Below are 57,671 nucleotides of genomic sequence, written 5' to 3' on the forward strand. Positions count from 1 at the left end.
CATCACGCGAAACAGACGCAGTCCAGGCTTATTATAATTTATTGCATGGCAAGGGTGCGGATGCCGCCATTATGGCGCATCGCGATGCCGTACTTAGTGAATTGTGCCCAATGCTGGAAAATCAAGACTGTAGCAGTGCAGTTTATCGCAAGGCGGTCGATGATTGCCTGGAAGACAAGCCGGCACAGCAATGGCCAGAGCTGCTGACCATTATCCGCGAGTTTTACCCTTTCTGGCGTGGCGATGTCAAAGCCATCATGCAATATGCCGACACGGTAGGCTTTGAGTTACACCTGATAGGCTGGCAACCGGCAGTCATAGACCTGCAATCAGTGTGGCCGGCATTGCAGGCCGAAAAATTCGCTACTTCTGAACTATGGGCGCTGAATGGTTATGTCAAAGCGCTGAAATCCATGGAGCAGAAGCCTGAGATGGATATAGAAGTGCGCACACGCATGGCCAAGCTCATGCTGCTGCGTATGCGCGACGCTCCATTGTCCGAAAAGAACGCCTACCGTATCACTGCCGATGCGACCCTGCCTTTATTTAACCTCAAACATACCCGGCATATCTTTCTCAATGCCGTGCGTGAGTTTTATTATTTCTGGGCGGCCCACCCGGAAGCCGAACTGATGTTCAAACAATTGCAGCCCTCAGAGATCATGTGAGCTGTGAAATCTACTAATTTGCACTAAAAAAGTGCAATGCACTCGCATGAGTTCAATTTTGGTGCATTTTTCTGCCCGGTCAAAAACAAATTCCTTTTAAATCAATCATATAATAATGGTCTGATAATTGCTTAACCACTGCGAATTTTAGAAAAAAAGGCGTGCCTGCGGGCAAAACGCCATTCATTAAAATATTATTCGGAGAGCGAAAATGGAAGCATTAGTGTCAGCTAATGACGTCTTGTTTGTATTGCTGGGGGCCATCATGGTGCTGGCAATGCATGCCGGTTTTGCATTTTTAGAAGTCGGCACCGTGCGTCAGAAAAACCAGGTCAATGCACTGGTCAAAATCATGGTGGATTTTTGTGTGTCTACCATCGCCTACTTTTTCATTGGTTACAGCATCGCCTATGGCATCAACTTTTTCAGCGGTGCAGATGTATTGGCCGCTAAAAGTGGCTACGAGCTGGTGAAATTCTTTTTCCTGCTTACCTTTGCCGCGGCGATTCCCGCCATCGTGTCCGGCGGCATAGCCGAACGCGCCAAGTTCAATCCGCAAATGGCGGCTACCTTTCTTATCGTCGGTTTGGTCTATCCGTTTTTTGAAGGCATAGCCTGGAATAATCATTTCGGTTTCCAGGATTGGTTAAAAGCCAGCTTTGGCGCCGGTTTCCATGATTTTGCCGGTTCCATCGTCGTGCATGCCATGGGTGGCTGGATCGCACTCGCCGCCGTCATTCTGTTAGGCGCCCGCAGTGGCCGCTACACCAAAGAGGGCCGCTTGCATGCTTATCCGCCTTCCAATATCCCTTTCCTGGCGCTAGGTGCCTGGATACTCACGGTCGGCTGGTTCGGTTTTAACGTCATGTCTGCGCAGGCGATACAGAATATTTCCGGCCTGGTAGCTGTCAACTCGCTGATGGCATTGGCCGGCGGTACCCTGGCGGCCTTGATCCTGGGCAAAAATGACCCCGGCTTTGTGCACAACGGCCCGCTGGCTGGCCTGGTCGCCGTCTGTGCCGGTTCAGATGTGATGCACCCGCTGGGCGCACTGGTCACCGGTGGCGTGGCAGGTGCGATCTTCGTCTGGGCTTTCACCATGACGCAAAACCGCCTGAAAATCGATGACGTGCTCGGCGTGTGGCCGCTGCACGGATTATGCGGCGCCTGGGGTGGCATCGCCGCCGGCATCTTCGGCAGCGCCAGCCTGGGTGGTATGGGCGGCGTCAGCCTGGTCAGCCAGTTACTAGGCACCGTGGCCGGCATCAGCATCGCCGTGGTCGGCGGCGGCCTGGTCTATGGCTTGCTGAAAGCGCTGGTAGGCATACGCCTGGATGCAGAATCAGAGTTTGATGGCGCAGACCTGAGCATACATAAGATACCATCGGTGTCGGCTGATTAGAGATACCATCAGTGTCGGGTGATTAGATATTTCGTCCGTCTCTGGCGATTAGCAATCAAGCCTGTTGCCGCTGCACACAAAAAGCCCTCAATGCAAATTGAGGGCTTTTTGCTTTGCTGTCACGCCAAGCCGTTGTTCTATGCTGCGGCTGTCCAATCCTATGTCTTTTCATCTTGGGCACTGCAGCCATGTGCCTGCATGCGGCCGTGAGTTTAGATACAACAAAGCTTTAGCAAGTGATTGGCATATAACTTGCGGATTAATCACTTGTAAATTAATTATTCATAGCCCATTGATTAAGCCTTGTATCGCGTGCACGCGCTTCAATGGGCATTACAGTAATTCATTTTCAATCCAAAAAAGTCATGAGATTTCCGGCGCATTAACTGTGTTTTTATAAACAGTATGTTTCTGGTGAGACAAGAAATTGCTCATTAATAAACATCCGTTTTTGGCAGGAGATTTCAATTGCAGATCAAAACTAAAGAATAAGGCTTAGGTGAAATTGTGGATGACCAGGAATATGAAAGACTCAAGATGACCGCTTACCAGATCATCAAGGAATCAAAAAATGTGGATCAGCTAAAGCAGGCATTGGCGTTTATTTTGCCGGTCGCGCACCAGATGGATATTGACGAGACCGCCAAGGTTTTAGGCTTTTCCAATAATTGGGTGTCGCAGTTACGTTCGCGCTTTGTGCATGGCAAGCCCTTGAAACATGCAGCGCGTGGCGGACGCCATCACGCAGTGATGAGTGTGGAGCAAGAACGCCAATTTGTTGTGCAATATCGGCAAAAAAACCAGCTGCATCAGCAACATATAGACGCCAAACTGTTGAAAACAGCGCTGGAGAACTACCTGGGAAAAAACATCTCGACGTCCTACGTTTACAGCTTTATCCGGCGCAATAAAGAGCTGTTGCAGCAGGCCAGTCTCAGCGCTGTTTAAATTGAAAGTACTGCGCTACTTGTAAATTAACTGGTGACATTCTTTTTGATTTGTAAGAACTGTTGAAAATATGTTTGGCACGTGAATTGCCATCTCTCCCTGCAATGATGCAATTAAAAAAATTGCACGCAAGCCAGTTTTTATAAAAAGTAAGGGAAGAGAATGTTATTCAAGAAGAAACGCTCACTCGCGTTCAAACAGTTCATTACCAGTGCCACCATCCTTAATTTCATCGTAAGCACCAGCGCATTCGCAGAGGAGCAGACACCAGCTGACAATAATGTCAGCGAGGCCATCAACAAGCAGGAGGTAGGCGTGGTTGATGAAAATCTGGAAGAAAACGATAGCAGTAGCGATGGCGACAGCGAGCTCAGCGCAGTGGTGGTTAAGCGCAAAAGAGTGAAGACCGTGTTGCCTAAAAGACCTAGCGCCTCTGTCTATGGTACAGATACTTCAGTGCTGGATACCTCGCGCTCTGTGTCGCAGATCTCGGAAGAGCAATTGCAGCGCGACCCGATCAAAACTGCGGATGACCTGGTGAAATATGCGCCAGGCATTACCCGCAATGGCGGTCAGAACGTTTCTATCGCACCTTTGATCCGCGGCCAGAACTCGGAGATCTTCCAGGATGGCCAGCGTACATACAATGTACGGCATCCATTCAACATGAATGCGTTTGAGTCTGTCGATATCGTGGCCGGCCCGCCTTCGCAAGTTTTTGGCCCCAGTTCACGTAGTGGCGGTTATGCCAACTACATCAGCAAGAAGCCTGACTTTGAAAAACAGCGTAGCCAGGTGAATGTGCAGCTGGGTACATTGATCCCCAGTGGCGATTCCTATTTTTCCGGCAAGGTGACTTACGATACTACCGGCCCTATCAATGACAAGCTGGCTTACCGCGTCAGCTTCACGCCGCAGCGCTCCAACGATTATTACAAGAATATCAGCAACGATTTTAATTCGGTGTATGGTGCCCTAGCGTGGAAGCCTACTGATAATGTGCGCATAGACTGGAATGCCAGTTACGATGACTATTATGATTTCAATGTCACCCACGGCTGGAACCGCGCCACCCAGGACTTGATCGATAAGGGTAAATATTATGCCGGCCGGGCCACGCCTATCATCAGTAAAGTCGTTGGCGGCGTCACGCAGTACTACTCGCCGGTTTATGCCAATGGTAGCCCTAATTCACAGGTGGTGGGCTGGCAACAACGTACACGTAACGCCCAGGGCCAGTTTATCGCCGGTGCCAATGTGGCGGCACCGTTCACCACGCCAGGCCAGGCCGGTACTGTGCGTGGCTGGGTCTATGACCCGACGCTGGCCGGCAATGGCCTGACTTCACTGTCACGCTCTGATTTCTCCAACCCGGATGACGAGAACACCGCCAAGCGCGCCACTTCGCAGTTGCGGGTGGCGGTGGATCTGACGCCTAACTGGTCTATCCTCAACAGCAGTTTTTTCCAGTATTCAAAAGATACTACCGATTCTGTTGGCAGCTTTCTTGCGCAATTTGAAGACAAGATCTTTGATGACCGCTTTGAGCTCAGAGGCAAAACCAACTTCGACCTGTTTGGACTGGACATCCAGGACAACAGCAATACCGGTGTTTCTATCCGCCACGAACGCTTTAAATCACTGGCAGCTAATAACAGCTTTACGGTGGCGCCTTATGACCTGACTGCGCCGTTGTCGCTTAAATCACCTGCCGGTTTATATGGCTTGCCGGTGCCTGGCGGTTCTGGTTCATGGATAGGCACTGCCGGTGTGCCGCAGCTCTCCAGTTACTTTGGGTATCTGAACCTGCCACGTATGTACCCGGCCGGGGGCGGGCTGTATTCTGAAGTCGGCGGTTCACCCGCCAGCGGCGGCGCGGTGTATACCGGCGAAGGTAGCTGGACCAGCACCTCGATATTCACCCAGCAGAATATCTCTATCAATAAACGGGTAGGCTTTAATCTGGGTTTGAATTCAACGCATATCAACGCCAAGATCAAGAACCCGCTGGTGATCACGCCTGACCAGGAGCGCAGCGATGAGCAGAACTTTGTACTGCCTAGTGTGCAAGCGTCGGTGTATGTCAAACCGCTGGAAAACACCACCATTTATTACACCTATGACAGGTCGTATGCTTTAAACACCGGTGGTTTTGCCGATGTGCTGACTTGGGCACCGTCCGGCAACACACTGAATCCACTGGCGTTTGAAAGTCTGAGCGAGTTGCGCGAACTGGGCATCAAGTCTGAGCCTATCCCGAACAAGCTGTTCTTGTCATTGGCCGGTTACCGCCAGACGCGTGATCTTAGCCCGGATACTTCAGGCAATATTACCTATCTGGAAGTGAAAGGCATTGAATCTGCCATCCGCTTTCAGGCCACTGACCGCCTGAGTTCGGGTGCCAACCTGTCATCTATCAATGCAAGGTTCAGCAATATCTCCTACCCGGCAGGATTTTTCTCGCCAGTGGGATTCGTCGCCGATAACGCGACCGTGTTTGCTGATGGTAACTCGCTGACCAGGGCGACTGCACCGGGCTCGATTTCTGCGCCTGCCATCCCTAAATATTCAGCCAATGCATTTATAGACTATCGCCTGCCTTCCGGGCTAGGTGCTGAGCTCTCTGGCTGGTGGACCAGCAGCTGGTATACCAACATCGCGCGTACCGTCAAAGTGCCCAATGAACACAACCTGAACCTCACGCTGTATTACCGCCAGCCTAAGTGGGATGGCGCGATCAGGTTCCTGAATATCACCAACCAGAAGAACTATGTGACTGGCCTGACCGGGGGTACTTCCGAGTTCATCACCCCGACCGCACCGTTCGCGATCCAGGCGACCTACGCTTATCGTTTTTAAAGAGCGCGGTTGAAGAATCAGCGATTAATCAAGTTTAAGCAAGAGGAATAAAAAAATGGCAGTGAAGATTTTATGGTATCTGACAGCACCCGATGGCCCGGTGCCATGGGAGGCAGACGGACGCTGGAATACCGGGTTTGAGCATTTGCAGCAGCTGGCTGGCACCATAGACAAACTGGGTTACTACGGTGCCTTGCTTGCCACCGGGGTGGACGAGGTGCACACCCTGACCGCCGCCATGCTGGCGACGACCAAACGCATGAAGTTCGTGGCGGCCGTGCATCCGGGGCTGATCGCGCCGGCTAAACTGGCGCAGATCGCCCAGACCATAGACCGCTTTTCTAATGGCCGTCTGATCTATAACGTGATTAACGGCAATGATGGCGTGCTGCCTTCGCTGGGTTTTCATATCAAGCATGATGAACGCTACCTGTTCAGTTATGAATACTGGGATGCCTTCCGCAAGGTGTATGCCGGAGATAGCAGCGGCTATGACGGCCAATATATCAAGATCGCTCCCAAGCCTTCGCCCTTGCTCACTCCCAATCGTGGCCAGCAAAACCAGCCTTTGCCCAATATCCCTTTATGGGGCGCAGGCACCTCGGCGCCCGGCGTGGAACAGGCTGCCAAGTTGCTGGATGTCTACCTGAGTTTTGCCGATAAACCGCATCTGTTAGGCGAGAAGTTCAAACGCGTGGGTGCAGAAGCCGAGAAAAAAGGCAGAAAACTCACTTTTGGCACCCGGCTGCAAATCATCGTCCGCGAGACAGAAGAAGAGGCCTGGGAGTATGCGCAGTATCTGGTCGATCGCACCTCGGTGCAATACGCCAAAGATTGCATCATCCGTCAGCTGCCGCCAGGCGAAACGTTTGAAACTTTCAAAAGCGATAACCCGCAAGTGCAGAAAAATATAGAAGCAGTGCGCGCCGGCTACCTGCCTAAAGCGAAAGATTACGAGATTTACCCGAATATCTGGACTGGCCCGGCCCTGCATGGCTTCAATATCGTCGCCCCGTTGTCAGGCACTACCCTGGTCGGCAGCGCCAAAAATGTGGCAGCCAGGATCAAAGAGTTTGAAGCGCACGGCACGCATGCCTTTATCTTGTCCGGCTGGCCATTGATCGAAGAAGCACAGCGCGTCGCCGATCTGCTGTTCCCGCTGCTGGATCTGGATCATGGCTTTGAGGTGCCGCTGTTATCTCCGGTGCGCAGGGCTAGCTACCCGACACGCGGCGAACGCAATCAGTCACTGGATCAACAGGAGGCAGCATAATGAGTAGTGAATTATCCAGGAGAGGTTTTCTGATCCAGGGGGCGGCACTGGGCGGTAGCCTGCTGCTGGGTGGCGGCTTGCTGACCGCTTGCTCTGACCAAAAAGCTGCCAGCAGCACCTACACCCGCTCCACCACCCCCAGACATGGTGGCAGGTTGCGCATGGGCATTATCGATGGCAGCAAGGCCGGCGATCTGGACGCGCATAAACCCACCACTTCGAGCGCGATCATACGTGGCTTTGCGCTTTACAGTAAGTTGTGGGAGTGGGGCGAACACATGACGCCGGACCTGGCGTTGGCCGAGGAGGTCGAAGTTAATGACGATGCGACCTTGTGGACCATACGGCTGAAAAAAGATCTGGAATTCCACCATGGCAAAACCATCACTGCCGATGACCTTATCTACTCGACCCGCAGATTGTCCGACCCCGAGCTGGCCTCGCCTTATCTGGGCTATGTGAAATGGATAGACCGCGATAACCTGGTCAAGCTGGATGAGCGCACGGTGCAGATCCCCATACGCGGTGGCAGTGGCCTGCTGTCGCTACCTGACGCCTGGGTGAACTTTGGCGGCATCGTGCCGGTGGATTACCACCCGGTGACCAATCCGGTCGGCGCCGGGCCGTTCAAACTGAAAGAATTCGTCCCCGGGCAACGCTCGGTATTCACCCGCTTCGAGAATTTCTACAAGTCCGGCCAGCCCTATCCGGATGAACTGGAGATCATCGATTTCAAGGATGAGTACGCACGTATCTCGGCACTGCTGAGCGGCCAGATCGATATGGCGAATGGCGTGGCCCCCGAACAGGTCACCGCCTTGAAAAACAACCAGGCGATACAGGTGATCACCAACCAGACCCACGGTTTCCAGTCCATAGACCTCAACCTCAGTGTAGAACCGTTTAAAGATGACCGTGTCAGGCAGGCTTTCCGTCTGATGATAGACCGCCAGGAAGTGATAGACCGCGCCCTGGCTGGTCAGGGCCGCATCGCCAATGATATCTACTCGCCATTGGACCCTACCTTTAATCACGGCATCGCCCAACGCCCGTACGACCCCGAGCAGGCGCGGGCGCTGATCAAGCAGGCCGGATACGAAGGCCTGACCGTAGAGTTGACCGTAGGCCCCGGCCTGTCTGCCGTGGCTGGCGGTTCGCCGGTGGCGCAGGTGTTTGCGGCGCAGGCCAAAAAAGCCGGCGTCAACATCAAGATCAACCAGGTTGATGCCGCCACTTTTGGAGGCCCCAAGCGCACTGACTGGCAATTAAGCACCAATAGCCGCCTGGGTGGGGAGTTCCTGCACACGGCAGCCAGTGTCGATAGCTTTCTTTCCAGCGCCAATAAAACGCACTTTCACGATGAGCGCTTCGATACGCTGTTCCGGCAGGCGATCTCGACCAAGAGTCTTGAAAAACGTACGCCACTGGTGCATGAAGCCCAGCAGATACAGCACGACAAAGGCGGCCTTATCATCTGGGCCTATGTGAATACGCTGGATCTGGCCTCCAATGCCGTCGGCGGCCTGCAGGCTGAGCGTTCACATTTTCCTACCTGGCGCTTTGACAAGCTATGGCTGAATCAGGCGGTTTAAAACACAGCATGCAAAATCTGGAACTGAAGGACGTTACACCGGCCTCGTCTGGCCAGGTTGAAGCCGCGGCAACAGCCGATCTTATCGACCTGACGCCGGCGGCTGCAGCGGAGACAGCCCGGCAAGCGCCGGTAACAGAAAATGGTTCAGCCGCTAAACAGGCGAAAAAAAGTTTTTTTTCATCCTATTTATTCAAGTGGATAGTCAAGCGCACCCTGTCCAGCATAGTCGGGCTGTTTGCCATTTCGGTGCTGGTGTTTATCGCCACCCAGGCCTTGCCCTCAGACCCGGCGCGCGTGATCTTGGGACCTGAGGCTTCAGAAGAGGCGATTGAGACACTGCATCACCAGTTAGGGCTGGATCAATCGCTGCTCAGCCAGTACCTGCACTGGATCACGCCAGCGTTGCAAGGCGATTTTGGGGTTTCCATAGATTCCAAAATGCCGGTCGTCAGCCTGGTGGCAGGCAAGGTGAACAACACACTAATACTGTTAGGGTTCACGCTGGCGCTATTGATCCCGGCCGCCTTTGTCATCGGCATTTACCTGGCCTTGCATAAAGATGCACTGCTAGACCGGGTGTCTATCTCGCTGCTGATCTTTGTCAAAGCGGTGCCCAGCTTTGCCATCGCCTATGGCCTGGTGATGTTGCTGTCTACCCTGGTATTCAATATTTTTCCGGCAGTGTCACTGATACAGTCCACCCAGCCCATCTGGGGCCAGCTGGAGTTCATGGTGCTGCCCATGCTGACCCTGGTGCTGACCAGTCTGCCTTACCTGGTGCGGCTGATCAGAGGTTCATTGATAGAAGTGTTGCAATCCGATTTTATTATTTCTGCGCATCTGCGCGGCCTGAGCAAGACACAGGTGATCTGGAAATATGCCATCCCTAACGCAGTGATCCCCACCATACAGGCGATCGCGCTGATCGCCAGCGTGTTGCTGGGTGGTGCGCTGGTGGTCGAGGTGGTGTTCGCTTATCCAGGCATAGGCAGCGCACTCAATGCAGCGGTGGATATCCGCGATATCCCGGTGATACAGGCGGTGGTGGTGTTTTTAGCTTCTGGCGTGATGGCGATCAATCTGCTGGCCGACATTGTGACGGTGTTATTGACCCCTAAACTCAGGACTGCCTGAAACAACAAACCTATACATAGACAAATAGCATGCGCGCACTTAAATCCTTTATTGCCAGCAGTAACAGCCAGATCCGGCTCGGGCTGTTACTGACCCTGTTTATCCTGCTGGTTGCCCTGTTGGGCCCATGGTTTGCGCCTTACCCGGCGCAGGAGATGGTGGCCGCCAGATATAGCGGGCCGCAGTCTGCTGCCTGGCTGGGCGCTGATTACCTGGGTCAGGATGTGCTGTCGCGCGTTTTGCATGGCGGCATTTCCATCGTCTGGATGTCTGTGGTCTCGTCATTGCTGGGCTTGGGTATAGGCATCGCTTTCGGGCTGGTGGCCGGTTTTTTCAAGCACAGGACCGACCAGGTCATTATCTGGATCGCCGATATTTTCCTGGCCTTTCCGCACCTGATACTGGTGTTGCTGGTGGTCTCCATGCTGGGCAGGGATAAATGGCTGATCGCCATCACGGTGGCGATCGCCTTCGTGCCTGGCGTGATCCGCCTGACGCGTAGCCTGACGCTGTCAGTGTCCAAACATGAATACATAGAAGTCGCAGAAATGATGGGCTACCCGCATCACCAGATCTTGCTGCGCGAGATACTGCCTAATATTTTGACGCCGCTGCTCATTCACCTGGGCACCATGCTGTCATGGTCAGTGGCACTGCTGTCCGGGCTGAGTTTTCTTGGTTATGGCGTGGCTCCGCCAGAGGCCGACTGGGGCCTGATGGTCAATGAGAACAAAGGTGGCCTGCAGATACAGCCATTCTCCATTCTGGTCCCCATCGTGTTGATCGCGGTATTTGCCTTGGGCGCCAATCTGCTGGCCGAAGGCCTGGGACGCAGGTTCTCGCGCATCAGCGAAAGTGGTCAACCTGCAGCAGACGCGAACGAGCCTGCTAAAACTGAGGGCAAGGCCTATGCTTGATTCAGTGCAGCTTCAGCCAGCCCTCAGCCCGGCACTGCAGGTCAAAGACCTTGCCGTCGGCCTCAGCGATGGCACTGCCATAGTTTCCGGCATCAATTTTGAGGTGCAGGCAGGGCAGATCCTGGCACTGGTCGGCGAATCTGGCTCGGGCAAAACCACGATCGCTACAGCCCTGCTGGCGCATACCCGCGCTGGCGCACATATCAGCGCGGGTGAGATCAGGATAGGCGGGCTGGATATCCTGGCGCTGGATGCACAGCAACTACGCCGCGTGCGGGGCAAGCAGGTCAGCTATGTGCCGCAGAACCCGTCTACCGCGCTCAACCCTTTGATCACTATCCGCGCCCATCTGCAGGATGTACTGCGCGCGCACCAGCCGGGGTTAACGGTAGCGCAACAACACGCCAGCATAATCAGCGCCCTCAAAGATGTAGAGTTGCTGCACGATGACGCCTTCCTCAACCGTTATCCGCACCAGCTCTCTGGCGGGCAGCAGCAACGCGTGATGCTGGCATTGTCTTTTATCACCAGGCCGGGCGTGATCGTGCTGGATGAGCCGACCACGGCGCTAGATGTGACCACGCAAGCCAAAGTGCTGTTAACGGTGAAAAAGCTGTGCCAGAGTTACGGCGTGGCCGCCATTTATGTGTCGCATGATCTGGCCGTGGTCAAACAGATCGCCGACCATGTCATCGTGCTCTACGGTGGCCGCATAGCTGAGCAGGCCAGCACCGCCCAGCTGTTCTCGCAGCCGCTGCACCCTTATAGCCAGGGCCTGATCAGTGCCATCCCCGATATTCATTTACGCAGCATCCCTGTCCCCATAGGCGGCAGTGCGCCATCGTTGCAGTCGCGCGGCAGTGGCTGCGTATTTGTCGCCAGATGCAAACTGGCCACTGCAGACTGCAACACCCTGGTTCCGCCACTGGCGCAGGTGCATGCCCACACCCAACATGCGGTCGCTTGCATCAATATGGTCAAGCCTTTGCCTTTAAAACTGGTCAGCCCGCTAGAAGTGGTGAAAGCGCGCGTGCCCGACGCTGGCAGCCAGCAGGCGTTAGCAGAGCAGCCCTTGCTGGCGGTAAACAAGCTTTCTGCCAGTTATGACGGCAAGGCTGTGTTAAAACAGGTTTCCTTCCATTTGCAACGCGGGGAATGCCTGGCGCTGGTAGGCGAATCCGGCTCCGGCAAAACCACCATCTCCAGGGTGCTGGCCGGACTCAATGCCCAGGCCAGCGGCCAGCTGTATTTCAATGGCGATGCCTTGTCATTCGTTGCCAGGAGCAGGCCGGCCGCCGTCAGCCACCAGATCCAGTACATTTTTCAGAACCCTTACCAGTCGCTGAACCCCAGGCAATCGGTACGGCAGACCCTGGTCAATGCCATCAGTCATTACTTTCCTGAGCGGCTCAGGCAAAAAGATGACATCGTCAACGCCGCCTTGCAGCGGGTCGCGCTGGACACTGCCATTGCCGACCGCTTTCCCCGAGAGCTTTCCGGCGGCGAGTTGCAACGCGTCTCTATCGCCAGAGCGCTGGTATGCGAACCCAGTCTGCTTATTTGTGACGAGATCACCTCTGCGCTGGATGTGTCAGTGCAGGCAGCGATTCTGGAACTGATCAAATCCTTGCAGAAGAACGGCCTGGCCATCATTTTTGTCACCCACAACCTGGGCATAGTGCGCTCGATTTCAGATCGCGTACTGGTACTCAAGAGTGGCGTGATCGTCGAATCCGGCGCAGTGGATGGTCTGCTGGATCAGCCGCGCCATGCTTATACCCGGGCCTTGATCAAGGATTCGCCTTCTATCGTTGACGTCTGACTATCGCTGATGCCCGGGCAAGCACCAGCCAGGCGCGTCTGCATCCTGGTCAGCTGTTTCAACCATTAAAAACCATATTTTGAAAGAGAGTAACGTATGCCAGTAGAGTTTGTCGGTGGCCTGTTCCCCCGCAATCAGTTAGCCCCGGGTGCAGCCAACCGCGGCAAGATAGACCTTGAATATCTGCGCGACCTGGCCAGGGCGCATGAACAGGCCGATTTTGACCGTGTGCTGATCGCCAATGGCGGTGGTGACCCGTTGTTTCTGGCGGCTTATGCCGCAGCCCATACTGAAAAGTTAGGCTTTATGCTGGCACACCGGCCGGCGTTGACCGCGCCTACGCTGGCAGCCCGCGCGTTTGCCACGCTGGACCATACCACCGGCGGCCGCATACGCCTGCATACGGTCACCGGCCATGCACCTGAGCCCGAGCATGGAGAGACCCTGCTGGATAAAGCCGCGCGTTATGAACGCGCCGGGGAGTACCTGGAGATAGTGAAAAAAACCTGGACTTCGGAAAAACCATTTGATTTTGACGGCAAGTATTTCCAGATCAAAGGCGGTTACTCGCCTATCAAGCCGCTGCAACAACCTTATGTGCCTATCTCACTGGGCGGCTCGTCCGACGCTGCCTATCAGGTCGCGGTGCAGCACACCGATCTATACGCACTCTGGGCCGAACCGCTGCAGGATATCGCCGCGCGTATAGGCAAGCTCAACAGCTACGCCCAGGCCGCCGGCGTAGTGGCGCCCAGGGTGAGCATGTCGGTAAGGCTGATCATAGGTGCCACCGAAGAGCTGGCGTGGGAAAAAGCCCAGCATATCGTGGCCGCATTAAAGCAGAACTTTCAAGCTAACCCATTCACCAGTGGGCGCGGTAACAGTGGCGGGGCCGAGCGGCAGCTGGCGATCGCCGAAAAAGGCGATGTGCATGACAAGGCGCTGTATATGGCGACTTCTACCGCCATAGGCGGCGGCACCGATTCCACCTCGCTGGTCGGTACCCCGGATACCATCATTGAATCACTGTTGGCCTATTACGACCTGGGCGTGACCACCTTTTTAAATCGCGGCTATGACCCGCTGTATGACGCCATCGACTATGGCCGTTACATCATCCCGGCGGTACGCGAAGAAGTGCGCAAGCGCGAGCTGGCCAGCCAGTCAGCGGCCAAAGTGGTCGCTTTATAACAAACTTGGGGCAGATAAAGAAATCATCATGAGCAATGTTTTATATTTCACCCGCCTGCCTTTGCATGGCGATACCCAGTACCTGCCTGGTGACCCGAGAAATCGTGGCGACTGGCATAAAAGCCCGGGTGAGGGCAGCGGGGCGGTTTCAGAGTTTGAGGTAGAAGACGATTTCAGCTATATCGATTACTTATCGCAGATCGCGCGTGCCGCTGAGATCAACCGTTTTGATGGCGTGCTGATGGTCAATGCGCCTGGCGGTGAAGAACCATGGACGGTCTGCTCCCTGCTGGCCAGGGAAACCCGGCGCCTGAAATTCGTTTCGGCTTTCCAGCCCTATCATTTCTCGCCATGGGCAGCCGTGCAAATGGCGGCCACTTACCAGCGCGCCAGCCGCAACCGCCTGATATGGAACATCATCAATGGTGGCTCCGAAGTCGTGCAGAAGCAAGTGGGTGACAATGTGGCGCATGACGACCGCTATGCCCGTGCCGATGAGTTTTTGCAGGTGGTCAAAGGCTACTGGAACAATGAATCATTCCACTTTGCAGGCAAATACTATACGGCCGAAGGCGGTGGCCGCAAAAGTGCACATAAAAAAGCGGCATTGCCACTGATATGCACCGCCGGTTCTTCTATCCCGGCACGCGAGTTTGGCGCCAAGCATGCCGACTATTATCTGATGCGTGCTGAAACGCCGGCTGAAATAGCGGCGCTGATAGCCGATGTCAAACAAAGGGCCAAACAATATGGCAGAGAAGATATCCGTTTCGGGCTTTCCATCGATGTCATCACCAGGGCGACCGAAGAAGAAGCCGTGGCAGAAGCCAGACGCTTTTTTGATGATGGCGTGCGCAGCAAAGCGGTGCAGGCGGTGGCTGCCCATGCAGGCTTGCGTTCGGCCAGGCGGCTCAGTCATGAGCATGACTATGCAGGCGAAGAGATCAAGAATTTTGAAGATTTCTTTATTTATCCCAATGTCTGGTCCGGCTTTGGCTATATAGGTATCCCGCCGGGATGCGCGCTGGTTGGCAGTTACCTCAACGTGGCAAAACGCATACAGGAATATCAGGACATAGGCATTTCCATGTTCTTCCTGGCTGGTTATCCGCACCTTGAAGAAACCTATAGACTGGGTGAGCATGTGCTGCCCTTGTTAAGAAAAGGGCGTATAGACTGAGTCAACGCCGCCACTGGGCTGGCGGCGGCAAAAAGTACTCCTGTGATCGCCTGCGTCAGGTATTATCAGCAAATCATAAAACGGTGCATATGGCTGATTGATGGAAACCCCGGCAAAAAAACTGATACAACTGGACCCAGACGCCGCACTGCCTATCCATCTGCAGATCTATCAGCGCTTTAAAGCCGCCATAGCAAGCAACCTGCTCAAACATGGCGACCGTATTCCTTCTACCCGTACCCTGGCCAGTGAGCTGGATGTGGCCAGGGGCACGGTGGAAAGTGCCTACGCCATGCTGCTCGGTGACGGTATCTTTGAATCCCGGGGCCAGGCCGGAACTTATGTCAGCAGCCTGCTGCGCAAAACGGCGACCAAAAAACTGCGCACCATGGCTGCGCCGGCCACTGCGCGTGCCAGCCAGACTGCCAATCTTGAACTGGCGCCATCCATTTCGCATGTCTATCTGCCAGGTTGCCCGGCATTTGATGCTTTCCCGCGGAAAGTGTGGGCGCGGCTGAGCGGGCACCGGATGCGCAGCCTGTCAGCAGAAGAGATGCGGCTCAAGGAACCGCAAGGCTATGCGCCGCTCAGGCAATCGATCGCCGCTTATCTGCGGCTGGCGCGCGGGGTGGAGTGTGAACCCGAGCAGATATTCATTACCAACGGTTATCAGGGTGCGCTGGATTTTTTAAGCAAAGTGCTTAAGTTCCAGGGTGCCAGCATCTGGATGGAAGACCCCGGGTTTTTGCTGGCAGCCATGCTGCTCAAAGACCTGGGCGCGAATATCGTGCATGTGCCTATCGATGAGCAAGGCCTGATCGTCAGCGCCGGTATCGCGCAATGCCCGCAGGCCAAACTGGCGATCGTGACGCCCTCGCATCACAGCCCGCTGGGGCTGACATTGTCGGCCGCGCGGCGCATGCAATTGCTGGAATGGGCCAGCCAGAACGATGCCTGGGTGATAGAGGACGACTACGATGGCGAGTTCCGTTATTCCGGCTATCCGCTGCCGGCACTGAAAAGCCTGGATCAGTACGACAGGGTGATTTATGCCGGTAGTTTCAGCAAAACCATTTTTCCTTCGCTGAAGATAGGGTATATCGTGGTGCCGCCCAGCCTGGTCGATGCCTGCCAGGAGAAAGCGTTTATCTACCAGCGCGGGTTTTCCATCACCTCGCAGATGGTGGTGAATGACTTTATCAGCGAAGGGCATTTTTCGCGCCACCTGAAAAAAATGCGCGATTTATATGCGCACAGGCGCGAGCTCACCAGCCAGGCGCTGATGGATGTGCTGGCACCGCATATCGAGGTCAGCTCGCATAAAAATGGCATGCACTTTGTGGCAGCGCTGGATAAGAAATATGCAGATACGCAGGTGTGCGCCGGTTTCAACCAGCTCGGTTATGGCATACACCCGATTTCAACCTGGAGCGTAGGGGCTAGCCATAATGGCCTGATCATAGGCTTTACCAATGTGGCGAACAGAAAAGTCGCTGAAGAAACCGCACTCAAACTCAGGCACAGTTTTCTGGCGGCTTAAATGCCTGCCAGCCGCATCTGGCGGTTCAAATGCCCGTCAGCCAGCGGCTGGCGAGTGCATCCAGGGTGTGGCGGGCCTGGGCCAGCAGTTGCGTTTTTGCCAGGCTGTCAATATTTTCCAGCGGTTGCACATCGACGAATACCGGGTCATCGGCACCCATAAAGGCAAAGGCGGCTTGCAAGGCCGGGCGCAGTGCATCCATGTTGTGCCACGGGCTGCCAGGACGCAGATCAGCGCCCCTGGTGGTGATGAACAGTATTTTGTGCTGCGCCAGCTTGCCGCTGGTGCTGCCGTCTGCATTCAGGGTATAAGTCAGGTTGACGCGCACCAGCTGATCTAGCAGTGCCTTGAAACTGGCCGGCATGCAGAAGTTGTACATAGGCATGGCACACACCAGCATATCTGCCATCAGGGCGCGTGCGCAAAGATTATCCGAGTATGACAGTGCCTGCTTCATGGCCGGGCTGCGCTCTGCCGCCGTGGTATAAAGGGCCTCTATAAACGTAGCGTTCAGGGGCGGCGGGCAGTCTGCGGCGGTATCTATATAGTCCAGCGCCAGGTCTGGCAGGCTGTGCCTGAGCCGCGCTATAAAATAGGCCGACAGCATTCTGGAGCTGGAATGTGCGCGTCTGGCGCTGGCATCGATCTGCAACACTCTCATGTTTCTCCCCCCATAGTTTGCTTTCATGGTTTACCCCGGTCATCCTGACTGCAAGCCACAGGCCGGATGCCTATTGCCAGCATCCGGCCCTGATATGCGCTTAATCGACAGGCATCACCGGTGGTTTGTTTTTATCTTTCAGCAGCAATACCACGAACTTTGCCGGTTTGGTTTTGCTGGCGTTGCGGCCTATGCTGTGTATATCTTGCGGGCCTTCATAAAAAGTCTGCCCCGGGCCCAGGTGTTGCTCCTTGCCGCCCTTGACCGCCATCACGATATTGCCTTCCAGCACATAGACAAAACAATGCGCTTCGTGCTTGTGTGGCGTCTCAACCTCGCCGGGTTTGTAATCCACGCTGAGCATGATGACTTCTTTGCCCGGCATATCAGCCAGGTCTTTGTTCATCAGCATGGTCAGGTCAGGGTGGTCGTGGCTACCCTCATGCGCCATCACGGCGCTGCTGGTCAATAAAGCCAGGGTGACGAATAATGTTTTCAGCTTTTGCATGATCTATCTCCTTTTCAGTAGTGGGTATACAGCGGATTACTTGAATGTTCTGCTCGGGTCAGCCAGCCACGCTTGCAGGTGGGTAGTGCCAAGCAAAGTGTGGTATTCGGGAGTGAGCGTAGTGTCATCTATCTTGAAGGTCTGCACATACAGTGCACTCTCATCAGTGATCACCTCACGCGCGTCCTGCTGCGCGAGCAGGGCGCTGCGGGCGAACTCGCTGAGGGCGATCTGTTCTGGCCCGGCAATATCGACGATGCCGTTGTAAGCGTTGCTGGCGGCGATTTCGGCAATAGCAGTTGCTACGTCTATGGCGGCGATAGGTTGCAGTTTTGCCGAAGGCAGGCGCACCTGCTGGCCTGTGGTCGCCGCCTGGGCGATCAGCAACACGAACTCATAAAACTGGGTGGCACGCGCAATGGTGTAAGGGATGCCGGAAGCTTTGATCAGGGCTTCCTGTTTCAGCTTGCCTTGAAAATAGCCGGAGTTTTGCAGCTTGTGGGTGCCGACCACAGACAGCGCGATATAGTGTCTGACGCCGCTGTTTTTTGCCGCCGCGATGATGTTGCCAGTGGCCGTTTCAAAAAAGCTGCGCGCGGCGTTATCCTCAAAGCTGGGCGCATCCGTGGTGTCGATCACGATCTCTGCATTCTGTAATACCGCCGCCAGACCTTCACCTGTGACTACATCTACGCCCTGCTTACGCGTCGCGGCAATCACCGTGTGGCCTTGTGCCTGCAGCACGTCTACCACTTTACTGCCGATTAATCCTGAACCGCCAAATACAACGACTTGCATGTGTCTCTCCTAAAAATTATTGAAATAAATAACATCACGACAGCAGCCATGGTAAAGAAGCGCAGGGCGAGACTACAGAGCCATCATTTGCATAAATGGTTGGGCCATGTTGTAAAACAGACGTTGATGCAGCCCAGCTCAGGCCATATATGTAAAAACCTGCCAGGTGGCAGGTTTTTGGGGGGAGGTAAACAGCTCGATCAGGCTTCGGTCGGGCTTCTATATCTGGCCAGCCAGTGCGCATAAGGTGCAGGCAGCACCCAGGCCGGGTTGTCCTGTTTCAGCTGTTTGGCAGCAAAGTAAGGCCAATGCGGGTTTTCCAGGTGGGCGCGTCCTATCATGACCAGATCCAGTTCTTGATTGCGGATGGCATTGTCTGCCAGTGCCGGCGCGCCGAAGCCCCAGGCGGATGAAACCGGGATAGCGGCCTCGTTGCGTACGCGTTGCGCGACAGGTGCCAGAAAAGCTGGCCCCCACGGGATATTAGTTTCAGGGATGGTAAAGCCGACACTGACGCTGAGCATATCCAGCCCGCGCTGTTTCCAGGCTTTGACTAACTGTATTGATTCGCTCAGGGTCTGTTCGTCATTGCCATCGTATTCGATCACGCCAAAGCGCGCGGTCAGCGGCAGGTGCTCCGGCCACACGGCACGTATCGCTTCCAGCGTTTCTATGGTGAAGCGTGAGCGGTTTTCAAAGCTGCCGCCGTAAATATCGCTGCGGCGGTTAGAGTGGGCCGAGGTGAAACTTTGCCCCAGGTAACCATGTGCAAAATGGATCTCCAGCCATTCAAAGCCTGCGGCTAGCGCACGTTGGGCGGCGGCGGCAAAGTCATGCTTGACGCGGGCGATATCGTCTATGCTCATTTGTTTAGGCACGCGCGGCAGGTCGCCGCCAAATGCCAGCGCAGAAGGGGCGATGGTTTGCCAGGCGCGTGCATCGCTTTCCGGGATATGGTCATCGCCCTGCCACGGTTTATTGGCGCTGGCTTTGCGGCCTGCATGCGCGATCTGTATGCCGGGCACTGCGCCTGCGGCTTTAATGGCTGCCGCGATCTCGCGCAGTTTTTCTGCCTGCGCATCATTCCATATACCCAGGCAACCGGGGGTGATACGGCCTTCAGGCGCAACGCCGGTGGCTTCTACGATCACCAGGCCACTGCCGCCACGCGCCAGGCTGGTGTAGTGCGCAAGGTGCCAGTCATTGACCAGGCCATCTTCGGCCATGTATTGGCACATGGGCGGGATAGCGATGCGGTTTTTCAGAGTGACGTCTTTTAATTGGTAGCTAGAAAACAAGTCAGCCATAGGGTTTCCTTTTGCGTGAGTTTTTTTAAAGTGTGTTTTTAAAGTGAGGTTGTGCTGGTGGCAGGTTTGCCTGAGACTAACTGCATCTCTATCAGCGCCAGTAGCAGGCCGGTAGAGACGATGCTGGCGGCTATCCAGCCCAGGGCGGTCAGGCCCAGGCCATGCGAGATCACCAGGCCGCCTACCCAGGCACCGGCGGCATTGCCGATATTGAATGCGCCTATATTCATGGCGGAGGCGAGGGTAGGGGCGCCGCTGGCTTTTTCCAGTATCTTGATCTGCAATGAAGGCACGGCAGCAAAGCCGGCGATACCCAGCAGTGCTACCAGGCTGACCACCGCGATCTGGTGATGAGCGAACAATGAGAACGAGGCCAGGATGGCGATGATGAACAGCAAAGCGCCTAACAGCGTGTTATCCAGATGGATATCGGCGAGTTTGGCACCTATGATATTGCCTATCACCATGCCTGCGCCAAATAACAGGAACACCGGCGAGATGGCTGCTTCTGAAAAATGCGCGACATCTGTCAATAACGGCGCCAGATAAGTGAGCACGGCGAACAGGCCGGTGTCGACGATGATGGTCAGCAATAAACCGGCGATCACCTGCGGCTGCAGCAAAGTGCTGATCTCGGCTCGCACCTGCACTTTTTCGCCATGCTGGTCTTTAGGCAGCAGCAAATACAGCGCCGCCAGCGCGACCGGGCCTATCATGGTCACCGCCCAGAAAGTCGCGCGCCAGCCCAGCATCTGGCCTAGCCAGGTACCCGCGGGCACGCCTATCACATTCGCCACCGTCAGCCCGGTGAACATCAAAGCGATCGCCAGCGCACGTTTTTCTTTAGCCACCAGGCTGGTCGCCACCACGGCGCCTATGCCAAAAAAAGTACCATGGGCAAACGAGGTCACCACCCTGGCGATCATCAGCGTGGTGTAATCTGGCGCGATGGCGCAGATCAGGTTGCCGGCGGTGAATATGCCCATTAACCAGAGCAGGGAGTTCTTGCGCGAAAACTTGGCCATCAGTATAGACATGATGGGTGCGCCCACGGCCACGCCCAGCGCATACCCGGTGATCAGCAAGCCAGCCATGGGAATGCTGACCTGCAGGTCGCGGCTGACTTCCGGCAACAGGCCCATGATGACGAATTCGGTAGTGCCTATGCCGAACGCACCTGCCATCAATGCGTAAAGCGCGAGCGGGATGCCTTTTGGCAAAATCTCTGTTTTCATATTGCCTGCTTAAAAAATACTTAGATAAAATTCTATTGTTCGAATATAATCGAACTATGGAATAATATCAAGCACTGTGATAAATTTTAAACATGCGGCAAATTAAACACCCCAGCCTGGACCAGGTAGAACTGACAGATATCATGTATGCGCTGTCGGACCCGACGCGCCTGGAGATCGTAGGGCGGCTGGCCAATGCCGGGCGCAAGATGACCTGCGGCGAATTCGACCTCAACCGGCCCAAGTCCAGTATGTCGCATCACTTCAAGATATTGCGTGCTGCCGGGCTGGTAGAGACCCTGATCGAAGGTACCGAGCATTTGAATGCACTACGGGTAGAAGAGATAGAACAGAAATTCCCCGGCGTGCTGCACGCCGTGCTGCGCTCGCTTAATCCGCCGCGATAAGTCGTTAGCGCCGGTCGGGTTAAAGCAACTGTCGCTGCCTGCTACCTTAACCTGACCGCAACTCCAGCCACTTTGCTGGCACACCTGCTGTTAAAAACACATAGTAGAGAAGACTAATGGGCAATATCAAAACCTATCTGATGGCCACCATGGCGGCAATATTCTGGGGCGCCAATTTCAACCTGGCCAGGCCAGTACTGGCCGAAATGAGCCCTTATGTCGCTGGTGCCAGCCGCTATCTGCTGGCGGCTGCGGTCATGGTGTTGATTGCGCTGTTTAGAAAAAATGCTTTTTCATGGCGTCACTGGCCGGCCTACCTAACCTTGGGCGTGGTCGGCGTGTTCGGCTTTAACCTGTTTTTCTTCCTTGGTATGGAAACATCTTCAGCGATCAACGGCGCCCTGATCATGGCCTTGAACCCGTTGCTCACTGCAGTGCTGGGCTATGTGATCCTCGGCGACAGGCCAAGCAACCGGCAACTGATCGCTTTCCCGGTCGGTATCGCCGGGGTGGTGATAGTGGTATTGGGTGCCGGCGCGCAGCTCAGAGTTGCGACTGGCGATATATATATTCTGATCGCCACCCTCAATTGGGCGCTGTACAACGTGCTGGTGAAAAAGATGATGCCCAGCAATGTTGACGGTATCACCAACACTGCCGGCATCATGACCGTGGGCGCGCTGGCCTTGAGCCTGGCCGCTTTCTGGCATGGCGATCATTTTGTGCAACCCAGCCTGCATGGCGCGGCTGCCTTGCTGACCATGTCGCTGGGCGGTGGGGTACTGGCCTATCTGTTCTGGAATGCCAGCATCTCGCACCTGGGTCCATCCAAGGCGGCGATCTTTATGAACCTGGTGCCGGTCACCACCATGGTGATCGCCGCATTCGAGCATATGCCGCCCACGCCTGCGCAATTGTTCGGTGCATTGCTGGTGATCAGTGCGGTGACTTTCAGCTCGGTTTCGTTCTCAAAGCGAAGCTAGCCAATCGTGCAAGGTCAATTTACCCAACTGCGCCTGGCCTTGTGGTGTCAGTGAGCTATCATTCAGTACCAGGCCAAAATAAGCTGCCTGGGCATCCCGCACCACTTTGCGCTGGTCCTGTTTTGCGTGCAAGGCTGCCACGACCGCATCATGCAAAGGCAATTTCTCCGGCCCTGCAATATCAATGGTGCCATTGGCCGGTGCTTGCAATGAGATGCTGGCTAGCAACGCGGCGACATCTTCTGCTGCCATAGGCTGGAATAAGGCAGGAGATAAGCGTACGGTTTCGCCATCGGTTGAGGCGTGGGCGATACTGGTCAGGAACTCAAAAAATTGTGTGGCACGCACGATAGTGTATGGAATGCCAGCTGCCTTGATGATTTTTTCCTGCGCCAGCTTGGCACGGAAGTAACCACTATCCTGCAGATTTTCTGTGCCCACCACAGACAATGCCACATGATGTTTTACGCCTGCGGTTTTTTCAGCAAACGCGATATTGTTGCCAGCAGTCTCAAAAAAATGCATGACGGCAGTATCTTCAAAAGAAGGCGAGTTAGCGACATCGACAACGATGTCAGCACCTTGTAATACCTCCTCCAGACCTTCACCAGTAATGGTGTTTACGCCGGTATTGGGCGAAGCCGGGATGACTTCATGCCCAAGTTTCTGCAAGTTGCCCACCAGTTTAGTACCTATCAGGCCAGTCCCGCCTATCACTACAATTTTCATTTTTTCTATCCTCAGTTAGCGTAATGCATGATGTTGACTAGCTATTTTAATGATGAAAGAATATGGCTGAAATGACATATATCCCTAAATATCCGCCATCGTTACAAAGGCATGAGAAGCTGGTGCTGTTCGTCGCCTTCCCGCAAATGGGGCTGCTGGACCTGACGGGCGCACAAACCGTGTTCTGGGCCGCTTCACGCTATATGCAAGAGCGCGGCCTGCCGCCCTATGACAGGCATACTATCAGCATGCATGGCGGGCTGGTCAGCAGTGCCGAAGGCGTGGTGCTGCAGACGAGGACACTAGCCGATTTTGCCGAGGCTACCGTTGATACCATAGTGGTGCCAGGTTCACCGCACATCGTAGACGTGCTTGAAGAGTCAGGCGATCTGGCCTTATGGCTGAAGGGGCAGCATGCAAAAGTCCGGCGTATGGCTTCGGTGTGCAGTGGGGCATTTCTTCTGGCGCAAGCGGGCTTGCTGGACGACAAGCGGGCGGCGACGCATTGGGCGATGCTGGATTTGTTGCGTGAAAGATATCCCGCAGTCAAAGTCGATGGCGATGCCATTTTTGTCAACGAAGATGCGATATGGACCTCAGCCGGTGTCACAGCCGGCATAGACCTGGCGCTGGCATTGGTCGAGCAGGATTGTGGTCACGATATCGCGATGAAGGTGGCGCGTGAACTGGTGGTATACATGAAGCGTTCCGGAGGCCAGTCGCAATTCAGCGAGTTGCTGCAGTCACAATCCGCGGATACTACATTTGACACATTGCACGAGTGGATGCGTGCCAATCTGCAACAGCAAATCACGATAGATACGCTGTCTGCCCGGGCATGCATGAGTCCCAGAAACTTTGCCCGTGTCTACAAGCAGAAAACCGGTAAAACCCCCGCCAAAGCCCTGGAGATATTCAGGCTGGAAGCTGCACGCAGATTGCTGGAGCATTCTGCACACAGCATTGTGGAGATTGCAGATCGCTGCGGTTTTGGCGATGAAGAGCGCATGCGCATCACCTTTCACCGCAATCTGGCCGTGTCTCCTGCCGAGTACCGGAAAAGATTTTCTGCGGAATGATTCAGGCTGGAGTTTTTATAACGCCAAGTATCAAGTCTGGTTTGAACAAGGAAAAGCTAACTGTTTTACGTTGGTCGAATTAACCACCATCAGTAAACATCACGCACATAGCGCTTTTCCTGCGCCATATTTGATACATAGTCTGCGGCTGCCTGCTCGCTCATCTGGCCATGGGTCTGCACTATGGTTTTCAGCGCGGTATCTACATCTTTAGCCATACGGCTGGCATCGCCACAGACACAGAAGTGCGCGCCTTGTTGCAGCCATTGCCACAGTTGTTCACCATGTTGCAGCATGCGGTGCTGTACATAGATCTTTTCGTTCTGGTCGCGCGAGAAGGCGGTATCCAGCCGGGTCAGGACGCCTTGCTTTTGCAGCGTTTCCAGTTGTTCGCTGTAGTAAAAGTCAGTAGCGGCATGCTGTTCGCCAAAGAATAACCAGTTGTTGCCTTTGGCGGCGGTGGCCTGCCTTTCCTGCAAAAAGGCGATAAAAGGGGCGATGCCGGTGCCGGGGCCGACCATGATCAGCGGCGCATCGGGGTTTTTAGGCGGGCGGAAGTGGGCCGAGCGTTGCACAAACACAGGCACTGCAACATCTTGCGCCCGGTCTGCCATAAAGGTAGAGCAGACGCCGCCACGGGCCAGACCATCGCCATAACGTACTGTAGAAACGGTCAGATGCACCTGCTGCGGGTAGACTTTAGGGCTGGACGAGATCGAATACAAGCGTGGTTGCAAACGCTTTAATACCGCCAGCCAGTCGTTGGCTTCGACCTTGAACGGAAACGCCAGTATCAGGTCTAGCAGCTGTTTGCCCCATAGCCAGTCTTTCAGCCGTGCTTTATCTTCCATCAACACTGCGAGTGCCGGGCTGGCGCTGCGTTTTTGCACGAATTCCAATAACTCCGGCGTGATGCGTGCGATCTCGTAGTGATGCAGCAAGGCGTCACCTAGTGGCAGCTGGCCGTGGTCTTTGACGGTGACTAGGCTGGCCGCGGAAAGCTTGAGTGCACGCAACATTTCGCCTACCAGTTCCGGGCAGTTGGTCGGCCACACGCCGAGGGCATCGCCTGCTTCATACTGTAAGCCGCTGCCGGTCAGATCAAAACCAAACTGGCGTATCTCTTTTTCTGAGCCTTCGCCGTTCAGGCGCTGGTTGATGATCAGTTTGCTGCGTAATGGGTTTTGGCGGCTATACGCAGGTGCGGCTGGCGACTTGGCCAGTTCGCTGACCGCTGCATCTGCCTGGTCAGCCTGGTCTCCTATGGCCAGCACTGGCTGGCTGACAGTGGCAGCTACCTGTGCCAGCGCGGCCGCTGCTTGCTCCAGCCAGGCATGGGCTGTTTCTTCATAGTCCGGTTCGCAGTCTACCCGCTCCAGCAGGCGTTGTGCGCCCAGTGCTTGCAGCCGGGCATCCAGTCTGCGGCCAAAGCCGCAGAACTGGTCATAGCTGGAGTCGCCAAAGGCCAGCACGGCAAAACGGGTATTGGCCAGTGAAGGCAGGTCATCTGCTTGCAGCCTGTTCCAGAACTGGCCGGCATTGTCTGGCGGGTCACCGTCACCAAAGGTGCTGGTGAGTAGCAACACCTGGCTATAGTTAGCCAGCTCTGCCATTTTGACGCTATCCATAGACATGATGGCTGTTTGCAGGCCGTGGGCTTGAATACGCTCAGCGCATTTTTCGGCAAAGCGCTCGGCATTACCGGTTTGTGATGCCCACAGTATAGCCACGCTGGCGGGTGCTGTTGCCGCAGCCGCCGAAAAATCCGGCAAGCCGCCAGGCAGTTGGTCACCATCTGGTAACCAGCTGCGTGCAAACAATCCGGCCAGCATGCCGTTGACCAGCAGGTGTTTGGCCGGTGCCAGTGGTGCGCCTTCCGGCAGCATGGGTACGCCACCGATCTTGCGCGACTCTTCGCTACGCAAGCCACTGATAAATCCTTGCAGATAAAGTTGTTCCTGCGCTTCGAGCACGATCTCGGGTGCGGTCTCCAGGCCCAGTAACCTGGCTAAAGCATCAATATCTCTCATGTTTAGTTCCTTGTTGTTGCTGGCCTTGCCGCCTGCCACCAGGGCTAGCTCATCTGCCTGCTCAGGTTGCGGGGCTGGCGCACTGGCGACGCGTGTCATGGTCACGGCGCAAAACTTGAATTCGGGTTGTTGCGAGATGGGGTCTATGGCGTCGCTGGTCACGGCATTGATGGTCAGGTCTTCGCCATAAACATCATTCCAGTGAAAAGGGGCAAAGCAGTTGCCGGCACGCACGCGGTCGGTGACCACCGCGGGTAGCACTGCACGGCCACGGCGCGAGCGTATCTCGACCTGGTCTTTATCCTTTATGGCCAGCGCGGCGGCATCTTCCGGGTGCAGCTCTACGAACGGCCCCGGGTTGAGTTTGTTCAGGGTGTCTATCTTGCCGGTCTTGGTCAGGGTGTGCCATTGGTGTTGCAGGCGGCCGGTGTTGAGCACAAACGGGTAGTCAGTGTCGGGCAGCTCGGCCGGGTCCATATGCGGGCGGGCGAAAAACACTGCTTTGCCACTGGCAGTCGCAAATGCGATGCGCGGGGTATGGCCGTCGTCATTCACTTTCAGGCTCTGGCTGATACCGTCATTGAGGTAGCGTATAGGGTGCCGGTCTGCCTGGCTGCCGGGCGGGCAAGGCCATTGCAGCGAACTATCGCGCAACTTGTCGTGGCTGACGCCACGGATGTCATAACCGGTGTTCAGGTTGGAGCTGCGGGTGATCTCTGCAAATACTTCGGCGCTGCTGCTGTAGCTGAACCCGTCGCTAAAGCCCATCTCGCAAGCGACCCTGGCGATGATCTGCCAGTCAGCCATGGCTTCGCCCGGGGCAGGCACAGCCTGCTGCGTCAGCGTCATATTGCGTTCGGAGTTGATCATCACGCCTTCGGCTTCGGCCCACAAGGCACCAGGCAGCAGAATATCGGCATAACGGTTGGTTTCGGTATCTAGGAAGGCGTCCTGCGCGATCACCAGTTCGGCTTGCTCTAAAGCGGCGATCACGTTTTTGCGGTTGGCCATGCTGGCGACCGGGTTGGTACAGATCACCCAGCAGGCTTTGATCTTGCCGGCCTTCATCTGCTCGAACATGGCGACGGTGCCGCCACCGAGGCGGGTGTGCAAGGTGCCTGGCGGCACTTGCCATAACTGTTCTATGAACTGGCGGTCTTGTTCTACCAGCACAGTGCGCTGGCCTGGTAAGCCCGGGCCCATATAGCCCATTTCGCGGCCGCCCATGGCATTCGGTTGCCCGGTCAGCGAGAACGGGCCGCTGCCGGGGCGGCAGATCGCGCCTGTGGCCAGGTGCAGGTTACAGATGGCGTTGGTGCTCCAGGTGCCATGCGTGCTCTGGTTCAGGCCCATGGTCCAGCAGCTCATCCAGTTTTTGCTGGTGCCTATCCAGTCTGCGGCCTGGCGAATGGCGTTTTCACTGAGGCCGGTGATGGCGGCGACTTTTTCCGGGGTGTAATCCTGCAGAAAGTCGGGCATCACCTCCCAGCCTTCGGTGAATTCGTCTATAAATGCGGCATCGGTATGGCCATTGATGACCAGCAGGTGCAGCAGGCCATTGAGTAAGGCCAGGTCAGTGCCAGGCTTGATCTGCATGAACAGGTTGGCTTTATCGGCCGTGGTGTTGCGGCGCGGGTCTACCACGATTAATTTGGCACCGGCTTTGACTCTATCCATCATGCGCAAGAACAGGATAGGGTGGCAATCGGCCATATTGGCGCCGATGACAAAGAACAGGTCGGTCTGGTCAAAGTCCTGGTAAGAACCCGGCGGGCCATCGGCCCCCAGTGACAACTTATAACCACTGCCGGCGCTGGCCATACACAGGCGTGAATTGGATTCAATATTGTTGCTGCCCAGGTAGCCCTTGACCAGTTTGTTGGCCAGGTACTGGGATTCGATAGACATCTGGCCGGAGACGTAAAGCGCGATCGCGTCCGGGCCATGCTGGTCAAGAATGGCGCGTAAGCGGCGCGCGGTCTCCTTGATGGCGGCATCTATGCCGGTGCGTACCGATTCCTGGCCGCGCTGCTGGCGTACATAGGCGTATTCCAGCCGGCCTGAGTCAGCGATGGCTTGTATACAGGTACTGCCCTTGGTGCACAGGCGGCCAAAATTGGTCGGGTGCTGTTTGTCACCATAGACCTTGATCACTTTCTGCTCCTTGGTTAAGTGACCTTGGACCTCCATGACGATACCGCAGCCTACACCGCAATATGGACAGACTGATTTGACTTTAGTGATCATGCTCGCCCTGGCCTACCCTGCGCTCACACCTGCACCCAGACGGTGCCGCCACGCAGTTCCACCGCATAGATGGGTAGGCGCACCTCGGCATTTTCTACGCAGATGCCGGTGTGCAACTGGTAATGGTGTTTGTAGATGGGCGAGGCCACCACGCGTTCACCGCCGAGGTCACCGACGATGCCGCGCGACATGACGTTGGCATCGCTGTGCGGATCGTAGTTGTCGATGGCGTAGAGCTGGTCATCGTGCAGGCGGAAGATCGCCACCTGGCGGCCATCTACCAGCGCACATACGCCGGTGTTGGGCCAGATGTCATCCAGTGCGCACACCGCATGCCAGGTGCCGCTATCAGGGTTAGATATAGCCGCAGGCGCAGTGTGTTCAGATACGGCTGCTTGTTGCAATTGACTCATAGGTTTACTCCATTCATTACTCGGTGGTGGCCAGGATAGGGATGACCTTGGCCTGCTTTTTTTCTTCTACCGTCGCCGGGCGCATCTGGTCGCGCTCCTTGACGAAGACGATGTTGTTGTCACCAGCCACGCTGTTGACAAAGCTGCGGAAGCGCTTGCGTACTTCAGGGTCGTTGACGGCGGTCTTCCATTCATCCTGGTAGTTGTCCACCACATGCTGTATCTGTGCTTCCAGCTCGGCGCCCAGGCCCAGGCTATCGTTGATCACCACTTGCTTGAGGTAATCCAGGCCGCCTTCGAGGTTGTCGCGCCAGGTGCTGGTACGTTGCAGGCGGTCGGCAGTGCGGATATAGAACATCAGGAAGCGGTCTATCATGCGGATCGCGTCTTCTTTACTGAGGTCGCTGGCGATCAGTTCGGCATGGCGCGGTTTCATGCCGCCGTTACCGCACACATACAGGTTCCAGCCACTTTCGGTCGCGATCAGGCCTACATCCTTGCCCTGTGCTTCGGCGCATTCACGCGTGCAACCTGATACGCCGAACTTGATCTTGTGCGGTGCGCGCAGACCTTTGTAACGGTTCTCCAGTTGCACGGCCAGGCCTACACTGTCGTCCACGCCATAACGGCACCAGGTCGAACCTACGCAGCTTTTTACAGTACGCAACGACTTGCCGTAGGCATGGCCGGATTCAAACCCGGCAGCGATCAGCTCTTCCCAGATATTCGGCAACTGTTCTACGCGCGCACCAAACATATCCACGCGTGCACCACCGGTGACCTTGGTATACAACTTGTATTTTTTGGCGATCTGGCCGATGGCGATCAGGCCATCCGGCGTGACTTCGCCGCCGGGCATACGCGGTACTACCGAGTAACTGCCATCTTTCTGGATATTGCCGAGGAAGTAATCGTTGGAGTCCTGCAGCGAGGCCAGGTCTTTCTTCAGGATAAAGTCGTTCCACACCGAAGCCAGGATGCTGGCGGCAGTCGGTTTGCAGATGTCGCAGCCCAGGCCTTTGCCATGTTTGTGCAATAGTTCGTCAAATGTCCTGATCTGTTCCACGCGCACCAGATGGTAGAGCTCCTGACGCGAGTAGGGGAAATGTTCGCACAGATGGTTGTTGACGGTCATGCCCAGCTTGACCATTTGCGCTTTCATGACCTGGGTCACCAACGGCACGCAACCGCCGCAGGCAGTGCCTGCCTTGGTGCATGACTTGATCGCCCCTATGCTGCAATGACCGGCCGCGACCGCTTCACCGATGGCGCCTTTGCTGACGTTGTTGCACGAGCACAGTACTGCCGTATCCGGCAATGCATCCACGCCCAGTCCGGGTTTTTCCTTGCCATCGCTGGCAGGCAGGATCAGGAACTCGGGGTTTTCCGGCAAGGCCATGTCGTTGACTGTCATTTGCTGCAAGGTGCCGTACTCATCGGCGTTGCCTATCAGCACCGCGCCCAGCAGTTTCTTGCCATCTTCGCTGACGACGATCTTTTTGTAGATATTGCGCACCTCATCGGTGTACTGATAGCTGCGGCAACCGTGGGTCTTGCCATGTGCATCGCCGACGCTGGCTACATCCACACCCATCAGCTTGAGCTTGGTGCTCATGTCCGCACCCTGGAAAGTAGTCGCGGTTTCGCCTGCCAGGTGTGCGCAAGCGGTGCGCGCCATGTCATAGCCAGGCGCTACCAGGCCGAACATCTCGTCGTTCCAGCTGGCACATTCGCCTATGGCGTAAATGTCATGGTCGCTGGAGCGCGAGAAATCATCAATGGCGATACCGCCACGCGCGCCTATGGCCAGGCCGGCGTCTCTGGCCAGCTCATCACGCGGACGGATACCGGCTGAGAACACTATCATGTCGGTTTCCAGCCAGGTCTCATCAAAGAACACCATGCGGTGGCGCGCAGTCGCGCCATCGACGATGGCGGTGGTGTTGCGGCTGGTGTGTACGTGTACGCCCAGCTCCTCTATCTTGCTGCGCAGCACGCGGCCGCCAGCTTCGTCTACTTGTACTGCCATCAGGCGTGGTGCGAATTCCACCACATGGGTATCCAGGCCCATGTCGCGCAAGGCCTTGGCACATTCCAGGCCTAGCAGGCCACCACCTACCACGACGCCGCTGTTGGCGGTCTTGCCTGCGGCGGTCATGGCTTCCAGGTCTTCTATGGTGCGGTAAACAAAGCAGTTGTCGCGGTCGCGCCCGGCGACAGATGGCACGAACGGCACCGAGCCGGTCGCCAGTATCAGTTTGTCGTAGGGCAGCAGGGTGCCGTCGGTCAGCGTGACCGTATGCTGATGCCTGTCTATATGACTCACACGCGCATTCAGGCGCAATTCCAGCCCGGCCCTGTCATAAAAACCAGGTTCTACCAGTGACAGGTCTTCAGCCGTGCTGCCGGAGAAAAAACTGGAAAGGTGCACCCTGTCATAAGCCGGACGAGGTTCTTCGCCCAGCACCGTGACCTGCAGCCCGGCTGCGGCCAGGTCAGGGTGGCGTTTTACCAGTTCCTGCATAAAATAATGTCCCACCATGCCGTTGCCGACTACTACTATGCGGGTGTGTTGATTCATCGTATGTTCCCCATCTGATGCAGGCTAGTGACTGTGTGGCGCTGGTTTGCCACGCACATGGCCATGCTGTTTAGCTAGCTTAAAAACGAAAAAAGGCGTCCATAGCTGATTCCGCAACTGCCTGATGCAATGCTGCGAAAAATAGCTATGGACGCCGTTGTCCATTAAGAGATTTCCTGACTCAGAAACCTCTTTTGTTAAAAAAATACTCATTGTTTAGCAACGAAATTTACTAGCGGATAAGCAAGCCATATGCCAGGACGGGGTGTGCCGGTTTTGAAATGGCATAACTGATTGTTTTGTATAAATTTATTTTTAGGGTTTGCGGCTTTAATAGCGCTAGATGGGCGTGCAGGCAGGGGCTGGCAGATAGCCCACCGCGCACGGTTATGATGCAGAAAAACGCGTTTGCACCAGAATAGGTCTTAGCCGGCAGGCCTGGCTATTTTTGCAGCAGCAACGCGGATGCTTCAGGTAATAAACAGCAGGTAGATCAGGATAAGATTGGCAAACAGCGAGCAGATCGCCAGCCACTGCCATTTGACCAGCCTGGCGCGTGCGATCAAAGGCGTGCGTGGAATGACCACCGGTTTCAGCTCCCCATGTTCCAGCGCCAGCAGCATTTCTTCTGCGGTTTCAAAGCGGTCTTCAGTTTTTCTGGCGATCGCTTTGAGTATGACGTTTTCGAGCCAGGCCGGGATCTCGGGCCGGTAACGGCTGGGCTTGATAGGCTCGCCGAAACGCGGTGACTGGAAAGGCTCTATCTCGCCATAGGGATATTTGCGCGTGAGCAAATGATACAGCGTGACGCCGGCAGCATAGATATCGGCCTGGCGGTCAGCCACCTGGCCAGCAAACAGTTCAGGCGCCATAAAACTGGGCGTGCCCGGGTTTTCCATCTGTTCTGGCATGGGCAGGGTAGGGTTGAGCGCGACGCCCAGATCGAGGATGCGCAAACGGGTATCGCTGCCGATATGGATATTGGCCGGCTTGATATCGCGGTGCACGATATTCAGGCGGTGCAGCATGCTTAAGCCGCGCAACAGGTCCTGGCCGATATTGGCGACGCCATTCATGGTGAAATGGTGGCCGGCATCCAGCCGCTGTTGCAGAGTAGAGCCTTCATGCCAGGTCATCACATAATACAGCGCACTGCGCTGATCCAGCGTCAGCGGCAATATCTGCGGCACACATTGCGAGACTACGCGCTTGGCCAGCCATTCTTCATTGAGCAAGGCTTCGCAGCTTTGTTTGTCATCGGCGCGCGACGGCTGCAGGGTCTTTAATACAAACAGTTGCCCGGCGCTGTTTTTCACCTGGTACAAGATACTCAGGCGCGAATCATGTATCACGCGGGTGACGGTAAAGCCGTCCAGCTGGCTGCCGACGGCGAGCCTGGGTGGCAATGGCAGGCTGAGCGCATCGGCCAGCATATCGGTCAGGTGGTCCTGGCCTACACTTTCAATATTGACGATAACGGCAGAGGCATTATCCTGGCCGCCTTTTTCCACCGCCAGTGCGGTCAGGTATTCGGCCACCATTTGCGGTGATCTATACAGCATCAGTCCGCGGTGGATCTCGGCGTCGCCCAGCGCCGCCCACACGCCATCGCTGACGATGGCATAGACATCGCCGGCTTGCAGCAGGCCTTCGGCATAATCTACCGTCAGCTGGTCATCCAGCCCGACCGCGCGTTTGAGCACATGGCGCATATCCGGCCTGTCCCAGACATGGTCTGTGGTCAGGCATTGCAATGACTGTTCACGCAGGCGGTAGATACGCGTGTCGCCCACATGCGCCAGCACATACCGTTGGCCGCGCAACACCAGCATGGACAAGGTGGTGGCCATGCCAGCCATCTTGCTGTCCTTGCGGGCCTGCGACAATACCCACAGGTTGGCCGCCTGCACTACTTTGTCCAGCGCATGCTGTATGGTCCAGGTCTCCGGGGTGGCGTAGTAATCAGCCGAGATACTCCTGGCGGTCATTTCTGACGCTTCGGCACCGCCGGCGCCGCCGCTGACGCCATCGGCGACCAGCATCAGCGCGCCCTTGATCGCCTGTTGCGATTCAGACGGGGTGACCACGGTGACATAGTCCTCGTTACGCGGCCTGGGGCCTATCACGCTATGTTCACCTACTTTAAACACAAGACTCATAAGCCGGCTATTTTAAAGGTTGCAAGATTGGGTATTATCGTCGGTCAGGGTGTCGCAAGACAACTGCCAGGCTCAATTGGCAGGCTTAAACCTTGGCCGCAGTCACGCTGGCCGCGCCCCAGGTCGTACGCCAGCGGTTTTTCACGCCAGTCAGGCCTACCAGTGCCAGTACGGCTAATCCGGCAAAAATGATCAGGCCAACCTGGTAGCTGCCGGTGATCTGCTTGGAGTAACCCAGGCTGGAAGCCAGGTAAAAACCGCCTATGCCACCGGCCATGCCGACCAGGCCGGTCATCACGCCTATCTCTTTACGAAAGCGCTGCGGCACCAGTTGGAACACCGCGCCGTTACCCATGCCCAGCGAGGCCATAGCCAGCACGACTACGCCCAGCCCGGCGATCTGGGTAGTGATGCCAAAACTGAGGATGAACAGGAAGACGGCAGCCAGTACATACATGGTGCTCAGGGTGCGTATGCCACCTATGCGGTCAGCCAGCAGGCCACCGAACGGGCGCACCAGCGAACCGGCAAATACGCAGGCGGCGGTGAAGTAACCGGCGTGCACCGGGTCAAGGCCATACTGGTCGTGGAAATAGATGGTCAGCGAAGAAGCCATGCCGACAAAGCCGCCGAAGGTCACGCAATAGAACAACATGAACCACCAGGCATCCTTGTCTTTCAACACCGCCATATACTGGGACAATGATTTCGGTGCCGGGGTATCCGGCGCATCTTTGGCAAACGCGGTGTAGACGATCAATGCCAGCAACAAGGGGATCAGCGCCAGGCCGAATACGTTGTTCCAGCCGAAAGCCACTGCCAGGCCAGGCGCAAACAGCGCCGCCAGTGCCGTGCCTGAGTTGCCCGCGCCAGCAATGCCCAGCGCCGTGCCCTGGTGCTCAGGCGGATACCAGCGCGAAGCCAGCGGCAGTGCCACGGCAAAAGCGGCACCGGCAAAGCCGAGAAACACGCCCAGCAACAAGGCTTGCTGGTAACTGTGTATGCCATGCAACCAGGCGGTGAGCAAAGCCACCAGCACGATCACCTGGCCGATGAGGCCGGCTTTTTTAGGTTTGAGCTGGTCTACCAGTACGCCCATCACTATGCGCAACAGTGCGCCTGTGAGTACCGGCGTGGCGACCATCAGGCCTTTTTGTGCCGGGTTCAACTGCAGGTCAGCCGCGATCTGTACCGCCAGTGGCCCCAGCATGACCCACACCATAAAACTCAGGTCAAAATAAAAGAAGGCTGAAAACAGCGTAGGCTTGTGGCCTACCTCCCAAAAACTCTTTTTCATGTTTATCTCCGGTTGATTCAAAATAGCATATCTGTGGCTGGTAGCTGCGCTGATTTATTTATTATCTAAACGCAGATACCAATCAATGTTGTTTTTTTTAATTGGCATTCACTGCCGGTAAATAGTCAAACTGGTGCAGCGCCTGCAATGTTTTAGCGCTATTGGCCATTTTCACCACTTCACCGACCACTATCATGGCCGGGCTTTTCATCTGGTGCTGGTGGCTATACAGCGGCATGGCTGCAATGGTGCTGACCAGCGCACGCTCATCCTCGCGGGTGGCGCTTTCAACCACCATGCATGGCATGGCGGGTGACATGCCGGCGGCGATCAGTTCGCGGCTGATATCGGCCAGGTGCTGCATGCCCATATAAATCACCAGCGTGGTGTTGCTTTCTACCAGTGCGCGCCACGGTAATGGCCCGCCGTCCTGAGTATGGCCGGTCACCAGGGTCACGCCATGGTTCAGGCCTCTATGGGTGGCTGGTACATCCATGCTGGCGCAGGCGCTGAGGCCGCTGGTCATGCCGGGGATCACCTCATAGGCGACGCCGGCGGCGCGTAAAGCCAGCATCTCTTCACCGCCACGGCCGAACACGAACGGGTCGCCGCCCTTGAGGCGTACCACTATCTGCCCTTGTTCGGCCAGCGCGATCAGCATGCGGTTGATAAAAGGTTGCGGGGTAGACTTGCAGCCGCCGCGTTTGCCCACGTGCACTATGCGTGCCTGCGGGCAATGCGCTAGCAGGTCCGGGTTGACCAGGTCATCGACCAGTACCACCTCGGCCTGCTGCAAGGCTTTGATCGCCTTGAGCGTGATGAGGTCTGGGTCACCGGGTCCGGCACCGACTAAAAAAACTTTTCCGGCTGTAGTCATAGTTGCTTCCTTACATTCAAACAATTAAAAGGTGTACATGGCGGTCAGCCATAATTTTTCGGTATCTTGAAAACGTGCACGATTGGTCGCGCCATTAGTCACCGCATTAGGGCCGGCAGCGTACTGGTCATCTTCGGTATATTTGCCGTATTCAAATTTGGTCATCCAGTTCTTGTCGATATTCCAGGTGACGGCAGCATTCCACTCGCGGCCATAACGGTTGCCATTGGCAGTAGCACCGCCATTGACGGTGAAGAAATCCTCATCAGAGCTGATGTCGTGGTAATCGACAAAAAACAGGAAGTCACCATATTTATAAGTGGCAGTAATGAAAGAGTCCTTGATGCCCTGGCGTGGTGTCACCAGGAATTTGTCTACCCAGCCCTGGAATAAATGGTTGGTACCAAACGGTGTCTGGAATGCATACTGGCCATCGTTGCTGGAGAGCAGTTCCTGGTCCACGCGCAGGTTGAAGTTATCTATGCCGAAGCCGCCGCCCACTTTGTAGTAATGGGCATCAATGCGGTTGTCACCACCTTTGTAATCGGTCTGTTTGGCATATTCAGCCGTGTAATGTGCACGGTAGTTGGGCGTGAACGGGTGTGTGCCATCCAGGCGCAAGCCTATGATTTTGTTGGATTGGTCAGCCAGTAAATTATTGAACGTGTTATTTAATGCGCCCGCACCAAACCACGCATTGCCTAGCCCTAGGTTCTCGAAGTTGGAGAAGTAACCGTATCCAACCAGAAATTCGGTAGGCGAGATGCGGTAGCGGGCATTGGCGATCTCCAGGTCACCGCTGCGATGCGTAGTGAAGATTTGCCTGACGCGGTCAAAGTGCGCCAGATAGATCTCGGTATCCGGGATGGTTTTGTTGAACACAGACACGCCATCGAATACCTGTGTGTTCTGGCGGAAGGCGATGTCGCCTATGAAACGCACGTTATCCAGGTTGATCGCCTGGCGGCCTGCACGGACACGGGTGTTCTTGATGCCGGTCCAGTCCACAAACAACTGGTTGATATCTGTGTAGTCTGGGTCAACTACTTTGGCGTAGTTGATCCTGTCGCTTTCGTTTGACGCGCCATTGGTCCTGACAGTATTGGTACTGTCATTAAAATCATCCTTGAGTTTGCTGACGTTGGTGATTTGTGCGGCAAAACTCCAGTTTTTGTAAGGTGCGGTTTGCCAGCCTATCAAGCTGCGCAACGTGACCGCGTTGGCATTGTCCAGCTCACGGTTTGCGGTCGGGTTGGCGGAGCCATTGGCAAAGGTTGCTGGCTGCAAGCCATCCTGGTCGACAAACTCATAACGTAATCTGAAACTGGTCATATTTTTGCCGGTTTTAATGGCATCCATAAAAGTGTATTCGGGCAAGATCTCTTCTTCAGCCACCACTTGCATGCTCATAGACGCCAGCAAAACTGCCAATGAGACTTGACGCAATCGTTGGTAAGAGTTAGCTTTCATGTTGTTGCTCCTTTGCTTAAGTGGGTAACCATACTTCGATGAGGTATGCGGTGCTGGTGGGTTGCCGCCCGTCAGCACCACTTTTCTTTATGCCGCCTTTCTGGCGTGTCTTTCGTATAAAAACTTCAACACTTCACTACGCAGATGCGTATAGGCCTGGTCTTCTACCAGCTGCAGGCGGTTGCGCGGGCGCGGCAGGTCGACTGTCAGGATCTCGCCTATGGTCGCCGCCGGGCCGTTGGTCATCATGACGATGCGGTCAGACAGCAACACTGCTTCGTCTACATCATGGGTGACCATGACAGCGGTACAGCCTGAGCGCGCCATGATGTTCATCAGCTCGTCCTGCAGGCCGGCGCGGGTCAATGCATCCAGCGCACCAAACGGCTCGTCCAGCAGCAGCACTTTGGGTTCCATGGACAGGGCGCGCGCGATGCCTACCCGTTGTTTCATACCGCCGGAGATCTCATGCGGGCGCTTTTCCATGGCATGGTTAAGGCCGACCAGCTCCAGCGCCGCGCGGGTGCGCTCTGCCAGTTGCGTGTTGCTTTCGCTTTCGCCAAACACACGCTCCACCGCCAGGTAGACGTTTTCAAAACAGGTCAGCCACGGCAGCAGGGAATGGTTCTGGAACACCACTGCGCGCTCTGGGCCTGGTTTGGCGATCTCGCGTCCGGCGCAGAACAGATAGCCCTCGCTAGGTTGCAACAAGCCGGCGATCAGGTTGAGTACGGTGGATTTGCCGCAACCGGAGTGGCCGATGATGGAGATGAATTCGCCTTCGCGGATATCGAGGTTGATATCTTTCAAGGCCTGAAAACTGCCTTTTTTGGTGGCAAACGTCATATTGACGTTTTCGATCAGGACATAACGGTCTTGCAATACGGTGGTCATAGTGTGCTCCCTGATGGTTTATTCGTAGCTGTAGCGTTTGGCGACCAGCACCAGCAACTGTTCCAGCAGCAGGCCGACGATGCCGACGATAAAAATGGCGATGATGATATGTTCCACATTCAGGTTGTTCCATTCATCCCACACCCAGAAGCCTATACCCATGCCGCCGGTCAGCATTTCAGCGGCCACGATCACCAGCCAGGCTGCCCCTATGGAAAGGCGCACACCGGTCATCATGTATGGCATCACATAAGGCAGCAGTATCTTGGTCACTACTTTCCATTCCGACAGGTTGAGCACTTTGGCCACATTCATATAATCCTGCGGCACTTTGCTGACGCCGACCGCGGTGTTGATGATCATAGGCCACACTGCGGTGATGAAAATGACCCAGATCGCTGCCGGGTCTGCCGCCTTGAAAACCAGCAGGCCTATAGGCAACCAGGCCAGCGGTGACACCGGCTTGAGCAGGCTGATGATAGGGGCCGCCATGCGCGACATAAAGGCGTAACGGCCTATGACAAAACCCATGGGGATACCGACCATGGCTGCCAGTGCAAACCCGGTCGCCACGCGCTTGAGCGAGCTGAGGATGTTCCAGCCTATGCCCATGTCGTTCGGGTTGTTGATATAAAAAGGGTCACTGAACAGCTCCACTGCCGATTGCCAGGTTTTCAGCGGGCCTGGCAGGCCTTGGGTCAGCGCGGCCACAGTGGCCCAGATGGCGCCGAATACCAGCAAGCCGATCACAGGCGGCAACAACCATTCAAACACTGGTCTGGTGGTTGCCGCCCATGTGCTCCGCCGCTGCAACGACGGAGTGGCTGCTGTAGCTGTGGTCGAGAGAGGGATAACCACAGCAACAACGGGTTGTGCAGGGGCTGAGTTCACAGTGGGCTCAGCGGTGTGCACGTTTTTTTCTTTATTCAAGCTGACTACTGACATGCTGATTCTCCTTTAAAGATCAGGCTTTCACCTTGAAACTGTTGGCGTAGGCTTTAGGGTCCTTGCCATCCCAGACTACGCCATCGATCAGCTTGCTGCTGCGCATAGGGTCGGCGGGTACGCTGATGCCCAGCGCCTTGGCCGCTTCGGTATAGATGTCTATGCGGTTGACCTTTTTGGCCACGGCCAGGTAGTCGGGGTCAGACTTGAGCAGGCCCCAGCGTTTATGCTGAGTCAGGAACCACATGCCGTCTGACAGGTAAGGGAAATTGACCTTGCCGTCGTTGAAGAATTTCATGTAGTTGGGGTCCTCCCATTTTTTGCCTATGCCATTGTCGTAGTGGCCGAGGAAGCGGCCTTCTATCACTTCTTCCGGCGCATTGACATAAGCCTTGCCGGCGATCAGTTTGGCCACTTCAGGGCGGTTCTTGGTCGCGTCTATATAGCGGCAGGCCTCGAGTATGGCTTTGGTCAGTGCCAGCGCGGTATTCGGGTTTTTCGCAATAAAGTCGGCGCTGGTGCCCAGCACTTTTTCCGGGTGGTCGGTCCAGATATCCTGGCTGGTGGCTACCGTATAGCCTATCTTGTCGTAAATGGCGCGTGCGTTCCAGGGTTCGCCTACACAGTAGCCGTCCATATTGCCTATACGCATATTGGCCACCATCTGTGGCGGAGGCACCACTATGGTTTTCACATCTTTGACCGGGTTGATACCGTAATTGGCCAGCCAGTAATACAGCCACATGGCATGGGTGCCGGTAGGGAAAGTCTGGGCAAAGGTGAAGTCGCGGTTCTCGTTATCCAGCAGGCGTTTCAGGGTGCCGCCACTAGTGACGCCTTTTTCTTTCAACTGGTTGGCGAGTGTGATGCCCTGGCCGTTATGGTTGAGGGTCATCAGGATATTCATGTCTTTTTGCTGGCCGCCTATGCCCAGCTGTACGCCATAGATCAGGCCGTACAGCACATGGGCGGCATGCAGCTCGCCGTTGACCAGTTTATCGCGTACGCCGGCCCAGGAGGCTTCCTTGGACGGCACGATCTTGATGCCGTATTTTTTATCGAAGCCCATTTGTGCGGCCACCACGATAGGGGCACAGTCGGTGAGCGGGATAAAACCGACTTTCACTTCGGTGATCTCGGGCGCATCTGAACCAGCCGCCCAGGCCTGGCTGCGGATGGCAGACGGCACCATATTCATCATGGCGGCAGCACCAAATGCGCCGGCCATGGTATGCATAAAGAAATGACGGCGCTGGCTATCCACTGATTCGGGCTGAGGTGGTGTTGCGGGTTGTACCAGATCTTTTTTATCTGAACTGCTCATGTCTGCTCCCTTGAAAAAATAAATGAATATGGAAAATGAAAAACAAAAAAGGCGTCCTGATGGCATTGCTTGCGCGATACCATCAGGACGCCTTTGTCCTGGAAATCCATTTATTAAACTTCACACCCGGTCATACATCATAGCCATTATCGCCGTTGACAATGGCACCCGTTTCCGTGGTGCTTAAGTGTCATATAGCAAGCGGTATGCCAACTGCAAAAATAGTGAAAAAAAGCGGGTTTCAGAAAGAAAAACCCGCTGCAAGGGCGGTGCAAGGCCATTTAGCGCGCCAGGCATCGCACTTATTCAGTGCGCATGCACCATCAAATAGAGCAATCAGGAAGGGAGTTTTTGCTGGGTGAGTATGTTTTCAGCGACGTCTATGATCTTGCGTTTTTGCTCCATGGCCAGGTTGCGCATGGTCTTGTAGGCTTCCATCTCATCTATGCCCAGCTTGCTCATGAGCAGGCCTTTGGCGCGTTCTATCTGCTTGCGTTCTGACAGCGCTTTGCGCGTATCCGACAACTCGCTTTCCATATCGGCGATCTGGCGTGATTGCTGTTGCAGCAAGCTGATCATGGAAGCCATAGGGTAGGCTTGGGCGCTGTCATGCGCCTGAAAACTCAGCGCACTTTCGACCGGGATAGACAGATTAAAAAAGGTGCCATCCAGCGTGCTGGCTGGCGTAGCCTTGGCACTGATGGCCTGCAGGTATTCCTGGGTATATTCCAGGTCATGCCTGGCTTTGTGGGTCAAAACTTCCAACATGTCATGCATCTTCTGGATCAGCACGCACTGCAGTTGCCAGATGCTGGTCTGTTTTTGCGTGCACAGGTCGAACCAGATATCGGCATCACTGGGTTTCAGCGGCTGGTGGTCTTTTGCGGTGGTGAGCCTGGCCCGCAGTTGCTGGTGCTGGCGGTAGGGGGCGGTAGCCTGCAGCTTATCCCAGGCAGTGCGTAACTCCTGATTGCCGAACTGGCAGAATAACTCTATATGGCGGTCTTGCTGGTCTATCAGTTCCAGCAGGCGTTGCTGGTGCGCCTGCTGCACACTGCCGGAACCATAGATGTAAGAACCGACTGCGCGCTCCTGGCCGGCAAACTCCTTGGTCTGCACCAGGTTATACAAGGTGAGCAGGCAGGTGGAGATCTTGCTGTTGACCGAGCTGTCCGAGATCTCGAAGATCAGCGCGATCAGGCTGCTGATTAGGCGGCTATAGGATTCCATGCAATCAGTAAACGAGATCTTCTGTAAAGTGACCTGGTGACGCAGGGCGACCAGCTGGTCCAGGCCTAGCAATATCCATGAGATCAGCGTCAGCTGCCTGGCGTCGGTCAACAGGTCCAGGTGCAGATGCTGCTGCAAGGCCTGCCTGAAGTCTGCTTCTGTCGCCTGGTTGTGGCTGATGATATCAGCGCGCTCAGGCGCAAACCGTTTGCCGGCCGAAGCCAGGTATAAACAGCTGGCGCCACGCTCGGCCTGCACCTGATGGATGATCTGGCCTATGCTTTCAACAAACTGGATGCAGGTATCCAGGCGTTCAAGCTCTTCGATATGCCTGATTTTTGCCAGGACTATGGTCTGTTCGGGGGAAATATCTGTATTCATCACAAAAAATACCAAGCAAAAAATGTGCACGTTTATGGCGCACACATGCGCTGGCTTAAAAAAACGGGTTATGCAGGTGGGTGTAAAGTCCTGGTTTCTTAGGTTGGTTTCCTAGGCTAGTTTCTTAGGCTAGTTTCTTAGGCTAGTTTCTTAGGCTAGTTTCTGAAGCTGGCGCTGGCGTGACTGGCAGGGTAAAAACTACTGCCAGCCGCCGCCCACCACTTTGTACAAAGTCAGCTGGCTGGCAGCATCGTTTAACTGCAGGGTGATCAGGGATTGCTCGGCAGTATAAAGGGTTCTTTGCGCATCGAGTACCACCAGATAGCTATCGACACCGTTTTTAAAGCGCGCATCCGCCAGCTGAAAGGCTGCCGCGGCGGCATCAGTCAGTGACTTCTGCGCCTCTATCTGCGCTTTTAAGCCTTCGCGCTGCACCAGCACGTCTGCGACTTCCCTGAAGGCGGTCTGTACCGTTTTTTCATATTGCGCCAGCAGTATCTGCTGGTTCTTTTCGCCTACGGTCAGGTTGGCACGGTTACGGCCGCCATTAAAGATAGGCAGGGTGATCTGCGGCACAAACGTCCAGATACGCGAGCCGGTTTGAAACAGGCCGTTGAGCTCGGTGCTGGCCGTGCCTATGGTGGTGGTCAGGCTGATGGTGGGGAAAAAAGCCGCGCGCAAGGCGCCTATATTGGCATTGGCACCTTCGAGCTGGTGTTCGGCGGCACGTACATCCGGCCGCTGCTGCAAAGTCTTGGAAGTCACGCCGCGGGGCAGGGCGGTGGTCAGCGCCACACTGGCCAGTGAGCTATCCGGCAACCAGGCCACCGGCACCATGCTGCCAGCCAGCAGGTTAAGGGCATTAGTGTCCTGCTGTATCTGTATATTGTAGGTAGCCACGGCGACGCGCGCATTGTCGACGCTGGTTTGCAATTGCTTGAGAGTGAGCGCGTTGGCCACGCCCAGGTCAAACATCTTCTGGTTGATCTGGTAAGTATTCTGCTGGCTTTGCAAGGTCTGCTGCGCGATCTGCAGCCGTTTTTTATCTGCGGCCAGCGTCAGCCAGGCGGTAGCGACTTCAGCCACCAGGCTGATCTGCGTGCTTTTGCGGTTTTCCTGCTCGGCATAAAATGCCTGCAAGGCCTGCGCGTTCAAGTTACGCACGCGGCCGAACAGGTCCAGCTCATAAGCGCTGAAGCCCAGCGTGGCACGGTAAACATGCGATACATTGCCGCTGCTGTTATTACTGGCTGCCACAGTACCGGCTGACACATTGCCGTTATTGCCTACATTCGACATGCCTTTGGAGGCGGTTTCAGACAGGGCCGCGTTCACGGTAGGGAAAAGGTCCGCACGTTGCACCTGGTATTGTGCCCTGGCCCGCTCTATGTTCAGGGTCGCCACCCGCAAATCACGGTTGTTCTTCAGGGCCAGGTCCAGCACCTGCTGCAAGCGTTTATCGGTGATAAAAGATTGCCAGCTGACTTCAGTCAGTGGTTTCTGCTCTGTGTTCACCGTGCCCAGGCTGGCAGGCACTGGCGCTTCTGGCTGGTTGTAAAACGGGGCCAGGTTGATACAGGCGCTGAGTGCCAGCGCGCCTGGCATCCACGCCAGGTGTTTGAGAGTCAGCATAAGATTCAGTCTGGTCAGCTTCATGTGGCGGCTTCCGGGTGCTGCGCTTCTGCCTGGTAGGGGAACAGCGTGCGTATCAGCACATAAAACAGAGGTACAAAGAACACACCAAGGAAAGTGGCGGTCAGCATGCCGCCCAGCACGCCGGTGCCTATCGCCTGGCGGCTCACTGCACCTGCACCATGGCTGAAGGCGAGCGGGATCACGCCAAATACGAACGCCAGTGAAGTCATCAGTATAGGCCGCAAGCGCAGCTTGACTGCTTGCAGTGTCGCTTCAAGCAGCGGCTGGCCACGTTCTTGCAGGTGTTTGGCGAACTCCACGATAAGAATGGCGTTTTTAGCCGACAGCCCTATGGTGGTGAGCAAGCCGACCTGGAAGTAAACGTCCGCCGTCATGCCGCGCAGGCTGGTGGCCAGCACTGCGCCCAGTATGCCTAGCGGCACCACCAGGATGACAGAGAACGGCACCGCCCAGCTTTCGTAGAGTGCAGCCAGGCACAAAAACACAAAGACCACAGACACGGCATACAGCAATGGTGCCTGCGAGCCGGATAATCTTTCCTGGTAGGATTGCGCGCTCCATTCATAGCCTATGCCGGCCGGTAATTGCTTGATGATGTCTTCTACTATGCGCATGGCTTCGCCGGTGCTGGTGCCCTTGGCGGCTTCGCCGACGATCTCCATGGAAGAAATACCGTTGAAGCGCTCCAGCAAGGGCGAGCCCGACACCCATTTGCTGCTGGAAAAAGCCGAGAATGGCACCATGTCATTGCTGCTGTTACGCACATACCATTGCTGGATATCTTCGGGTTGCATGCGGTAGGGGGCATCGCCTTGCAGGTAAACCTTTTTCACGCGGCCCTTATTGATAAAGTCATTGACATAAGTACCACCCATGGCGATAGACAATGTGGTGTTGATATTGGCGGTGGTCAGGTTATAAATGCCGGTTTTCTGGTCGTCTATATTCAGGCGGAACATAGGCGTATCATCCAGCCCGCTGGCACGTACGCGATTGAGCTTGGGGTTCTCTGCCGCCACCGCGATAAACTGGTTCCTGGCGTCCATCAGTGCCTGGTGGCCCAGGCTGCCTACATCCTTTAACTCCAGCGTAAAGCCTGAGCCCTGGCCCAGGCCGCGTACCGGCGAAGGCTGGTTGACAAACAGTTTGGCATCACGGATCTTGGACAAGGCTTTGGTCATCTGGTCAGCCAGGCTGGCGGCGTCCTGGCCTTCGCCGCGCTGTTCCCAGTCTTTCAGGCGGATAAATGCGCGGCCGCTGTTCTGGCTGCCACCACCGCCCTGGCCCAGGCCGGCGATGGTCAGATATTCGGCAACCACTTCAGACTGGTTATCCAGGTAATGTTCTATCTGCCGCAACACACGCTGCATGCGGTCGTCGGTGGCCCCCACCGGCAACTGTATCTGCGTCATCAGCACGCCCTGATCCTCAGTCGGCAGAAAAGAGCTGGGCAGGCGCATGAATAACACGGTCAGCAATAGCAGGATGCCGCTATAGATCAGCATGGTGAAGATTTTTCTGTTGAGTATCTTCTCGACCACGGCCTGGTAGCCGTCGGCAAACGCCTGGAAAGCCGGGTTGAACCAGCGGAAGAACCAGCCGAACAGGCCGCCGCTGCCGGCATGGCCCTGATGTGCCGGTTTCAGCATGGTGGCGCACAGCGCCGGGGTGAGGGTGAGCGCCACCACCACTGACAGCAGCATGGCAGACACGATGGTGATGGAGAACTGGCGGTAGATCACGCCGGTGGCGCCGCCAAAGAACGCCATGGGGATAAACACCGCCGACAGCACCAGCGAGATACCGATCAGGGCGCTGGTGATCTCGCGCATGGACTTCTGCGTCGCCTCCTTAGGTCCCAGGCCTTCTTCGCGCATCACGCGTTCTACGTTCTCAACCACCACGATGGCATCATCGACCAGCAGGCCTATCGCCAGCACCAGGCCGAACATGGTCAGGGTGTTGATAGAAAAACCAAACGCAGCCAGCACGCCAAAAGTGCCCAGCAACACCACAGGCACCGCGATGGCCGGGATCAGCGTGGCACGCAGGTTCTGCAGGAACACATACATAATGATGACGACCAGCAGGATAGCCTCTATCAGCGACTTGACCACCTCCTTGATCGAAATGCGCACAAACGGGGTAGTGTCATACGGGATATGTACACTGAGTTTTAACTCAGGCGGAAAGTAGGGCGTCAGTGCCTCCAGCTTGTCCTTGACTGCTTGCGCGGTCGCCAGCGCATTGGCGCCGGAAGCCAGTTTGACACCAAACGCGGCCGAAGTCTTGCCGTTGAGCTTAGCCACCGGTGTGTAGCTCTCGGCGCCCAGCTCTACGCGTGCCACATCAGACAAACGCACCACATAGCCATCGGCACCGGACTTGACGATGATCTGTTTGAACTGTTCTACCGTCTGCAATTTGCTGCGGGCGGTGATGGTCGCATTCAGTTCCTGGCCCTTGACCGCAGGCAGCGCCCCCAGCTGGCCGGAAGACACTTCGGTGTTTTGTGCCTGTATGGCTGCGGCAATATCCGCCGGGATCAATGTGTATTTCTGCAGCTTGGCCGGGTCCAGCCAGATGCGCATGGCATAACCCGGGCTCAGGGTCTGTACATCACCCACGCCATCCAGGCGGCTGATCTGGTCTATCAGGTTGCTGGAGATATAGTCACCGATATCGATGGCGCGCACCGTGGGGCTGTCCGACATCAGTGAGATCATCATCAGGAAATCTATGCCGGTCTTGGCGACCGTCACGCCCTGGCTCTGCACTATCTGCGGCAGGCGCGGCATGGCTTGTTGCAGTTTGTTCTGTACCTGCATCTGCGCCACATCGGGGTTGGTGCCGGCATCAAAGGTCAGGCTGATATTGGCGTTGCCGGAAGAAGTGCTGCTGGCCGACATATAGGTCAGGTTATCTATGCCCTTCATATATTGCTCTATCACCTGGGTGACCGAGTTTTCTATGGTGTCGGCCGCAGCGCCGGTGTAAGTCGCGCTGATAGAAACGCGCGGCGGCGCGATATCCGGGTATTGCTCCAGTGGCAGCCATTCGATCGCACCTATGCCTGCCAGCATGATCACGATGGCGATCACCCAGGCAAATATCGGTCGTTGTATGAAAAAAGCAGCCATGATTGAATTCTTTTAATGTGAAGTAAGCACGCGGGGAGCTGTGTCTGGTGTCTCTTAGCGCGGCTGGCTAGTGGCAGGTGCGGCAGGCGTGGCGGGCGCGGCAGGTGCGGCAGTCGAGCTGAACTCCACCGCCTTGACCTCGCTACCTACAGAGATGTTCTGAATACCATCCATGATCACGCGGTCACCGGCTTCAAGGCCTTTGCTCACGCGCCATGCGTCGCCCTGGCTACCATTGGTCTCTATGATTTTTTGCTGCACTTTTTGCTGCGCATCCACCACCAGCACCGTGGGTTCACCGCGCGTATTGCGCGTCACTGCGCGTTGCGGCACCAGTATGGCTGCCTTGTCCTCGGCCATGTCTATCAGCGCATGTACATACATGCCAGGCAGCAGTATGCCTTCAGGGTTAGGCACTACCGCACGCAGCGTCACCGCGCCAGAAGCCATATTCACACTCACGCCGCTGAATTTGAGTTTACCGGCATGCGCATAACTGGTGCCGTCTTCAAGTAGCACGCGTACTGGGACTTCTTTCTGCGCATTGCCGGTCAGTTTGCCGGCGGCGATATCGCGTTTGAGCCGCAACAGATCGCTGCTGGATTGGATCACATCGACATAGATAGGGTCCAGTTGTTGCACGGTGGTGAGGGCGGTCTCCTGGTTGGCGGTGACCAATGCACCCGGGGTGATGGCCGAGGTGGAGACAAAGCCGGTGATAGGGGCCACCAGCCTGGTGAAATCGAGGTTGATCCTGGCTGTGCTCAAGGCTGCCCTGGCCGCTGCCACATCGGCTTCGCCCTGTTGCAGCGCCGCCTGGCTATCGTCATTATCCTGGCGGCTGATGGCGTTGATCTTGACCAGTTCTTTATAACGTTCGGCCTTGAGTCTGAGGGTGGTCAGGGTGGCTTCGGTTTTTTGCAGTGCGGCGAGGGCGCTCTGGTAGCTGGCCTGGTAGGGTGCCGGTTCTATCTGGTAAAGCAGGTCGCCCGCTTTCACGTAGGCGCCTTCGGTGAAGGCGCGCTGGCGTATGATGCCGCTCACCTGCGGGCGTATCTCCGAGATCATGAATGCATTGGTGCGCCCCGGCAAGTCGGCCACTATGGGTTGCGTCACCTGCTGCACGGTGATGACACCGACTTCCGGCGTCTTGGGCTTGCGGTTCTTGCCATCGTCGTTGCCAGAACAGGCGAGCAGGCTCAGGCTGAGCAGCCACAGGCTACAGTTGCGCCATGTGCTGCAGCGCCTTGAAAATAAAACTGGGAGAGGGTGCATAGAAACTGTTTTCAAATCGTTATTTCACTCGTTATTTCAATCTGACAAGATTCTACGGTTTTTTATTATATCCAAATGTAACGATACGTATCCGCGCCTGAGGTAGCGGCATACAATTTAGCAGAATTTGTGCTGATAACAACGGAAATAAAAAATCCGGGCCATACGACTGGCCCGGATGCGGTTTTTTAGCCGGCTTTTTTAGCCGGCAGGATTAAAGGATATGCCGCTCAAAGCGCTGTAACACATGGGCAGACATGCCCTTGGCCAGCTCTTCTTCACCAAAGAACACGGTATCGCCGACTTCTTTCTGCAGGCGCTGGTATTCGTCCTCGTGATGGGTACGTATCACCACCTCGATATCCGGTTTCAACTGTTTGGCGATATCGACGATTTTGCGTATATCCATAGAGTCCGGGGTGGCGATGATGAGCATGGCGGCATTGGCGATATGCGCCTGTATCAGCACCATAGGGTCAGCCGCATTACCCGAGACTGCCGGCTGGCCTTTTTTGCGCAGTTTTTCCACCAGCTCGCGGTTCTGTTCGGCCACCACGAATGGGATATTGGAAGCTTCCAGCGACATGGCGATGCGTTTACCTACCCGGCCATAACCGACCAGCACCACCTGGCCCTCGAGGAATTTGCGCTCTGTGGTCATAGGCAGTTCGCCATACGGGTCCATGCGTTGCGCCAGGCGGCGCGCCACGTCCGAGTTGTCGACCAGCCATCTGGAGAATGGCTTGATAGAAGCGAATACCAGCGGATTGAGGGCGATAGAGATCAGTGCACCAGCCAGTACCAGGCTCATGGCGTCTTGTGACAACAGCTCAAGTGATACGCCCAGGCCGGCCAGGATAAACGAGAATTCACCGATCTGGCCCAGGCTGGCGGCTACTGTGAGCGCAGTGTTCAGTGGGTAACGCAGGGCCAGCACGATAGCGACCGCCGCCAGCGATTTACCGACGATGATAATGCCCACCACCGCTAAGACCTGCATAGGTTGCTTGAGCAGTATGCTAGGGTCGAACAGCATGCCCACCGCGACGAAGAACAGCACCGCAAACGCGTCGCGGAAAGGTAAGGAATCTTCTGCCGCTCTATGCGAGTACTCGGATTCGCGCATGATCATGCCGGCAAAGAAAGCACCCAGCGCGAATGACACATGAAACAGCGATGAGGCAAAAAACGCCACGCCTATCGCCACTGCGATCACGGTCAGCGTAAACAGCTCGCGTGAGCCGGTGCCAGCCACATACCATAACAGCCATGGCAATACCCGGCGGCCCACCACCAGCATCACTGCCACAAAGCCGGCGATCTCCAGCATGGTCATGCCTATGGTCTCCCAGATGGAGCCGGCACTGGCTGCTTCGCCCTGGCCACCCAGCACACCGGCCAGCGCTGGCATCAGCACCAGTACCAGTACGGTGACCATGTCTTCAACCACCAGCCAGCCGACGGCGATTTTGCCGTTCATGCTCTCGAGTATGCGCCTGGATTCAAGTGCTTTCAGCAGCACCACAGTACTGGCGCAAGACAGCGACAGGCCGAACACCAGCCCGTGGCCCATGCTCCAGCCCCAGTAGTGCGCGACCAGCATGCCTAGCAGCGTCGCCAGCGTCATCTGGACCAGGGCCCCGGGCAGTGCGATGCGTTTGACCGACATCAGGTCCTGCACCGAAAAATGCAGGCCTACGCCAAACATTAGCAACATCACGCCTATCTCGGAAAGCTGGGAGGCGATCTCGAGGTCGGCGACGAAGCCAGGCGTGGCAGGGCCTATCAGTATGCCGGCAAACAGGTAGCCGATCAGGGCCGGTAGTTTGAGCTTTTCGGCGATAAGTCCAAATATCAGCGCCAGCGCAAACGCAGCGGCGATGGTGGTGATCAGGGAAAGGTTATGGTCCATAAGGCGGGTTTTTCTTCTGGCAAATTGATAAGGCTTTTTTACTTGGTTTTATGACTAGGTTTTTTTACTGGTTTTTATTATAAGTTTGAATGACTGACCATGGTCAGTTTAAAAAGTTGAACATTTTTTGCTTGTTTTGCTTGAAAGTAACGCAGGCGGAGTGCGTTCTTAAATTGATATAAATGTATTCAGTGTCTATCTTGCAGCAAGCCCGGGCTGCTCGTCAATGTTTTATATTGCCAGCACAGCCTGATCCAGGTGCTGAGCTCTGCTGAAACCCCGCTAGCTGGATAGCCGTTGCAAGCCGTATTCACACAACTGTTCAGCTTTCTGCCAGCGCTGGTTTTCCGGCAGGTTGCCAAAATGCACTATGCTGAAAACGCCTTCGATGATGGACTGGCAATACAGGCTGATCAGCTCAAAGTCTACGCTAGGTTTGATCTCACCGACTGCGATGGCCTGCCTGAGCAGGGTATCGATCTGGGCAATGCGTTTTTTCTCCCATGCATATCGCAGTTGTAACAGTTCAGGAGAATCATCAATGCCTACATACAAAAAGAACAATACTTTCTGGGTAGAGCTGGGTTCTATATAGCTGCAGATCTCCTGCAGGCAATATTCTTTCAGGTTGAGCAACGGGCTTAAAGCCGCATCGCCCTGAAACGGGCTTATCTGATCGATCACGCGTTCGGCCATGGCGGTGGCGACTTCGAGTTTGCCTTTGTAATGGCCGTAGACGGCACCGCGCGACAGCGCAGCCGCCCCGGCGATGTCAGACATGGTGGTCAGGGTGTAGCCCTGGCGATAAAACACAGCTTCCGCCGCATCCAGGATCTGGTCGCGGGTCTTTTGGGCGTCCTCTTTGGTTTTTCTGGCCATGGCAATTGCAATGCATAGAAAAAATAATGTTGCCATCATAGCAAAAAATAATTAATCAGTCACGATTGATTAATTAAATGGCTGCGGTTAGAATATGGGCCATCTGTACTTAAAGGCATGTGTATGTCGCTATTCCGCTTTCAATCCACTGTGATTTTCACCGCGCTGTTTCTGCAACTGGGCCTGGTTGCCTGCAGCAAGCAGCCAGCGCCTGAGCAGGCGCAAGCCGGCGCGCCTGAAGTGGAGGTGGTCAAGGTGCAATACACCGATATTCCGGCTGAAGTGGAGTTGCCGGGCCGGGTAGAAGCCTACCGCATTGCCGAAGTGCGGGCGCGTGTCACCGGTATAGTCGCCAAAAGGTTGTACCAGGAAGGGCAGACCGTGAAAGCGGGCATGACCTTGTTCTCGCTCAACCCCGAGCAATTGCAGGCTACCCGGCTGGAAGCCGAGGCCGAGCTGGCACGCACCGAGGCCAACCTGGTGAATGCCAATGACAAGTTGCAGCGCTACCAGGCGCTGGTGAGTGACCAGTCGGTGAGCCAGCGTGATTACCGCGCGGCCCAGGCCGAGGTGCAACTGGCCAAGGCCGAAGTGGCAGCAGCGCAGGCCAAGCTCAACCGCGCCAAACTCGATGTTGGCTATGCCAATGTGGCCGCGCCCATAGATGGCGTCGCGCGGCGTGCGCTGGTGACCGAAGGCGCGCTGGTGGGTAAGGACGAAGCCACCCATATGACCACGGTAGAACAGGTCAACCCGGTGTATGTGAATTTTGCACAATCGTCATCAGAGGTGTTCGCCTTGCGCAAGGCGCTGCGTGACGGGCAACTCAAGGGTAGCGACGGCCAGTTCAAGATAGAACTGATACTGCCGGATGGCACGGCTTACCCGAGTGCCGGCAAGCTGTCTTTCTCTGATGTGTCGGTCAACCAGACCACAGACTCGGTGGTGATGCGCGCCATCTTCGATAACCCGCAGCAGGAACTGATGCCTGGTGCTTATGTACGCCTGAAGATACGCCAGGCGACCAATCCGAATGCCATCCTTATCCCCAGGGATGCGCTGATACGCGACCAGTTCTCTACCCGCGTCTGGGTGCTCAATGCGAAAAGCGAGCTCGAGTCACGCGAGGTGCAGACCGGTAGCGTGGTCAACAAGCAATGGGTGGTCGAACATGGCTTGCAACCGGGCGAACAGGTGGTGGTGACCAATGCCGCCACCCAGACCGCAGGCAGCAAAGTCACGCCCAAACTGGTGAATGCTACCGATAAGATCACCAAGGCTGTTGCGCCGTGATGGCCGCTAGCATGCAGAAAGTTAAGTCATGAGTCGTTTTTTTATTGATAGGCCTATCTTTGCCTGGGTGATCGCCATCCTTATCGTGCTGGCAGGCCTGATCGCCATCAAACAGTTGCCTATCGCGCAATATCCCGATATCGCACCACCGGTGGTGAATATCGCCGCCAGTTACCCTGGGGCATCGGCCAAGGTGGTAGAAGAGACCGTCACCTCTATCATTGAGCGTGAGATGAACGGTATGCCAGGCCTGATGTATGTGTCAGCCACCAGCAACCTGGGCACTTCGTCAGTCAGCGTCACTTTCCGCCAGGGCACTAACCCTGACCTGGCCGCGGTCGATGTGCAGAACCGCCTTAAAAGTGTAGAAGTGCGTTTGCCGGAGATCGTCCGCCGTAGCGGCATCACGGTGGAAAAATCGGCAGACAGCTTTCAGCTGATCGTGTCCATGACTTCTGAAGATAACCGCTATAGCGAGATAGACCTAGGCGAATTGTCCTCTGCCACCGTGATGCCTACCCTCAAGCGCGTGCAGGGCGTGGGCAAGGTGCAGTCTTTCAGCCCCGAATATGCCATGCGCATCTGGCCGGACCCGCAGAAGATGTCAGGCTTGAATGTCAGTGTCAGCGAGATCTCCAGTGCCTTGCGCAGCTACAATGCCAGGCTCACCTTAGGCCAGGTCGGTGCCAGTGGCGTGCCTGAAGGTTCGCCGTTAAGCGTTTCGCTAGAAGCCGAAGCCACGCTGAAAACGGTAGCAGATTTTGAAAGCGTGCCCATACGCACCCAGCCCGACGGTTCTGCCTTGCTGGTCAAGGACGTGGCACGCGTAGAACTGGGCAGCAGCGACTACAACTTCAGCTCTAAGGTCAACGGCAAGAATGCCGCCGGCATGGCGATCAAACTGGCGCCAGGCTCCAATGCGGTAGAAACCATCAAGCGCGTCAAACTGGCCATGGAGCAGATGCAGCCGTACTTTCCGCCTAATGTGGTGTACCAGCTTTCTTACGACTCGTCGGCCTTTGTTTCCATCTCGATCAAAAAAGTCATTCAAACCCTGATAGAAGCGGTGCTGCTGGTGTTCCTGGTCATGTACCTGTTCATGCAGAACCTGCGCGCCACGCTGATCCCGACCATAGTGGTGCCTATCGCGCTGATGGGCACCTTCGCTGTCATGTACTGGCTGGGTTACTCCATCAACGTACTCACCATGTTCGGCGTGGTGCTGGCGATCGGTATCCTGGTCGATGACGCCATCGTGGTGGTAGAAAACGTAGAGCGGCTGATCGTGGACGAAGGCCTGTCGGCCTATGACGCCACCGTAAAAGCCATGTCGCAGATCAGCGGTGCGGTGGTCGGTATCACCGCGGTGCTGGTGTCGGTATTTATCCCTATGGCGTTTTTCAGTGGAGCAGTCGGTAATATCTATCGCCAGTTCTCACTGTCATTATCGGTGTCTATCGCTTTCTCCGCGTTTCTGGCGCTGTCGCTCACGCCGGCGCTGTGTGTGACCTTGTTGCGCCACGAGTCTGGTGCCAAAGCCGGTTTCTTCGTCTGGTTCAACCGCAGTTTTCAGCGGCTGACTGAGCGCTATACCGCACTGACTGGCGGCCTGCTCAGCAAACCGTTGCGGTGGCTGGCGGTATTCGCGCTGATCGTGACCCTGGTGGTGTGGTTGTTCATGCGTTTGCCGGGTGCTTTTCTGCCCGAAGAAGATCAGGGTAACTTTATGGTCATGGTGTCGCTGCCACAAGGGTCCACGCTGGCAGAAACCGCAGAAGTGCTGGGCGATATGAGCAGTTATATCCAGAAGAATGAACCGGTCGATATCATCTTTGAGGTCGGTGGCTTTAGCTTTTATGGCACCAGCACCAATAGCGGCATGCTGTTCATCACGCTGAAAGACTGGGCCGAGCGGCCCAAGGCCGAGCAGCAGGTGCAGGCCATTGTAGACCGGGTGAACCAGAAATTCTTTGGCCGCCCCAATCTGAGTATTTTTGCCATGAATGCGCCGCCTTTGCCCGAGCTGGGCAGCGTGGGCGGCCTGGACCTGAAACTGGTGGACAGGGCCAGTGTAGGCAACGAGGCGCTGATGAAGGCACGCGATACCCTGATCGCAGAATCTGCCAAGCAGCCCGAACTGGCCAATGTATTGTTTGCCGGCCTCTACGATACGCCAGTGGTCAATATGCAGCTCAACCGCAGCAAAGCCAATGCGCTGGGCATCTCCCTAGACGAAGTCAATAACACATTGGCCAGCTTGCTGGGTTCTGATTACCTGGGCGATTTTGTCTATGGCAACCAGGTGCGCAGGGTGTTGATACAGGCCGATGGCAAGCAACGGCAGACGCTGGACGATATCAAAAAGATACGCCTGAAAGCGGCCGATGGCAGCCTGGTGCCACTGTCTTCCATCATGACGCTGGAGTGGGGCATGGGCTCGCCGCAACGCACGCGCTTTAACGGTTTCCCCTCCTATAATATCAATGGCGGTGCCGCCCCGGGTTATAGCAGTGGCGAAGCCATGCAAAAGATGGAGCAACTGGTGCAAGGCCTGGGCAAAGGCATAGGCTTTGAATGGGCCGGCCAGTCGCTGGAAGAAAAACAATCCGGCAGCCAGGCGGCGATGCTGTTCGGCTTATCTATCCTGGTGGTGTTCCTGGTGCTGGCTGCCTTGTATGAGAGCTGGGCCATCCCGTTCGCGGTCATGCTGGTGGTGCCGCTGGGCGTGCTGGGTGCCTTGCTCGGGGTGACTATCCGTGGCTTGCCTAATGACATTTACTTTAAGGTCGGCCTGATCGCCACCATAGGTCTGTCGGCTAAAAACGCTATTTTGATCGTGGAATTTGCGCGTGAACATGTGCTGCAGGGCATGTCGCTGATAGAAGCCAGTCTGCTGGCAGCCAAAGAGCGCTTGCGCCCCATAGTGATGACTTCGCTGGCATTCGGGGTAGGCGTGCTGCCGCTGGCGTTTTCAACCGGTGCCGCCTCAGGCGCGCAAGTCGCCATTGGTACCAGCGTGCTGGGCGGTATCATCGCCGCCACCGTGCTGGCTATCTTTTTTGTGCCGCTGTTTTTTATTGTGGTTGGCCGCTGGATGCATAAACCGGCAGCAAGCAAGGATGTTGCATGAAGTTAACACGACTCACATTGTTGATAGGGCTAAGCTTTGCCATCACTAGCTGCTCACTGGTGCCCGAATATTTCCGCCCGGCAGCCCCGGTGCCTGCAACTTACCCGCTGCAAGACGCCAACGAGACGGTGACAGAAGCGCCGCCATTGACCTGGCAAAGCTATTTCGCGGATGCCGACCTGCAAAAGCTGATCGCGGTCGGCCTGGAGCATAACCGCGACCTGAAAACCGCAGTGTTGCGCATGGACGAAGCCAAAGCCACCTATGGCATACAAAAAGCAGACCGCCTGCCTACCGTACAAGGCAATCTGGCTTATGACCGCAGCAGGACGGTATTCAGTTCCAGCCAGGCTTTTGAAGCAGAGCTGTTCAGGGTAGGGCTAGGCATCTCTGAGTACGAGATCGATATCTTTGGCCGCGTCAAAAGCTTATCCCAGGCCGCTCTGGAACAATACCTGGCCGTCGCCGAAAACCGGCAGGCGATACAGGCGACCTTAGTCAGCGAGATCGCCACCCAATATGTCAACCTGCTGAGCATACACGCGCAACTCAAACTCGCGCAGCAGACGCTGGACGACAGAAAGCAGACCCTGCAACGCACGCAACGCCGTTTTGCAGCGGGCATAGACCAGATACTCGATGTCAAAGCCGCGCAGATCCAGGTCGAACAAGTGCAGGCGCAATATGCGCAATGGCAACGGCAACTTGAAACCACCAAAAATGCGCTGTACTTATTGCTGGGCGAACCATCGCAGCGCACGGCGTTGACGATCAAGCCGCTAGCTGCGCTCAAACTGGGCACTACGCCGGCCGGATTGCCTTCGACCCTGCTCAGCAGAAGAGCCGATATCCGCGCCGCCGAGCATCAGCTCAAAGCCGCCAACGCCAATATAGGCGCTGCCAGGGCGGCGTTTTACCCCAGGCTGCAACTGACCACCAACGTAGGCCTGGTCAATTCGGATTTTTCAAAACTGTTCTCCGATACCGGCAGCAACTACTGGGCATTCAGCCCGCAACTGGTGATCCCTATCTTTAACTATGGTCGTAACAAAGCCAACCTCAGCCTGGCACAAGCCCGCCAGCATATAGAGGTGGCCAATTACGAAAAAACCATACAGGTCGCGTTCAGGGAGGTCATGGATGTGCTGTCTACCCGCACCGCCATTTCGGATGAATCCGCGTCCAGAACCCGCCTGAGCGAGCTGGAAAGCAGCCGTTTGCAACTGGTCAAACGCAAGCTGGATCAGGGCCTGGTCACCTACCTGGAATTGCTCGACGCCCAGCGCAGTGTGCTCGATGCACAATCGCAGGCCTTACAGATACAACAACTAGCATTACAGAACCAGGTGAGCCTGTATAAGGCGCTGGGTGGCAATTAGGAGACGAAGAATGAGGCTGTCTGAGTTGATAAGCACACGCTATGTCCTGTGGCTGTTGATCGCATGTTCGGCAACTGCTTGCACAGATGATAAGTTTAAAAATGAACAGGCGTTCACCGACTATGTCGCTCAGCTAGCGTTAGCTGATCTCACTTTGCCGTCCGCAATTGCTAGGTTAACTGCAGAAGGCTTTAACTGCTATCCGGAGAAAAACGCCAGTCATTATTGTTTACGCGAAATAGGTGGGGCAGTGTGCAAGCAAAGGCACATCATCCATTTGTTCTCTACAGAAGCAGATCAAACCCCCGTGAAGATTACTACTAAATTTGGTTTAGTCTGCTTATAAACCAGTCACTAAACCATATTCAGGTGAGATACCTGAGATGGTTCAGACAACATGCTGTATCCAATCCCGCGTTAACAAATATTATGATTGGTGAGGTAAATGCAAAAGCTGTGATTTAGGCTCACCACTCACCAGATAAACATTGATTTGCTTTGATAGTGTTAGGTATCATTGATAATGATTCTTATTAAAACTTAGTTATGTCAATGTCTGACCCTACTGTACAGCAGCACCTGCATCACTTGTACAGTCATCATCATGGATGGTTAAAAGCCTGGTTGCGCAAAAAACTCTCTTGCCAGCATGCCGCGGCTGATCTGGCGCAAGACACTTTTGTGCGCCTGATCGTTTCAGAGAAAAGGCCTCTGCCAGAGCAATCTCGCGCCTATCTGACGCAAATTGCCAAGGGCCTGGTGATTGATCTTTATCGGCGTCAACGCCTGGAACTGGCCTATCAGGAATGGCTGCAACAATTGCCCGCCGTCGAGACGCCTTCCCCCGAGCAGCAAGTGATCGTGTTGCAGACATTGATCCAGTTTGACAAGGTGCTGGATCAGTTGCCGGTAAAGGTGCGGGAG

General features: G+C 55.6%; 42 protein-coding genes (2 of these 42 running past the window's edge). 20 read left to right on the forward strand and 22 right to left on the reverse strand.

Annotated features, from left to right (window positions below):
• The 12 genes from ACFQ1Z_RS00530 to pdxR all read left to right on the forward strand — a co-directional run.
• Positions 1–668, forward strand: partial view of a hypothetical protein gene (locus ACFQ1Z_RS00530; RefSeq protein ID WP_379054568.1) — the 3' portion only. Its footprint begins 7 nt before the window's first position; the window shows 668 of its 675 coding nt (coding positions 8–675); the start codon falls outside the window, past its left edge; its stop codon occupies positions 666–668.
• A 211-nt stretch (positions 669–879) separates the two neighbouring features.
• Positions 880–2,070, forward strand: a complete 1,191-nt coding sequence (locus ACFQ1Z_RS00535) for an ammonium transporter (protein ID WP_379054570.1) — start codon at positions 880–882, stop codon at positions 2,068–2,070.
• Between the two features lie 507 nt (positions 2,071–2,577).
• Positions 2,578–3,018, forward strand: a complete 441-nt coding sequence (locus ACFQ1Z_RS00540; RefSeq protein WP_379054572.1) for a hypothetical protein — start codon at positions 2,578–2,580, stop codon at positions 3,016–3,018.
• A gap of 162 nt (positions 3,019–3,180) precedes the next feature.
• Positions 3,181–5,877 (forward strand): TonB-dependent receptor, encoded by a 2,697-nt coding sequence (locus ACFQ1Z_RS00545; RefSeq protein WP_379054573.1) that lies wholly within the window; start codon positions 3,181–3,183, stop codon positions 5,875–5,877.
• Positions 5,878–5,932: 55 nt separating this feature from the next.
• Positions 5,933–7,150, forward strand: coding sequence for an LLM class flavin-dependent oxidoreductase (locus ACFQ1Z_RS00550; RefSeq protein WP_379054575.1), 1,218 nt, complete (start codon positions 5,933–5,935; stop codon positions 7,148–7,150).
• On the forward strand, positions 7,150–8,742 hold the full coding sequence (locus tag ACFQ1Z_RS00555) for an ABC transporter substrate-binding protein (protein WP_379054577.1): 1,593 nt from the start codon (positions 7,150–7,152) through the stop codon (positions 8,740–8,742). The genes ACFQ1Z_RS00550 and ACFQ1Z_RS00555 overlap by 1 nt, the downstream gene beginning before the upstream one ends.
• 8 nt (positions 8,743–8,750) lie before the next feature.
• On the forward strand, positions 8,751–9,878 hold the full coding sequence (locus ACFQ1Z_RS00560) for an ABC transporter permease (protein ID WP_379054579.1): 1,128 nt from the start codon (positions 8,751–8,753) through the stop codon (positions 9,876–9,878).
• 29 nt (positions 9,879–9,907) lie between these two features.
• Positions 9,908–10,795 carry an ABC transporter permease gene (locus tag ACFQ1Z_RS00565; RefSeq protein ID WP_379054581.1) on the forward strand — a complete coding sequence of 296 codons (888 nt, stop codon included), beginning with the start codon at positions 9,908–9,910 and terminating at the stop codon, positions 10,793–10,795.
• Positions 10,788–12,617 carry an ABC transporter ATP-binding protein gene (locus ACFQ1Z_RS00570; RefSeq protein ID WP_379054583.1) on the forward strand — a complete coding sequence of 610 codons (1,830 nt, stop codon included), beginning with the start codon at positions 10,788–10,790 and terminating at the stop codon, positions 12,615–12,617. Before ACFQ1Z_RS00565 ends, ACFQ1Z_RS00570 begins: the two co-directional genes overlap by 8 nt.
• A 96-nt stretch (positions 12,618–12,713) precedes the next feature.
• On the forward strand, positions 12,714–13,808 hold the full coding sequence (locus ACFQ1Z_RS00575) for an LLM class flavin-dependent oxidoreductase (protein ID WP_379054585.1): 1,095 nt from the start codon (positions 12,714–12,716) through the stop codon (positions 13,806–13,808).
• A 28-nt stretch (positions 13,809–13,836) separates the two neighbouring features.
• Positions 13,837–14,988 carry an LLM class flavin-dependent oxidoreductase gene (locus tag ACFQ1Z_RS00580; RefSeq protein ID WP_379054587.1) on the forward strand — a complete coding sequence of 384 codons (1,152 nt, stop codon included), beginning with the start codon at positions 13,837–13,839 and terminating at the stop codon, positions 14,986–14,988.
• A 100-nt stretch (positions 14,989–15,088) separates the two neighbouring features.
• Positions 15,089–16,528: a MocR-like pyridoxine biosynthesis transcription factor PdxR gene (gene pdxR, locus ACFQ1Z_RS00585; RefSeq protein WP_379054589.1), complete on the forward strand. Its 1,440-nt coding sequence runs from the start codon at positions 15,089–15,091 to the stop codon at positions 16,526–16,528.
• A gap of 25 nt (positions 16,529–16,553) precedes the next feature.
• On the opposite strand, the gene ACFQ1Z_RS00590 is transcribed toward pdxR, so the two are convergent.
• The 5 genes from ACFQ1Z_RS00590 to ACFQ1Z_RS00610 form a co-directional block, all read right to left on the reverse strand.
• Positions 16,554–17,189: an FMN-dependent NADH-azoreductase gene (locus ACFQ1Z_RS00590; RefSeq protein WP_379054591.1), complete on the reverse strand. Its 636-nt coding sequence runs from the start codon at positions 17,187–17,189 to the stop codon at positions 16,554–16,556.
• Between the two features lie 100 nt (positions 17,190–17,289).
• Positions 17,290–17,697, reverse strand: coding sequence for a cupin domain-containing protein (locus tag ACFQ1Z_RS00595; RefSeq protein ID WP_379054593.1), 408 nt, complete (start codon positions 17,695–17,697; stop codon positions 17,290–17,292).
• Positions 17,698–17,733: 36 nt separating this feature from the next.
• Complete coding sequence (locus ACFQ1Z_RS00600; RefSeq protein WP_379054595.1) at positions 17,734–18,495, reverse strand: SDR family oxidoreductase; 762 nt, start codon at positions 18,493–18,495, stop codon at positions 17,734–17,736.
• Between the two features lie 200 nt (positions 18,496–18,695).
• Positions 18,696–19,802, reverse strand: a complete 1,107-nt coding sequence (locus ACFQ1Z_RS00605; protein WP_379054597.1) for an NADH:flavin oxidoreductase/NADH oxidase — start codon at positions 19,800–19,802, stop codon at positions 18,696–18,698.
• Positions 19,803–19,840: 38 nt separating this feature from the next.
• Positions 19,841–21,037: an MFS transporter gene (locus ACFQ1Z_RS00610; protein ID WP_379054598.1), complete on the reverse strand. Its 1,197-nt coding sequence runs from the start codon at positions 21,035–21,037 to the stop codon at positions 19,841–19,843.
• Positions 21,038–21,129: 92 nt separating this feature from the next.
• Between ACFQ1Z_RS00610 and ACFQ1Z_RS00615 the strand changes: the two genes are divergently transcribed.
• Both ACFQ1Z_RS00615 and ACFQ1Z_RS00620 read left to right on the forward strand, forming a co-directional pair.
• Positions 21,130–21,444: an ArsR/SmtB family transcription factor gene (locus ACFQ1Z_RS00615; protein ID WP_379054600.1), complete on the forward strand. Its 315-nt coding sequence runs from the start codon at positions 21,130–21,132 to the stop codon at positions 21,442–21,444.
• A gap of 116 nt (positions 21,445–21,560) precedes the next feature.
• Entirely contained in the window at positions 21,561–22,427 is an 867-nt protein-coding gene (locus ACFQ1Z_RS00620) for a DMT family transporter (protein ID WP_379054602.1), read from the forward strand.
• On the opposite strand, the gene ACFQ1Z_RS00625 is transcribed toward ACFQ1Z_RS00620, so the two are convergent.
• Complete coding sequence (locus ACFQ1Z_RS00625; RefSeq protein WP_379054604.1) at positions 22,413–23,156, reverse strand: SDR family oxidoreductase; 744 nt, start codon at positions 23,154–23,156, stop codon at positions 22,413–22,415. The genes ACFQ1Z_RS00620 and ACFQ1Z_RS00625 overlap by 15 nt on opposite strands.
• Positions 23,157–23,218: 62 nt before the next feature.
• Here ACFQ1Z_RS00625 and ACFQ1Z_RS00630 point away from each other — a divergent pair, with 62 nt between their 5' ends.
• Positions 23,219–24,235, forward strand: coding sequence for a GlxA family transcriptional regulator (locus tag ACFQ1Z_RS00630; RefSeq protein ID WP_379054605.1), 1,017 nt, complete (start codon positions 23,219–23,221; stop codon positions 24,233–24,235).
• A gap of 89 nt (positions 24,236–24,324) precedes the next feature.
• Here ACFQ1Z_RS00630 and ACFQ1Z_RS00635 read toward each other — a convergent pair whose 3' ends face one another.
• From ACFQ1Z_RS00635 to ACFQ1Z_RS00710, 16 genes are all read right to left on the reverse strand, one after another.
• Positions 24,325–28,512 (reverse strand): molybdopterin-dependent oxidoreductase, encoded by a 4,188-nt coding sequence (locus ACFQ1Z_RS00635; protein ID WP_379054607.1) that lies wholly within the window; start codon positions 28,510–28,512, stop codon positions 24,325–24,327.
• A gap of 23 nt (positions 28,513–28,535) precedes the next feature.
• Positions 28,536–28,925 (reverse strand): nitrite reductase small subunit NirD, encoded by a 390-nt coding sequence (gene nirD / locus ACFQ1Z_RS00640; RefSeq protein ID WP_379054609.1) that lies wholly within the window; start codon positions 28,923–28,925, stop codon positions 28,536–28,538.
• Positions 28,926–28,941: 16 nt separating this feature from the next.
• Positions 28,942–31,506, reverse strand: coding sequence for a nitrite reductase large subunit NirB (nirB, locus tag ACFQ1Z_RS00645; RefSeq protein ID WP_379054611.1), 2,565 nt, complete (start codon positions 31,504–31,506; stop codon positions 28,942–28,944).
• 470 nt (positions 31,507–31,976) lie between these two features.
• Positions 31,977–33,665 carry a protein kinase domain-containing protein gene (locus ACFQ1Z_RS00650; RefSeq protein WP_379054613.1) on the reverse strand — a complete coding sequence of 563 codons (1,689 nt, stop codon included), beginning with the start codon at positions 33,663–33,665 and terminating at the stop codon, positions 31,977–31,979.
• A gap of 85 nt (positions 33,666–33,750) precedes the next feature.
• A complete protein-coding gene (locus ACFQ1Z_RS00655) occupies positions 33,751–34,962 on the reverse strand; it encodes a nitrate/nitrite transporter (RefSeq protein WP_379054615.1) in 1,212 nt (403 codons plus the stop codon).
• A 97-nt stretch (positions 34,963–35,059) separates the two neighbouring features.
• Positions 35,060–35,839, reverse strand: coding sequence for a uroporphyrinogen-III C-methyltransferase (gene cobA / locus ACFQ1Z_RS00660; protein WP_379054617.1), 780 nt, complete (start codon positions 35,837–35,839; stop codon positions 35,060–35,062).
• A 24-nt stretch (positions 35,840–35,863) separates the two neighbouring features.
• The gene (locus ACFQ1Z_RS00665; protein ID WP_379054619.1) at positions 35,864–37,309 is read right to left on the reverse strand and encodes an alginate export family protein; all 1,446 of its coding nucleotides are present in this window, start codon (positions 37,307–37,309) and stop codon (positions 35,864–35,866) included.
• A gap of 87 nt (positions 37,310–37,396) precedes the next feature.
• Entirely contained in the window at positions 37,397–38,203 is an 807-nt protein-coding gene (locus ACFQ1Z_RS00670) for an ABC transporter ATP-binding protein (protein ID WP_379054621.1), read from the reverse strand.
• An 18-nt stretch (positions 38,204–38,221) separates the two neighbouring features.
• Positions 38,222–39,148: a nitrate ABC transporter permease gene (ntrB, locus tag ACFQ1Z_RS00675; RefSeq protein ID WP_379054623.1), complete on the reverse strand. Its 927-nt coding sequence runs from the start codon at positions 39,146–39,148 to the stop codon at positions 38,222–38,224.
• Positions 39,149–39,167: 19 nt separating this feature from the next.
• A complete protein-coding gene (locus ACFQ1Z_RS00680) occupies positions 39,168–40,472 on the reverse strand; it encodes a CmpA/NrtA family ABC transporter substrate-binding protein (RefSeq protein ID WP_379054625.1) in 1,305 nt (434 codons plus the stop codon).
• 336 nt (positions 40,473–40,808) lie between these two features.
• Complete coding sequence (locus ACFQ1Z_RS00685; protein ID WP_379054627.1) at positions 40,809–42,083, reverse strand: nitrate- and nitrite sensing domain-containing protein; 1,275 nt, start codon at positions 42,081–42,083, stop codon at positions 40,809–40,811.
• A gap of 198 nt (positions 42,084–42,281) precedes the next feature.
• Positions 42,282–43,739, reverse strand: a complete 1,458-nt coding sequence (locus ACFQ1Z_RS00690) for an efflux transporter outer membrane subunit (protein ID WP_379054629.1) — start codon at positions 43,737–43,739, stop codon at positions 42,282–42,284.
• Positions 43,736–46,879 carry an efflux RND transporter permease subunit gene (locus ACFQ1Z_RS00695; RefSeq protein ID WP_379054631.1) on the reverse strand — a complete coding sequence of 1,048 codons (3,144 nt, stop codon included), beginning with the start codon at positions 46,877–46,879 and terminating at the stop codon, positions 43,736–43,738. The genes ACFQ1Z_RS00690 and ACFQ1Z_RS00695 overlap by 4 nt, the downstream gene beginning before the upstream one ends.
• A gap of 54 nt (positions 46,880–46,933) precedes the next feature.
• Positions 46,934–48,154: an efflux RND transporter periplasmic adaptor subunit gene (locus ACFQ1Z_RS00700; RefSeq protein ID WP_379054633.1), complete on the reverse strand. Its 1,221-nt coding sequence runs from the start codon at positions 48,152–48,154 to the stop codon at positions 46,934–46,936.
• Between the two features lie 214 nt (positions 48,155–48,368).
• The gene (gene ybaL / locus ACFQ1Z_RS00705; RefSeq protein WP_379054635.1) at positions 48,369–50,066 is read right to left on the reverse strand and encodes a YbaL family putative K(+) efflux transporter; all 1,698 of its coding nucleotides are present in this window, start codon (positions 50,064–50,066) and stop codon (positions 48,369–48,371) included.
• A gap of 282 nt (positions 50,067–50,348) precedes the next feature.
• Positions 50,349–50,945 (reverse strand): TetR family transcriptional regulator, encoded by a 597-nt coding sequence (locus ACFQ1Z_RS00710; protein ID WP_379054637.1) that lies wholly within the window; start codon positions 50,943–50,945, stop codon positions 50,349–50,351.
• Positions 50,946–51,068: 123 nt separating this feature from the next.
• Here ACFQ1Z_RS00710 and ACFQ1Z_RS00715 point away from each other — a divergent pair, with 123 nt between their 5' ends.
• The 5 genes from ACFQ1Z_RS00715 to ACFQ1Z_RS00735 all read left to right on the forward strand — a co-directional run.
• A complete protein-coding gene (locus tag ACFQ1Z_RS00715) occupies positions 51,069–52,238 on the forward strand; it encodes an efflux RND transporter periplasmic adaptor subunit (RefSeq protein WP_379054639.1) in 1,170 nt (389 codons plus the stop codon).
• Between the two features lie 28 nt (positions 52,239–52,266).
• Positions 52,267–55,368 (forward strand): multidrug efflux RND transporter permease subunit, encoded by a 3,102-nt coding sequence (locus ACFQ1Z_RS00720; protein WP_379054641.1) that lies wholly within the window; start codon positions 52,267–52,269, stop codon positions 55,366–55,368.
• On the forward strand, positions 55,365–56,747 hold the full coding sequence (locus ACFQ1Z_RS00725) for an efflux transporter outer membrane subunit (protein WP_379054642.1): 1,383 nt from the start codon (positions 55,365–55,367) through the stop codon (positions 56,745–56,747). The genes ACFQ1Z_RS00720 and ACFQ1Z_RS00725 overlap by 4 nt, the downstream gene beginning before the upstream one ends.
• A gap of 10 nt (positions 56,748–56,757) precedes the next feature.
• Positions 56,758–57,093 (forward strand): hypothetical protein, encoded by a 336-nt coding sequence (locus tag ACFQ1Z_RS00730; RefSeq protein WP_379054644.1) that lies wholly within the window; start codon positions 56,758–56,760, stop codon positions 57,091–57,093.
• 206 nt (positions 57,094–57,299) lie between these two features.
• Positions 57,300–57,671 carry the 5' portion of a sigma-70 family RNA polymerase sigma factor gene (locus ACFQ1Z_RS00735; RefSeq protein ID WP_379054646.1) on the forward strand. It continues 126 nt past the right edge of the window, so the window shows 372 of its 498 coding nt (coding positions 1–372); the start codon lies at positions 57,300–57,302; the stop codon falls past the right edge of the window.

It is taken from the genome of Methylophilus luteus (assembly GCF_042676265.1).
Classification (GTDB): Bacteria; Pseudomonadota; Gammaproteobacteria; order Burkholderiales; family Methylophilaceae; genus Methylophilus; species Methylophilus luteus.

Excerpts from the sequence above, each read along its gene's own strand:
- ACFQ1Z_RS00535 (WP_379054570.1), top strand. The coding sequence starts at position 880 with ATGGAAGCATTAGTGTCAGCTAATGACGTCTTGTTTGTATTGCTGGGG.
- ACFQ1Z_RS00545 (WP_379054573.1), top strand. The coding sequence starts at position 3,181 with ATGTTATTCAAGAAGAAACGCTCACTCGCGTTCAAACAGTTCATTACC.
- ACFQ1Z_RS00550 (WP_379054575.1), top strand. The coding sequence starts at position 5,933 with ATGGCAGTGAAGATTTTATGGTATCTGACAGCACCCGATGGCCCGGTG.
- ACFQ1Z_RS00555 (WP_379054577.1), top strand. The coding sequence starts at position 7,150 with ATGAGTAGTGAATTATCCAGGAGAGGTTTTCTGATCCAGGGGGCGGCA.
- ACFQ1Z_RS00560 (WP_379054579.1), top strand. The coding sequence starts at position 8,751 with ATGCAAAATCTGGAACTGAAGGACGTTACACCGGCCTCGTCTGGCCAG.
- ACFQ1Z_RS00565 (WP_379054581.1), top strand. The coding sequence starts at position 9,908 with ATGCGCGCACTTAAATCCTTTATTGCCAGCAGTAACAGCCAGATCCGG.
- ACFQ1Z_RS00570 (WP_379054583.1), top strand. The coding sequence starts at position 10,788 with ATGCTTGATTCAGTGCAGCTTCAGCCAGCCCTCAGCCCGGCACTGCAG.
- ACFQ1Z_RS00575 (WP_379054585.1), top strand. The coding sequence starts at position 12,714 with ATGCCAGTAGAGTTTGTCGGTGGCCTGTTCCCCCGCAATCAGTTAGCC.
- ACFQ1Z_RS00580 (WP_379054587.1), top strand. The coding sequence starts at position 13,837 with ATGAGCAATGTTTTATATTTCACCCGCCTGCCTTTGCATGGCGATACC.
- pdxR (WP_379054589.1), top strand. The coding sequence starts at position 15,089 with ATGGAAACCCCGGCAAAAAAACTGATACAACTGGACCCAGACGCCGCA.
- ACFQ1Z_RS00590 (WP_379054591.1), bottom strand. The coding sequence starts at position 17,189 with ATGAGAGTGTTGCAGATCGATGCCAGCGCCAGACGCGCACATTCCAGC.
- ACFQ1Z_RS00595 (WP_379054593.1), bottom strand. The coding sequence starts at position 17,697 with ATGCAAAAGCTGAAAACATTATTCGTCACCCTGGCTTTATTGACCAGC.
- ACFQ1Z_RS00600 (WP_379054595.1), bottom strand. The coding sequence starts at position 18,495 with ATGCAAGTCGTTGTATTTGGCGGTTCAGGATTAATCGGCAGTAAAGTG.
- ACFQ1Z_RS00605 (WP_379054597.1), bottom strand. The coding sequence starts at position 19,802 with ATGGCTGACTTGTTTTCTAGCTACCAATTAAAAGACGTCACTCTGAAA.
- ACFQ1Z_RS00610 (WP_379054598.1), bottom strand. The coding sequence starts at position 21,037 with ATGAAAACAGAGATTTTGCCAAAAGGCATCCCGCTCGCGCTTTACGCA.
- ACFQ1Z_RS00615 (WP_379054600.1), top strand. The coding sequence starts at position 21,130 with ATGCGGCAAATTAAACACCCCAGCCTGGACCAGGTAGAACTGACAGAT.
- ACFQ1Z_RS00620 (WP_379054602.1), top strand. The coding sequence starts at position 21,561 with ATGGGCAATATCAAAACCTATCTGATGGCCACCATGGCGGCAATATTC.
- ACFQ1Z_RS00625 (WP_379054604.1), bottom strand. The coding sequence starts at position 23,156 with ATGAAAATTGTAGTGATAGGCGGGACTGGCCTGATAGGTACTAAACTG.
- ACFQ1Z_RS00630 (WP_379054605.1), top strand. The coding sequence starts at position 23,219 with ATGGCTGAAATGACATATATCCCTAAATATCCGCCATCGTTACAAAGG.
- ACFQ1Z_RS00635 (WP_379054607.1), bottom strand. The coding sequence starts at position 28,512 with ATGATCACTAAAGTCAAATCAGTCTGTCCATATTGCGGTGTAGGCTGC.
- nirD (WP_379054609.1), bottom strand. The coding sequence starts at position 28,925 with ATGAGTCAATTGCAACAAGCAGCCGTATCTGAACACACTGCGCCTGCG.
- nirB (WP_379054611.1), bottom strand. The coding sequence starts at position 31,506 with ATGAATCAACACACCCGCATAGTAGTAGTCGGCAACGGCATGGTGGGA.
- ACFQ1Z_RS00650 (WP_379054613.1), bottom strand. The coding sequence starts at position 33,665 with ATGAGTCTTGTGTTTAAAGTAGGTGAACATAGCGTGATAGGCCCCAGG.
- ACFQ1Z_RS00655 (WP_379054615.1), bottom strand. The coding sequence starts at position 34,962 with ATGAAAAAGAGTTTTTGGGAGGTAGGCCACAAGCCTACGCTGTTTTCA.
- cobA (WP_379054617.1), bottom strand. The coding sequence starts at position 35,839 with ATGACTACAGCCGGAAAAGTTTTTTTAGTCGGTGCCGGACCCGGTGAC.
- ACFQ1Z_RS00665 (WP_379054619.1), bottom strand. The coding sequence starts at position 37,309 with ATGAAAGCTAACTCTTACCAACGATTGCGTCAAGTCTCATTGGCAGTT.
- ACFQ1Z_RS00670 (WP_379054621.1), bottom strand. The coding sequence starts at position 38,203 with ATGACCACCGTATTGCAAGACCGTTATGTCCTGATCGAAAACGTCAAT.
- ntrB (WP_379054623.1), bottom strand. The coding sequence starts at position 39,148 with ATGTCAGTAGTCAGCTTGAATAAAGAAAAAAACGTGCACACCGCTGAG.
- ACFQ1Z_RS00680 (WP_379054625.1), bottom strand. The coding sequence starts at position 40,472 with ATGAGCAGTTCAGATAAAAAAGATCTGGTACAACCCGCAACACCACCT.
- ACFQ1Z_RS00685 (WP_379054627.1), bottom strand. The coding sequence starts at position 42,083 with ATGAATACAGATATTTCCCCCGAACAGACCATAGTCCTGGCAAAAATC.
- ACFQ1Z_RS00690 (WP_379054629.1), bottom strand. The coding sequence starts at position 43,739 with ATGAAGCTGACCAGACTGAATCTTATGCTGACTCTCAAACACCTGGCG.
- ACFQ1Z_RS00695 (WP_379054631.1), bottom strand. The coding sequence starts at position 46,879 with ATGGCTGCTTTTTTCATACAACGACCGATATTTGCCTGGGTGATCGCC.
- ACFQ1Z_RS00700 (WP_379054633.1), bottom strand. The coding sequence starts at position 48,154 with ATGCACCCTCTCCCAGTTTTATTTTCAAGGCGCTGCAGCACATGGCGC.
- ybaL (WP_379054635.1), bottom strand. The coding sequence starts at position 50,066 with ATGGACCATAACCTTTCCCTGATCACCACCATCGCCGCTGCGTTTGCG.
- ACFQ1Z_RS00710 (WP_379054637.1), bottom strand. The coding sequence starts at position 50,945 with ATGGCCAGAAAAACCAAAGAGGACGCCCAAAAGACCCGCGACCAGATC.
- ACFQ1Z_RS00715 (WP_379054639.1), top strand. The coding sequence starts at position 51,069 with ATGTCGCTATTCCGCTTTCAATCCACTGTGATTTTCACCGCGCTGTTT.
- ACFQ1Z_RS00720 (WP_379054641.1), top strand. The coding sequence starts at position 52,267 with ATGAGTCGTTTTTTTATTGATAGGCCTATCTTTGCCTGGGTGATCGCC.
- ACFQ1Z_RS00725 (WP_379054642.1), top strand. The coding sequence starts at position 55,365 with ATGAAGTTAACACGACTCACATTGTTGATAGGGCTAAGCTTTGCCATC.
- ACFQ1Z_RS00730 (WP_379054644.1), top strand. The coding sequence starts at position 56,758 with ATGAGGCTGTCTGAGTTGATAAGCACACGCTATGTCCTGTGGCTGTTG.